Genomic DNA, 56,322 nt, shown 5'->3' with positions numbered 1-56,322 from the left:
ACGGAGCCCGCGAAGAAAGCCCTACTATCGGGTAGTTTTTCCGCTTCGGGGCCGGCGCGAGCGGGTAGCGTGAACTGTCACGTCACCCCTGGGACGCGGACATCCGTTCCCTTCGACCTCCGCAGGAGACGTCTCCCCGTGCGTATCGCAGTCACCGGCTCCATCGCCACCGACCACCTCATGACCTTCCCCGGCCGCTTCGCCGACCAGCTGGTCGCCGACCAGCTGCACACGGTCTCGCTCTCCTTCCTGGTCGACAACCTGGACGTACGCCGGGGAGGGGTCGCCGCCAACATCTGCTTCGGCATGGGCCTGCTCGGCACGAAGCCGATCCTGGTCGGCGCGGCCGGCTCCGACTTCGACGAGTACCGCGCCTGGCTCGAACGGCACGGCGTCGACACCAGCGGGGTACGGATCTCCGAGGTCCTGCACACCGCCCGCTTCGTCTGCACCACGGACGCCGACCACAACCAGATCGGCTCCTTCTACACCGGCGCCATGAGCGAGGCCCGCCTCATCGAGCTCAAGGCCGTCGCCGACCGCGTGGGCGGCCTCGACCTCGTCTCCATCGGCGCCGACGACCCGGAGGGCATGCTCCGCCACACGGAGGAGTGCCGTACGCGCGGCATCCCGTTCGCCGCCGACTTCTCCCAGCAGATCGCCCGCATGGACGGCGACGAGATCCGCATCCTCCTGGACGGCGCCACGTACCTCTTCTCCAACGAGTACGAGAAGGGGCTCATCGAGTCCAAGACCGGCTGGACCGACGAGGAGATCCTGGGCAAGGTCGGCCACCGGGTCACCACGCTCGGCGCCCAGGGCGTGCGCATCGAGCGGGCCGGCGAGGAGCCCATCGAGGTCGGCTGCCCCGAGGAGAACGTCAAGGCCGACCCGACCGGAGTCGGCGACGCCTTCCGGGCCGGCTTCCTCTCCGGTCTCGCCTGGGGCGTCGGCCTGGAGCGCGCCGCCCAGGTCGGCTGCATGCTCGCCACGCTCGTCATCGAGACCGTGGGCACCCAGGAGTACACCCTGCACCGCACCCACTTCATGGACCGCTTCACCAAGGCGTACGGCCACGAGGCCGCCGCCGAGGTCCACGCGCACCTCGTCTGACGCGCCGCTCAGGAGAGCCGGCGGACCACATAGGCCGCGCCCCGGTCCGCCGGCTTCTCGCCCACGTACTCCTGCTCGCGCATCGCGCACCAGGCCGGGATGTCCAGCCGGGCCGCCTCGTCGTCGGAGAGCACGGTCACCGTGGCGCCCACCGGCACCCCTCCGATCACCTTTGCGAGCTCGATCACCGGGATCGGGCACCGCTTGCCCAGCGCGTCGACCACCAGCGAGTCGTCCGGGGCGGGGGAGGGGGCCGCGGCGGCCGGCGCGCCGAGCTGCTCGCGGACCCCGGCGACCAGGCCCGGCAGCACCTCAAGGAAACGGTCGACGTCCTCCTCCGCGGTGCCCCGGGGCAGCGACACGCGGACGTTCCCCTCGGACAGGACGCCCATCGCCTTGAGCACATGGCTCGGCGTCAGCGTGCTGCTGGTGCAGGACGAACCCGACGAGACGGAGAAGCCGGCCCGGTCCAGCTCCCCGAGCAAGGTCTCCCCGTCGACATAGAGACAGGAGAAGGTCACCAGGTGCGGCAGCCGCCGCACCGGATCGCCGACCACCTCCACATCGGGCACCAGTGCGGGTACCCGGGCCCGGATGCGGTCCACCAGGGCCCGCAGCCGGACCGCCTCGGCGTTCGCCTCCGCCCGCACCGCGCGCAGGGACGCCGCCGCCGCGACGATCGCCGGCAGGTTCTCGAACCCCGGCGCCCGCCCCGACTCCCGCTCGTCCGAGGGCCCCTGCGGCGCGAACCGGACCCCCTTGCGCACCGCGAGCAGCCCGACCCCGGCAGGCCCGCCCCACTTGTGCGCGCTGCCGGCCAGCAGCGACCAGCCCTCCGGCACCGGGCCCCAGGCCAGCGACTGCGCCGCGTCCACCAGCAGCGGCACCCCGGCCGCCCGGCACAGCCCGGCCGCCTCGGCCACCGGCTGCTCGGTGCCCACCTCATGGTTGGCGGACTGGAGGCAGGCCAGCGCGGTGTCCTCGGTCAGCGCCCGCCCGAAGGTCTGTGCGTCCACCGCGCCGGTCCGCTCCACCGGGACCCGGGCGACCGTGCCGCCCCGCTCCTCGTGGTCCGCCGCCGCGTGGAGGACCGACGAGTGTTCGACCGCCGACACCACCAGGCGGCGTCCGACACGCCGACGCCCGGCGAGCGCGCCGGAAATTCCGGAATGCACCGCGCCGGTGCCCGACGAGGTGAAGGTGAGCTCGTCGGGGCGGCACCCGACACCCTCGGCGGCGGCCTCCCGGGCCGCGTCGAGCAGCAGCCGGGCACGGCGTCCCTCACGGTGCAGCCGGGCCGGATCGGCCCAGCCCTCGTCCAGCGCGGCAAGCAGCGCCTGGCGGGCGACGGGATGCAGGGGGGCGGCGGACGCCGCGTCGAAGTAGGGCACCCGGTCACGCTAGGCCCTGTCGGGAAAATACACGAGTGCCGGCGCAGGAGGCGATGAGAGGGAAGGTCGAAGCCCGCGGCGGCCCCCCCCCCCGGCCCCGGGCGGGGGGCGGGGGACGCGGCGTCTATTTGGGGCCCCGGGCACCGGTCGGCCCTGTCGTCACATTCCCGTCTGCCGGGCGACGACGGGAATGTGACGACAGGGCCTAGCCCGGAGCGCCCCCGCCGCCCGCCACCGGCCGCTCCGCCCGGTGGAGGGGGCGTCAGATGGCAGCCGGAGGCGCGAATTCCACCCCTTCGGGGAGTCGGGCGGCGCGTTGGGCACCCTCCCCGCGCGACCCCAAATAGCGTCCAGTAGGGTTTGGTCCGCATAAACATCCAAACCCCTGCCCGTACAGGGCCGGCGACCGACCAGCGAGACGGCCGCGCCGACCGTGCGGGCGAGACTCTCGGGAAGGCGCTACGTGAGTCCCAACGGCTCCGACCGCTCGTCGCGGCGCCCGATGCGGCGGAAGCTGCCGCAGGTGCTGACTGCGGGCCTGATCCTGGCGACCGCCACCGGTTGCACGTACAAGGACTTCCCCCGCCTTGGTATGCCTACGCCGGTAACGGAAGAGGCCCCACGGATCCTTTCCCTCTGGCAGGGCTCGTGGGCGGCAGCGCTCGCCACGGGCGTGCTGGTCTGGGGCCTGATCCTGTGGAGCGTCATCTTCCACCGGCGCAGCCGCACCAAGGTGGAGGTACCTCCGCAGACCCGGTACAACATGCCCATCGAGGCGCTGTACACCGTGGTCCCCCTGATCATCGTCTCGGTGCTGTTCTACTTCACCGCCCGGGACGAGACGAAGCTCCTCACGCTCTCCTCGAAGCCCGCCCACACCATCAACGTGGTCGGCTACCAGTGGAGCTGGGGCTTCAACTACATCGAGAACGTGGACGGCTCCACCGCCACGGGCAACGAGGTCCCCAAGGAGCTCGACGCCATCCCGAACAGGTTCCGCAAGGACTTCCCCAAGGGTGCGGACGGCGTCTACGACGTCGGCATCCCGGGGGACCGGAACCCGCAGACCGGCAACCCGGGGCCGACCCTCTGGCTGCCCAAGGGCGAGAAGGTCCGTTTCATCCTGACTTCGCGTGACGTCATCCACTCCTTCTGGGTGGTGCCGTTCCTCATGAAGCAGGACGTCATTCCGGGCCACACCAATGCCTTCGAGGTGACCCCCACCCAGGAGGGCACCTTCATGGGCAAGTGCGCCGAGCTCTGCGGCGTCGACCACTCCCGGATGCTCTTCAACGTCAAGGTCGTCTCCCCGGAGCGCTATCGGGCGCACCTCAAGGAGCTGGCGAAGAAGGACCAGAAGGGCTACGTGCCGGCCGGCATCGAGCAGACTGACCCGGCCAGGAATGCGGAGACGAACAAACTGTGAGCATCCTCAACGAACCTCAGGGTGCCGCGGCAGCAGACGACTCGTACGAGGACGAGCTGCCGGTCCGGCGCAAGCAGCCGGGGAACGTCGTCGTCAAGTGGCTGACCACCACTGACCACAAGACGATCGGCACGATGTACCTGGTCACATCGTTCGCCTTCTTCTGCATCGGCGGCCTGATGGCGCTCTTCATGCGCGCCGAGCTGGCCCGGCCGGGCACGCAGATCATGTCGAACGAGCAGTTCAACCAGGCGTTCACGATGCACGGCACGATCATGCTGCTGATGTTCGCGACGCCGCTGTTCGCCGGGTTCGCGAACTGGATCATGCCGTTGCAGATCGGCGCGCCCGACGTGGCGTTCCCGCGGCTGAACATGTTCGCGTACTGGCTGTACCTCTTCGGCTCGATCATCGCGGTGGCCGGCTTCATCACCCCGCAGGGTGCCGCCGACTTCGGCTGGTTCGCCTACTCCCCGCTGTCGGACGCCGTCCGTTCGCCGGGTGTCGGCGCCGACATGTGGATCATGGGTCTGGCCTTCTCCGGCTTCGGCACGATCCTCGGTTCGGTCAACTTCATCACCACGATCATCTGCATGCGCGCGCCCGGCATGACGATGTTCCGCATGCCGATCTTCACCTGGAACGTCCTGCTGACCGGTGTGCTGGTCCTGCTGGCCTTCCCGGTCCTGGCGGCCGCGCTGTTCGCCCTGGAGGCGGACCGCAAGTTCGGTGCCCACGTATTCGACGCGGCCAACGGCGGCGCCTTGCTGTGGCAACACCTCTTCTGGTTCTTCGGCCATCCAGAGGTGTACATCATCGCCTTGCCGTTCTTCGGGATCATTTCCGAAGTGATCCCGGTCTTCAGCCGCAAGCCGATGTTCGGTTACATCGGCCTGGTGGCCGCGACGATTTCCATCGCCGGCCTCTCGGTGACCGTGTGGGCCCACCACATGTACGTCACCGGCGGTGTACTCCTGCCGTTCTTCTCCTTCATGACGTTCCTCATCGCGGTACCCACCGGGGTGAAGTTCTTCAACTGGATCGGCACGATGTGGAAGGGCTCGCTGTCCTTCGAGACACCGATGCTCTGGGCGATCGGCTTCCTGATCACCTTCACCTTCGGTGGTCTGACCGGCGTCATCCTGGCCTCGCCGCCGATGGACTTCCACGTCTCCGACTCGTACTTCGTGGTCGCGCACTTCCACTACGTCGTCTTCGGCACCGTGGTGTTCGCGATGTTCTCCGGATTCCACTTCTGGTGGCCGAAGTTCACCGGCAAGATGCTGGACGAGCGGCTCGGCAAGATCACCTTCTGGACGCTGTTCGTGGGCTTCCACGGCACGTTCCTGGTGCAGCACTGGCTGGGCGCGGAGGGCATGCCGCGGCGTTACGCGGACTACCTCGCCGCGGACGGCTTCACCGCGCTGAACACCATCTCGACCATCTCCTCGTTCCTGCTCGGCCTGTCGATCCTGCCGTTCTTCTACAACGTCTGGAAGACCGCCAAGTACGGCAAGAAGATCGAGGTGGACGACCCGTGGGGCTACGGCCGTTCGCTCGAATGGGCGACTTCCTGCCCGCCGCCGCGGCACAACTTCCTCACGCTGCCCCGTATCCGCTCCGAATCCCCGGCGTTCGACCTGCACCACCCGGAGATCACCGCGCTGGAGCAGCTGGACCACGCCTCCGAGGGTGACAAGGCCCTCGCCGGCGGCAAGGAGGCGGGCAAGTGAAGATCCAGGGCAAGATGTTCCTCGGTCTGGCGCTGTTCATCCTCATCATGGCCATCACGTACGGCGTGTGGTCGAAGGAGCCCGTCGGCACCACCGCGCTGTTCCTGGGCTTCGGCCTGAGCGTCATGATCGGCTTCTACCTGGCCTTCACGGCCCGGCGGGTCGACGCGATGGCGCAGGACAACAAGGAAGCGGACGTCGCGGACGAGGCCGGCGAGGTGGGGTTCTTCTCCCCGCACAGCTGGCAGCCGCTCTCGCTGGCGATCGGCGGTGCCTTCGCCTTCATGGGCATCGTCTTCGGCTGGTGGCTGCTCTACTTCTCGGCGCCCATCATCCTGGTCGGCCTCTTCGGCTGGGTGTTCGAGTACTACCGCGGTGAGAACCGCACCCAGTGAGACCGGTCCGCCGGTAGCACACCGCTCCACCTGACGGGGGGCCGACACTTCGACACGAAGTGCCGGCCCCCCGTTTGCAGTCGCCCCGCGCGCTGAAACGGACGAATGTTCTTAGCGTGAGTCCATGAACCACACGCTGCGCATCCGTCCCGTAGTGAGCTGCACTCTGCTGGCCGCGACCTTGGTCGCCGGGGCGGCAGCCTGCGGGGATTCCGATGGTCACCCCCTGTCGGCCCAGCCGTTCGACGCGGCCGACGAGGTCTCCTTCAACACGCCTGACGGCGGCAAGAAGATCGACCCCGACAAGCCCCTGGAGATCCGGGTCGACGCCGACGACGGCCGGATCACCGACGTATCGGCCGTGGACGCCGCAGGACGGCATCTGGCGGGCGAACTCGACGCCGACGGACACCGGTGGCACTCCACCGCCCCGCTGGCCGCAGGGACCCGTTACACCGTCAAGGTCCGCATGGAGGACGGCGACGGGGCCCCCGGCACCCGCACGATGTCCTTCGACACCGCCAAGGCCACCAAGTTCCTCAAGGTCACCTTCGGCCCCCGGGCGGGCACCTACGGCGTCGGCCAGCCCCTCGTCGCCACGCTCAGCGCCCCCGTCACGGACAACGCCTCACGCGCCACCGTCGAGCGCGGCCTGCGGGTCCGCTCCACGCCCTCCGTCGTCGGCTCCTGGTACTGGGTCGACGACAAGACGCTGCACTACCGGCCCAAGGAGTACTGGCCGGCCAACGCCGGCATCGAAGTCAGCTCCAACCTGACCGGCATAAAGGTCACCGACTCGCTCTACGGGGCCCCCGCCAAGGCGCTGAAGATCACCACCGGGGACCGCATCGAGGCCGTCACGGACGCCTCCGAGCACTCCATGACGGTGCTCCGCAACGGCGAAGTGATCAACACCATCCCAGTCACCACGGGCAAACCGGGCTTCGACACGCGCAACGGCGTCAAGGTCGTGCTCGGAAAGGAGCAGTACGTACGTATGCGCGGGGAGTCCATCGGGATCGCCGCCGGGTCCGCGGACTCGTACGACCTCGACGTCTACTGGGCCACCCGGGTGACGTGGAGCGGCGAATACGTGCACGCGGCGCCCTGGTCCACCGGCTCGCAGGGGTACGCCAACGTCAGCCACGGCTGCACCGGGATGAGCACCAGTGAGGCCGAGTGGTTCTTCAACACCGTGCGGGAGGGCGACATCGTCAGCGTCGTCGGCAGCGACGGCGAGACGATGACGCCCTTCGACAACGGCTACGGCGACTGGAACCTGTCCTGGGCCAAGTGGCAGAAGGGCAGTGCGCTGAACAACGACACCACCGCACCGCGGGTCGACACGGTCCGGGCGGCGCGGCTGCGCCCCCAGGTCTGACCGTGCGACCCGTCCGTGGGGGCTCAGGCCCCCACGGACAGCCGTGTGCGCAGCAGGGCGGCCAGGGAGTCCGCGAACTCCACCGGCTCCACCGGCAGCGTCACCGCGGCGTCCGCACGGCTCCAGGTGGCCAGCCAGGCGTCCTGCGGGCGCCCGATGAGGACCAGGACCGGCGGGCAGCGGAAGACCTCGTCCTTGATCTGCCGGCAGACGCCCATGCCGCCCGCCGGAGCGGTCTCGCCGTCCAGCACGCAGACGTCGACGCCCCCGCGGTCGAGGGCGTCCAGGACGGCGGGCAGCGTGGCGCACTCCAGGAACTCCACCGGCGGCACGTCCGCCGCGGGCCTGCGCCCTGCTGCCAGCCTCACCTGCTCACGGGTGTGCGCGTTGTCGCTGTAGACCAGGACCGTGGCGGTCGGCTGCATGGTTCCTCCGTGACATCCGTGTCTTCGGGGCACTCGGGGCGCTCGGTGGGCGAGAGCCGTCCGATGCGCGGATCGTACTCCGCCCGACAGCGTGTCAGCACCGGTTCGCACAGCCCTTCCATGGGCCGTTCGGGCAGGACACACCCCTCTGACACACCGAACGGCACCCCCCGGAGTGAGGGCGGGATAAGCGACCGACATAATGTCGGTCGTGGCGACAGCAACGACAGTAGAAACCGGGCACGCGCACCCGTCGGTCAATCGGCCGAACCTCACCAGCGTCGGAACCATCATCTGGTTGAGCTCCGAGCTGATGTTCTTCGCGGCCCTCTTCGCGATGTACTTCACCCTGCGATCGGTGACCGGACCGGAACACTGGAAGGAAATGGCGTCCGCCCTGAACTTCCCGTTCTCGGCGACGAACACCACGATCCTGGTGCTCTCCTCACTCACCTGCCAGCTCGGCGTCTTCGCCGCGGAGCGGGGCGATGTGAAGAAGCTCCGTGCGTGGTTCGTGATCACTTTCGTGATGGGTTCGATCTTCATCGGAGGCCAGGTCTTCGAGTACACCGAGCTGGTGAAGAAGGACGGCCTCTCGCTGTCCTCCGACCCGTACGGCTCGGTGTTCTACCTGACCACCGGCTTCCACGGTCTGCACGTGACAGGCGGTCTCATCGCCTTCCTGCTCGTTCTGGGCAGGACGTACGCGGCCAAGAGGTTCACCCATGAACAGGCGACCGCCGCCATCGTCGTGTCCTATTACTGGCACTTCGTCGATGTCGTGTGGATCGGCCTCTTCGCCACGATCTACATGATCAAGTAACCGGGCCCGAGCCCGAACCACATCCAGCATCGACGCAGAAGATCCTGACACCGGGGTAATCCGTGAAAAAGCTCTCCGCACGACGACGCCATCCGTTGGCGGCGGTCGTCGTACTACTCCTCGCGCTGGCGGCCACCGGGGGGCTGTACGCCGCGTTCGCGCCCGCGAGTAAGGCGCAGGCCGACGACACCGCCCAGTCCCTCGCCATCGAAGAGGGCAAGAAGCTGTACTCCGTCGGTTGCGCCAGCTGCCACGGAACCGGCGGTCAGGGCACCACCGACGGGCCGCAGCTTGTCGGCGTGGGCTCCGCCGCCGTGGACTTCCAGGTCGGTACGGGCCGCATGCCCGCGCAGCAGCCGGGCGCCCAGGTACCGAAGAAGAAGGTCATCTACAGCCAGGCCGAGATCGACCAGCTCGCGGCGTACGTTGCGTCGCTCGGCGCCGGTCCGGTCGTTCCGACCAAGAGCCAGGTCAGCCCTGAGGGTGCGGACATCGCCAAGGGCGGCGACCTGTTCCGTACCAACTGCGCGCAGTGCCACAACTTCACCGGCAAGGGTGGCGCGCTGACGAACGGCAAGTACGCGCCCGACCTCGACGGCGTGAGCCCGAAGCACATCTACGAGGCCATGCTGACCGGCCCGCAGAGCATGCCGTCCTTCCCCGACTCGACGATGCCCGAGAAGCAGAAGCGGGACATCATCGCCTACGTCAAGACCGTGAACGGCTCCGAAGCCGAGTCCCCCGGCGGCCTCGCTCTCGGCGGCCTGGGTCCGGTCAGCGAGGGTCTGTTCGGCTGGATCTTCGGCCTGGGCGGTCTGATCGCAGTTGCCATTTGGGTCGCGGCCCACACCGCTAAGGCCAAGAAGTCATGAGTAGCCAAGAGATTCCAGAAGAGAACCTGCCCGACGAGCAGGGCGCCGCGCACGACGCGGTGGACAAGGCGCACGACGACCCGTTCGCCGACCCGGGGCTGCCGGCCCACAAGCCGCGCATCCAGGACATCGACGAGCGGGCCGCGAAGCGCTCCGAGCGCACCGTCGCGTTCATGTTCCTGTTGTCCATGCTGGCGACGGTGGGCTTCATCGCCTCCTACGTCATCTTCCCGGTCGACAAGATCGTCTTCATCTTCCCGTTCGGTCATGTCAGCGCGCTCAACTTCTCCCTGGGTCTGACCCTGGGTCTGGCGCTCTTCCTGATCGGCGCGGGTGCCGTCCACTGGGCGCGCACCCTGATGTCCGACGTCGAGGTCGCCGACGACCGGCACGCCATCGAGGCGACCCCCGAGGTCAAGGCGAAGGTCCTGTCCGACTTCGCGGACGGCGCCCGGGAGTCCGCGCTCGGCCGGCGCAAGCTGATCCGCAACACCATGTTCGGTGCGCTGGCCCTGGTGCCGCTCTCCGGCGTGATGCTTTTGCGCGACCTGGGTCCGCTGCCGGAGAAGAAGCTCCGCAAGACCCTGTGGGCCGAGGGCAAGCAGCTCGTCAACATGAACACGATGGAGCCGCTGCGTCCCGAGGACGTGGTCGTCGGTTCGCTGACCTTCGCCATGCCCGAGGGCCTGGAGGAGCACGACGAGGACTTCCAGACGCAGATCGCCAAGGCCGCCCTGATGATCATCCGCATCGAGCCGGACGACATCAAGGACAAGCGCGAGCGCGAGTGGGCGCACGAGGGCATCGTGGCCTTCTCCAAGATCTGCACGCACGTCGGCTGCCCGATCAGCCTGTACGAGCAGCAGACGCACCACGTGCTCTGCCCGTGCCACCAGTCCACCTTCGACCTCTCCGACGGCGCCCGCGTCATCTTCGGTCCGGCCGGCCACGCCCTTCCGCAGCTGCGGATCGGCGTGAACAGCGAGGGCAACCTCCAGGCGCTCGGTGACTTCGAAGAGCCCGTCGGTCCTGCATTCTGGGAGCGCGGATGAGTACTGCGACGAACACACCCGGCGCAGCGGCGCCGGGCAACCGCAAGGCGCCCGCCGGTGAGCGGGTGGCCGACTGGGCCGACGGCCGGCTGGGGATCTACTCCCTCGCCAAGGCCAACATGCGCAAGATCTTCCCGGACCACTGGTCCTTCATGCTCGGTGAGATCTGCCTGTACAGCTTCATCATCATCATCCTCACGGGTGTGTATCTGACGCTGTTCTTCCACCCGAGCATGAACGAGGTCGTCTACCACGGCCCGTACGAGCCCATGCAGGGCATCCGGATGTCGGAGGCGTACGCCTCGACGCTGGACATCAGCTTCGACGTCCGCGGTGGTCTGCTGGTCCGGCAGATCCACCACTGGGCCGCGGTCATCTTCCTGGCCGGCATGTTCGTGCACATGATGCGCGTCTTCTTCACCGGCGCGTACCGCAAGCCGCGCGAGATCAACTGGCTGTTCGGCTTCCTGCTGTTCGTCCTCGGCATGTTCACCGGTTTCACCGGTTACTCGCTGCCGGACGACCTGCTCTCCGGTACGGGTGTCCGCTTCACCCAGGGCGCGATCCTGTCGACGCCGATCGTGGGTACGTACCTGTCGATGTTCCTGTTCGGCGGGGAGTTCCCCGGCGGCGACATCATCGCGAGGTTCTACTCGATCCACATCCTGCTGCTGCCGGGCATCATGCTCGGGCTCGTGGTCGGCCACCTGATCCTGGTCTTCTACCACAAGCACACCCAGTTCGCGGGTCCCGGCAAGACGAACAAGAACGTCGTCGGCATGCCCCTGCTGCCGGTGTACATGGCGAAGGCCGGCGGGTTCTTCTTCCTGGTCTTCGGCTTCATCGCGATCATCGCGGCGATCGCCTCGATCAACCCGATCTGGGCGCTCGGCCCGTACCGTCCCGACCAGGTGTCCACGGGCGCCCAGCCGGACTGGTACATGGGCTTCGCGGAAGGCTTCGTCCGTGTGATGCCGGGCTGGGAGATCAACCTCTGGGGCCACACGCTGGTCCTGGGTGTCTTCATCCCGCTGGTCCTGTTCGGTCTGGTCCTCGGTGCGCTGGCCCTGTGGCCCTTCATCGAGTCATGGATCACCGGCGACAAGCGCGAGCACCACATCCTGGACAAGCCGCGCAACGCGCCGACCCGGACGGCCCTCGGGGTCGCCTGGGTGACGATCTACTTCGTCATGCTGATCGGCGGCGGCAACGACATCTGGGCGACGCACTTCAGCCTCTCGCTCAACTCGATCAGCTGGTTCGTCCGCATCGCCTTCTTCGTCGGCCCGGTCATCGCGTTCGTCGTGACCCGGCGGATCTGCCTCGGCCTCCAGCGCCGCGACAAGGAGAAGGTGCTGCACGGCCGCGAGTCCGGGCTCATCAAGCGGCTGCCGCACGGTGAGTTCGTCGAGGTCCACGAGCCGCTGTCGCCGGAGGCGCGCTACAAGCTCACCGCGCACGAGCAGTACAAGCCGCTCGAAATCGGCCCGACGGTCGACGAGAACGGCGTGGAGCGCAAGGTCTCCAGGATCACCAAGGTCCGGGCGCGGCTCAGCAAGAGCCTGTACGGCGAGGACAACCAGATCGCCAAGCCCACCGCCGAGGAGTACAAGGAGATCACCAGCGGCCACGGCCACCACTGATCACCCGTTCTGATCGCCACGGCGAGAGCCCCGTCCATCCGCTGGACGGGGCTCTTTGCCGTCCCCGGGGCTCGATAGGGTGGAGCCCTCCCTTATCGGCTGTGGACCCCAGGAGCGGACCATGAACGTTGTGACCCCGGACGGCGGCGACAGCGTGGCGGCCTTCTCCTGGCCCAGCGTGCTGACCCCCCTGCTGCGTGGCGAGGACCTGAGCGCCGACGCCACCGCGTGGGCCATGGACCGCGTCATGAGCGGCGAGGCCACCGACGCGCAGATCGCCGGTTTCGCGGTCGCCCTGCGGGCCAAGGGTGAGACGGTCACGGAGGTCTCCGGCCTGGTCCGCGCGATGTACGAGCACGCCACGACCATCGACGTGCCCGGCCGGACCGTCGACATCGTCGGCACCGGCGGGGACATGGCCAAGACGGTCAACATCTCCACCATGTCCGCCATAGTGATCGCGGGGACCGGCGCCAAGGTCGTCAAGCACGGCAGCCGCTCCGCGTCGTCGGCCAGCGGCTCGTCCGACGTGCTCGGGAAGCTCGGCGTCAACCTGGAGTTGTCCCCGCGGCGTGTCGTGGAGGTGGCCGAGGAGGCGGGCATCACCTTCTGCTTCGCGGTGAAGTTCCACCCCGCCCTGCGCCACGCGGCCAAGGCCCGCGCGGAGCTGGGCGCGCCCACCACGTTCAACATCCTGGGCCCGCTCACCAACCCGGCCCGGGTGCGCTCCCAGGCGATCGGGGTGGCCGATCTCCGCATGGCCCCCATCGTCGCGGGCGTGCTCGCCGAGCGCGGCAACTCCGCCCTGGTGTTCCGGGGCGACGACGGCCTGGACGAGCTGACCACCACCGCGACCTCGCGGGTCTGGGTGGCCCGGGACGGCGTCGTCCGCGAGGAGACGTTCGACCCGCGCGACGTGGGCGTCGACCTGGTCCCGGTGGAGGCGCTGCGCGGCGCCGACGCCTCGTACAACGCGGACGTGGCGCGCCGGCTGCTGGCCGGGGAGACCGGTCCGGTACGGGACGCCGTGCTGCTCAACTCGGCGGCGGCGCTGGTCGCGCTGGACCCGGGCGAGGGGTCGCTCACCGAGCAGATCCGGGCCGGTATGGCGAAGGCCGCCGAGGCCATCGACTCGGGCGCGGCGGGGCGGGTGCTGGAGAGATGGGTCGTCGCCAGCAACGCGTGAGCGCGGCGGTGTGAGGCAGGGCGCAGTCCGGATCGCGGACTGCGCCTTGCGCGTTCCCGTACGTATGGCAAGATGCTGCGCAGGTCATGAGTGACAGCGACTACGGCCCCGGCCCGCTGTCCGGCAACCCTCCGTCCGTGGCGGGGTGCCCCGGGTGAAGACCGGGCCGCAGGCAGCGAGGTCTGCGGCAAGCGCGGACCCCTCGACGTCGCGTGACGTCCACCCGTGGGGTCCTTGGTCCTCAGGGAGCCTCTTGTGAGCAAGCGAATGCGTTAGGGCCCGAGGCCCTTCTCCGCACACCCCTCTTCTCTTTCACTCCGTGCTGCCGCGTATCCGCGGGTACGCGGAATTCGCCTGCCTGTTACGGGAGTTCGCCATGTCTGTCTTCACCGCTGCCGCCGACCAGTCGCTCTGTGCCCCGCTGCCGGTTCTGGGTGACGATGTCCTCGTCCCGCTGGTCACCGGTGGCGAGGTCGGCTACGCCGCGCTGGACTACGCGGCGAGCGCCCCGGCGCTGAAGCGGGTCTGGGACGACGTGGCCGCGTACGCCCCGTACTACGGCAGCGTGCACCGGGGCGCCGGGTACCTGTCGCAGCTGTCCACGGACCTCTTCGAGTCGAGCCGGGCCACCGTGGCGGAGTTCCTGGGCTGCCGTCCCGAGGACCAGGTGGTCTTCACCCGGTCCACCACGGACTCGCTCAACCTGCTGGCCGCCGCGCTGCCCGCCGACTGCCGGGTCTTCGTCTTCGAGACCGAGCACCACGCCTCGCTGCTGCCCTGGCGCGACGCCCACGTCACCTACCTGAACGCCCCGCGCACCCCCGCCCAGGCCGTCGCCACCCTGGAGCGGGCCCTGGCGGACCGTGAGCCCTACGGCCCCGCGCTGGTCTGCGTCACCGGCGCCTCCAACGTGACCGGTGAGCTGTGGCCCGTACGGGAGCTGGCCGCCGCCGCCCACGCGCACGGCGCCCGGATCGTCCTGGACGCCGCCCAGCTCGCCCCGCACCACCCGGTGGACATCGCCGAGCTGGACGTCGACTGGGTGGCCTTCTCCGGGCACAAGCTGTACGCGCCGTTCGGCTCGGGCGTCCTGGCCGGCCGGGCCGACTGGCTGCGCGACGCGGAGCCGTACCTGGCCGGCGGGGGTGCCTCGCGCACGGTGGCCCGGCGCGCGGACGGCGGTGTGGACGTCGAGTGGCACACCACGGCCGCCCGGCACGAGGCCGGCTCGCCCAACGTCATCGGCGTCCACTCCATCGCCTCCGCCTGCAAGGCGCTCACCGAGGCCGGATTCGACCGGCTGGTCGCCCGTGAGCAGCGCCTCGTCCGCGAGGTCCTGACGGGGCTGGCCGAGGTCCCCGAGGTGAAGGTGCTCTCGCTGTTCGGCGACGACGCGCCGAGGGTCGGCGTGATCTCGTTCGTGGTGGAGGGCTGGAACAGCTCGCACTTCGCCGCCGCCCTCTCCGCCGAGTACGGCATCGGGGTGCGCGACGGCCTCTTCTGCGCCCACCCGCTCGTGCGCACCCTGCTCGGCACCGACCCGGGCGAGGCGGGGGAGTGCGGCGCACCGGAGGCGCAGCCCGGCGAGCGGTCCCTCAACGCGATCCGGGTCAGCTTCGGCGCGGGGACCCCGGACGAGCACGTCGAGCGCTTCCTGCGGGCGGTCCGGGAGCTGGTGAGCGACGGGGCACGCTGGAAGTACCGCACCGAGGACGGCCGTTGCGTGCCGGACCGGGGCGCCGCCCAGGTCTGAGGGCGGCGCTGCCCGCCTACGCGTCCAGGCCGATGGAGAACGCGGCCTCCAGGTCGTGCTGCGAATAGGTGCGGAAGGCCACGTGGGTGTCGGTCGCCTCGACGCCCTGGATCTTGCTGATCCGGCCGGGGATGACCTCGGCCAGGTCGTCGTGCTTGGCCACCCGGACCATGGCGATCAGGTCGTAGGTGCCGGTGACCGAGAAGACCTCGCTGACGCTGTCCAGCGCGGCGATGGCCTCGGCGATCTCGGGAATCCGGTCCACGCTGGTTTTGATGAGCACGATCGCGGTGATCACGGCTGTGTTTCTCCCTCGGTGGCCGTGGCTGAAGACTTCACTCTAGGGCCTTCGGCGGTGCGCCTGTAGCGGCCCCAGGCGTAGAAGAACCCGGTCGCGAAGCCGACGACGTGGGCCAGGTACGCCACGCCCGGGCCGCTGCCCGCGCCCTCGGCGGCCAGCCACTGGAGCACGAACCAGAAGATCAGCACCACCCACGCGGGGAAGCGCAGCGGCAGGAACAGCAGGAACGGGAAGACGCTGGTCACCCGGGCCCGGGGGAAGAGGTAGAGGAACGCCCCGAGCACCGCCGAGATCGCCCCCGACGCGCCGACGAGTGTCTGGTCGGACGTGGCGTGCGCGGCGGCGTACGCGAGCAGCGCGAGGTAGCCGCAGCCCAGGTAGAACAGGGCGAACTCGGTGTGCCCCATGCGCTCCTCGGCCATCGCGCCGAACACGTACAGGAACAGCATGTTCCCCAGCAGGTGCAGCCAGCTGCCGTGCACGAAGAGCGCGGTGAACGGGGTGAACAGGGCGTGCGCCGAGCCGTCCCACAGCTCGCTCGGGATCACTCCCCACCGTTCGAAGTAGCCGGCCTGCGCGGCGAGCAGCGCGTCGGCGCCGCCGCGCACCGGGACGAAGCCGGACAGCGGGCTGATCACGAAGACCGCGCAGCACAGGGCGATGAGGGCGTACGTCACCGGTGGCCCGCCGGATGTGGCCGCGCGCAGGAGCCTGCCCGCGGCGGCCCGCCGATCGATCATGAACAGAGCATGACGCAAACGGAGCGAACGGGACAGACCGCCTCGCCGTGCCGGGGGGAAGCGCCGAGGCCGTAGGGTGACAGGTGGACATCCGCAGTTCGACGGCGCACCGCGAGACCCTTGTCCGGCAGCTCACGGCTCGACGAAAGAGGACGCACGATGACGACCGTTCCCCAGCCGACCGACACCACCCGCTGGCGCTGCACGCTCTGCGGGAACCTCACGCGCTTCGACGTGACGCGGTCCTCGAAGGTCGTGGAGTACGTGCACCTCGACCTGGCCGGTGAGTCGAGCGTCGAGGAACGCGAGGTCGTCAGTGAGACCATCGAGTCGGTCCGCTGTCGCTGGTGCAACGCGGTGGACCAGATCGAGCTCGTCGACAGGCCGGGTGCCGACTCCTGACGGGGCCGTGCGGAGACAACACATGGGGTGACGGATGGTGGAGCAGCCCGAGGGCGGCGCCGTGTCGGCCGACGGGGCCGACGACGCCGTGGAGGCGCTCGACCGCCCGCTGCCCGAAGGGGTGCGGCGCCGGGTCGTCGCGCTGGTGTCCGACGCGTTCGGCGGCCTCACGGTCGCCGAACTGCCCGCCCAGCTGAGGCAGTACGCCCGCTTCACCGCGTCCCGCCGCGCCAAGTTCGCCGGGAACGCCATGGCGGCGGCCGTGGCGAACGACGACCGGTTCCGCCGCCGCATCGGTGACCGGCTCCGTGAGGTCCAGCCGGAGCTGACGGGTGCCGTGGAGTCCGGCGCGCCGCCCGCCGCCGCCGACCCGGTGGACGTGGCGGCGGCGGCGTACCTGCTGCGCCCCGAAGGCTGGGTGAAGCTGGTCGCGGCGGCCGGCGAGGAGGTCCAGCGCGCCGACGCCGAGCGGGCCGGCGAGGAGAGCCGGCGCGAGGTGGCGCGGCTGCGCGAGGAACTGGCCGAGGCCAGGGCGCACACGAAGAGCGAGACGGAACGGCTCCGCGCCGAACTGGACGCCGCCCGCAAGGAGGCGGACTCCCTCCAGCGCAAACTGCGCAGCGCGCTCAGCGAGGTCAAGCGCGGTGAGGCGGCGGTGCGCCGGGGCCGGGCCGAGACCGAGGCCGTGCGCGCGGAGGCCGCCGCCCAGGTGTCCGCCGCGGAGAGCGAGACCCGGCGGCTGAGGGCGCGGCTCGGGGAGGCGGAGGCGTCCGTCGAGGCGAGTCGCAGGGCGGCCCGGGAGGGGCGCTCGGTCGAGGACATGCGGCTGCGGCTGCTGCTGGACACGGTGCTCGAAGCGGCCGGCGGGCTGCGGCGCGAACTGGCGCTGCCGCCCTCCTCGATGCGGCCGGCGGACAGTGTGGACGCGGTGGAGCCCGGCCGGATGTCGCCCAAGGACATCGCGGCCAGGGCCCTTTCGGAGACCGACCCGGCGCTGCTCGACCAGCTGCTTGCGCTGCCGCAGGCCCATCTGATCGTGGACGGCTACAACGTCACCAAGACGGGTTACCCGCAGATGCCGTTGGAGAAGCAGCGGCTGCGGCTGCTCGGCGGGCTCTCGGTCCTCGCGGCGCGCACGGGCGCGGAGATGACGTGTGTGTTCGACGGGGCGGAACTGGCCGCCCCGGTGCTCCTTGCGCCGCCGCGCGGGGTGCGGGTGCTGTTCAGCAAGCCGGGGGTCACCGCCGACGAGCTGATCCGCCAACTGGCGCGCGCGGAGCCGCCGGGACGGCCCGTGGTGGTGGTCTCCACCGACCGCGAGGTGGCCGACGGAGTGGCGAAGGCGGGGGCCAGGCCCGTTGCGTCCGCCTTGCTCCTGAAGCGGCTTTCGCGGGTTTAGCGCTCCTTGCGGGGAGTTCGCCCGAGATCAGGGAACGGACCGTCAAGTCGCCGCTACACGCCGTGGGGTGTGGGTAAAGAAGTGCCGTGTGTGACGAGTTTTTTCCTGTGAGGATTTGAACTGATCACAAGATGGTCACTAGGGTCGGGCCTCGAACCTTCGCGCGGTCGATCACCCACCCGGGGTGGCGGCGAAGGAACCGCCGAGTCCGTGACGTGCACGGAGCCGGGGATCTTCTCCCCCACAGATCCGGTAGGCGGCTCGAGGAAGAAGGAGCTCGCCTTCGTGGCGTCCCACCGTCGTCCCAAGCAGCCGAGCCGCACTCGTGTGACCGTGCTCACCGCGACCGCAGCCGCGGCCGTCGCCCTGTCCTCCCAGGCCGCTCACGCCGACCCCAAGCCGACCAAGAACGAGGTCAAGGCGAAGGTCGACAAGCTCTACCACGAGGCCGGAGCGGCCACCGAGCAGTACAACGGGGCCAAGGAGAAGCAGGAGAAGCTCGAAAAGCAGATCGGCGCGATCCAGGACAAGGTGGCCCGTGGGCAGGAGGAGCTCAACCAGCTCCGGACCGGCCTCGGTTCCCTCGCCGCCGCGCAGTACCGGTCCGGAGGCATCGACCCCTCCGTCCAGCTCTTCCTCTCGTCCGACCCGGACAGCTTCCTGGACCAGGCGTCCGCGCTCGACCAGCTGACGGCCAAGCAGACCGAGGCCCTGTCGAAGGTCCAGGAGAAGCAGCGGGCCCTCGCGCAGCAGCGCAAGGAGGCCCAGGACAAGCTGAGCGACCTCGCCTCCGTCCGCAAGACGCTCGGTGAGAAGAAGAAGCAGCAGCAGGACAAGCTGGCCGAGGCGCGCCGCCTGCTCAACACCCTGACCGAGGCCGAGCGGGCCAAGATCCGCCAGGACGAGGCCCGTGCGAGCCGTGACGCCGGCACCCGGGTCGAGCTCGGCAACGAGGTCCCCGCCTCCGGGCTCGGCGCCGCCGCCCTCAACGCCGCCGCCACCCGCCTGGGCAAGCCGTACGTGCCCGCCGCCACCGGCCCCAACTCCTTCGACTGCTCGGGCCTGACCATGTGGGCCTACGCCCAGGCCGGCGTCAACATCACCCGCACCACGTACACCCAGGTCAACCAGGGGCACCGGATCGGCGTCAGCCAGCTGGCCCCCGGCGACCTGGTCTTCTTCAACGGCAACGAGCACGTGGGCCTCTACGCGGGCAACGGCCAGGTCCTGCACGCCCCGTACCCCGGCGCCTACGTGCGCTACGAGTCGATGAGCACCATCGGCAGCATCTACGCCGCCGTGCGCATCTGAACCGCGCCCGAACGGGCGAATTCCCGCGCCCCGTACTGACGCCCGCCCCGCCGGAGACCACAGGTCACCGGCGGGGCGTCACTGTGTGTGGCCCCCACCGGTCCGGCGCGTCTTTGTCCGCTCCGTGATCGCGCGGCTACTGTCTGCCTGCTGTCGCGGCTCCCGTACGTCGGTCCGCCCACCCGGGCGGCAGGGCCGCGCGCGTCCGCGCACAGCGGAGCACAGCGGAAGGGAGTGCGGCGTCCTGTGGGGTCCCATCGCCGTTCCACACAGCCCGGTACCGGTCGCGGTGCCCGGGCCACCGTCCTGACGGCGGCGGCCGCGACCGCGGCCGCGACACTCGGCGCCGCCCCCGCGCACGCCGAGCCGCACGACACCCCGCAGTCCGCCGGGGCCCGCGTCGACCACCTCTACGCCGAGGCCGAACGCGCCACCGAGCGGTACAACAGGGCCGGCGAGGACGTCACCCGGCTGCGCGGCGAGGTGAGCCGCGCCCAGGACCGGGCCGCCCGGGGCCAGGAACGCATCAACCGGATGCGCGAGGAACTGGGCTCCGCGGCCCGGGCGGAGTACCGGGCGGGCGGCATCGACCCCTCGCTGGCCCTGCTGCTCACCTCGGACCCCGACAGCTACCTCGACCGGGCCGCCGCCGTCACCCTGGCCGACGCCCAACGGGCCACCGCCCTCGCCGAACTGCGCAAGGCCCAGCGGGCGCTCGCCCAGATCCGGTCCGAGGCCGCCCGCTCACTGGCCGGCCTGGAGCGCGGCCGGGAGGCCGTCAGCCGCCACAAGCGGACCGTCGAACGCAAGCTCGCCCGGGCCAGGCAGCTGCTGAAGTCGCTGCCGGCCTCCGAGCGGGCCGCCCTGGCCCGCGCCTCGCGCGACGGCCGCGACCCGGGCGCCGGGCTCCCGGCGGGCTCGTCCCGCGCCGCCGCGGCCGTCCTGGCCGCACAGCAGGCGCTCGGCCGGCCCTACGTGTGGGGCGCCAACGGGCCCTCCGGGTTCGACTGCTCCGGACTGATGCAGTGGGCCTGGGCCCGGGCCGGGGTGAGCCTGCCCCGGACCTCGCAGGCCCAGCGGTACGCCGGGCACATGGTGCCGCTGTCCGAGGCCCGCCCCGGCGACCTCGTCGCCTACCGGGCGGACGCCAGCCACATCGCGATGTATGTCGGGAACGGCCAGGTCATCCACGCCCCGTACCCGGGCGCCCCGGTCCGCTACGACCCCGTCGGCATGATGCCCGTCTCCTCGGTCACCCGGGTCTGACCGCGGCGACTGCCCGTACGCTCGTCATGTGGTCGAACAGGTGCGCAGGCGAGGCGGGCGGCGGGCGGCGGGTGCCCTGCTCGCCGCGCTGCTGTGTGCCGCCGGCTGCTCCGCCCCGGCCGACCGGGCGCCCGACAGCACCTCCCGGGGGGTCCGCGCCACCCTGGACCGGCGCGCCGCCGCCGTGCTGCACCACGACCCGGCCGCCTACGCCGCCGCCGTCGACCCGGACGCCACCGCGCTGCGCACCGCCCAGCGCCGGGAGCTCGCCCGGCTGGCGGACGTGCCGCTCGGCTCCTGGGCGTACCGGCTGACCCACCTCACCCCGCACGGGGCGGACCGGGTCACCGCCGACGTCACGCTCGGCTACCGGATCGCGGGCTACGACAGCGCCCCGGTCTCCGTCGACCGGGTCGTCGACCTGGCCCGCGACCCGGCGGACGGCCGCTGGTACGTCACCGCGGACCGGGCCGCCGACGGCAGCGCCGGGCAGCTGTGGGAGCAGGGCGACGTCGAGGTGGTGCACGGGAAGCACAGCCTGGTCCTGGGCGTCGGACGCTCCCGGGACGAGCTGGACGCGATCGCGGCGACGGCGGACGAGGCGGTGCCCGCGGTCTCCGCCGCCTGGCCCGAGCGGTGGGCGGGGCGGGTGGTGGTGCTGGTGCCCGGCAGCGTGACGGAGATGGGCCGGCTGCTCGGGTCACCCGCCTCGAACTACAAGGGCATAGCGGCCGTCACCACCGGCGAGACCGGCTCCACCGGAAAGGCCCCCGCCGACCGGGTGATCGTCAACCCGGAGGCGTACGCCCTGCTCGGCGGCTTCGGGCAGCGCGTCGTCCTCACCCACGAGACCGCCCATGTGGCCACCCGCGAACGGACCTCGCCGGCCACCCCGACCTGGCTCTCCGAGGGCTTCGCGGACTGGGCGGCCTACCGGGACCGGGACCGCACCGCCGAGGAGATCGCGCCCGAGCTGGCCGACGCGGTCCGGGCCGGTGACGTACCGGCCGGGCTGCCCGAGGACGAGGACTTCGCCTTCGCGGGGGAGGCGGACCGGCTGGCGAGGGCGTACGAGGGCGGCTGGCTGGCCTGCGAGCTGATCGCGGACCGCTGGGGCGAGGAGAAGCTGTTCGCCTTCTACCGGGCCGTCGGGGCCCACCACGGGCGCGACGGGGCGGTCGAGGACGCCCTGCACGAGGTGCTGGGCACGACCCCGCAGGACTTCACGGCGCGCTGGCGGGTGTATCTGCGCGACCGGCTCGACTGAGCACGGGCTCCGCCGCCTCCGGGTCCGCCCCGCGCCCCGGGACCCGTACCACCGTGTCCCGCCACAGCCGCACGGCCGCCAGCACGCACGCGGCGACCAGCAGCCCGTTGCGCAGGAACATCAGCGTCAGGCCCTGCGCGTCGCTCGACACCACATGGACGAAGCCGATCGGGAACTCCAGCTGCGTCACCCCCGTGGCCGCCACCACCAGCAGGGCCGGCCACCCCATCCGGCTCTCCCGCAGCACCAGGCACACCGCCGCGAGACCGACCAGCCACAGCATGTACTGCGGGCTGATCACCCGGCTCGTCGTGGTGAACAGCAGCACCGCCGTGAACGCCGCGTCCGCCGGCGTACTCACCCCGAACGTCCGCGCCCGCAGCCGCCACACCAGCAGCCAGCCGAACGCGGCCACGCTCAGCCCCAGCGCCAGCGTGCTCACCAGCGGGACGTGCGGCCCCAGGAACTCCAGCGAGCCGTAGTGCAGCTCCACCCGGCCCTCCCAGCCGAACTGCCGCCACACATGGAAGACCAGCGCCCCCAGCGACTCGACCTCGGTGCCCCGGTCCCGCTGGAAGCCGAGGAACGCCAGCGCGCCCGGCGCCGCCGCCACGCACACCAGCAGCAGCCCGGCCGCCACCGCCGCAGCCGTCGCCCACGCCAGCCGGGTCGCGCGCCCCCGGGCCGTCCCGGCCAGCAGCAGCGCCGGCCACACCTTCAGCAGCGCCCCGAACGCGGCCAGCGCCCCCAGCACCCGGGGGTGCCGCAGCCCGGCCAGCAGCGCCGCCACCGCCACGGCGGTGACCATCACGTCGTACCGGGCGTACGCGGTCGTGCCGAGCAGCGGCACGCCCGCCACCCACACCCACACCCCGGCCGCCCGGCGGCCCGGACCGTCGCTCGCGCGCAGCAGCATCCCCAGGACGAGCGCGTCGCACAGGAACGCCAGCACGAAGAAGGCGGTGGCGTAGTCCAGGAACGGCAGCAGGGCGGGGGAGAGGACCGCCAGGGCCGCCACCGGCGGGTACTGCCAGGTGACGTCCGACTCCGGGTAGGTGCCGGAGCGCAGCACCTCCGACCAGCCGTGGTAGATCACCGACACGTCGCTCGTCACGTCGAGCCCGGGAGGGGTGAGCACCTTGGTCACCCAGAGCAGCAGCACCGCCCTGGTGAGCGCCCACACCGCGAAGGCCGCCGGACGCGTGCCGCTGGAACCCGTCATGACCTGCCCTCACCCGTCCTGTACGCCGTACGAAACAGCCATGATGCCCGTACGCCGGGGGCGCGGGCCATCAGGCACGGCCGCCGGGGCCCGGTACTGTCGGCGGCGATGGACAAGACCTTGATCGTGACCAACGACTTCCCGCCCCGCCCGGGAGGCATCCAGGCGTTCCTGCACAACATGGCGCTGCGGCTCGACCCCGACCGGATCGTCGTCTACGCCTCCACCTGGAAGCGGGGGGCCGAGGGCACGGCCGCCACCGCCGCCTTCGACGCCGAGCAGCCCTTCACCGTCGTCCGCGACCGTACGACGATGCTGCTGCCGACCCCGCGGGTGACCCGGCGCGCCACGGAGCTGCTGCGCGCGCACGGCTGCTCGTCCGTCTGGTTCGGCGCCGCGGCCCCGCTCGGCCTGATGGGCCCGGCGCTGCGCGAGGCGGGTGCCCGGCGCCTGGTCGCCACGACGCACGGCCACGAGGCGGCCTGGGCGCAGCTGCCCGCGTCCCGGCAGCTGCTGCGCCGGATCGGCGAGGGCACCGACACGCTGACCTACCTCGGCGAGTACACCCGCTCCCGGATCGCCGCCGCGCTGACCCCGGCCGCCGCCCGCCGCATGGTGCAGCTGCCGCCCGGGGTGGACGAGAAGACCTTCCGCCCGGATTCCGGCGGCGACGAGGTCCGGGCCCGGCTCGGGCTCAGCGAACGCCCCGTCGTGGTCTGCGTGTCCCGGCTGGTGCCCCGCAAGGGCCAGGACACCCTGATCCTCGCGATGCCCGCGATCCTGGCCGAACAGCCGGACGCGGTCCTGCTGATCGTGGGCGGCGGGCCCTACGAGGACGACCTGCGCGCACTCGCCGCGCGCACCGGTGTGGCGGACTCCGTGCGGTTCACCGGGCCGGTGCCCTGGCCGGAGCTGCCCGCGCACTACGGGGCCGGGGACGTCTTCGCGATGCCCTGCCGGACCCGGCGCGGCGGCCTCGACGTGGAGGGCCTGGGCATCGTCTACCTGGAGGCGTCCGCGACCGGGCTGCCGGTGGTGGCCGGTGACTCCGGCGGCGCCCCGGACGCGGTGCTCGACGGCGAGACCGGCTGGGTGGTGCGCGGCGGCGAGCCCGGCGAGGCGGCGGAACGGATCACCGCGCTGCTGGGCGACGCGGAGCTGCGGCGGCGCATGGGGGAGCGGGGCCGGGCCTGGGTCGAGGAGAAGTGGCGCTGGGACCTGCTCGCGGAGCGGCTGAGGGAACTGCTCTGACACATGGCCGAGGGGGCCCGCACCGGTGTGGCGCGGGCCCCCTCGGCCATGTGACGCCTCACGAGCGGTAGAGCGACTCCACCTCGTCCGCGAAGTCCTTCGCCACGACGTTCCGCTTCAGCTTCAGCGAGGGCGTGATGTGGCCCGCCTCCTCGGTGAACTGGGCGCCCAGCACGCGGAACTTGCGGACCGACTCGGCCTTGGAGACCGCTGCGTTGCCGTCGTCCACCGCGCGCTGCACCTCGGCGAGCAGCTCCGGGTCGTCGCGCAGCGACAGCGCGGTCGAGCCGGCCGGCTTGCCGTGCTCCTCGGCCCAGCGGCCCAGGAACTCCTCGTCCAGCGTCACCAGCGCGCCCACGAAGGGCCGCCCGTCGCCGACCACCATGCACTCCGCCACCAAGGCGTGGCCGCGGATGCGGTCCTCGATGACGGCGGGCGCGACGTTCTTGCCGCCGGCCGTGACGATGATCTCCTTCTTGCGGCCGGTGATCGCGAGGTAGCCGTCCTCGTCCAGCGTGCCGATGTCCCCGGTGTGGAACCAGCCGTCCGCCAGCGCCTCGGCCGTCGCCGCCTCGTTGTTCCAGTAGCCGGAGAACAGGTGCTCGCCGTGGAGCAGCACCTCGCCGTCGTCCGCGATGCGCACCACGGAACCGGGCAGCGGCTGGCCGACCGTGCCGATCTTCTGCCGGTCCCACGGGTTGAAGGCGGTGGCCGCGCAGGACTCGGTCAGCCCGTAGCCCTCCAGGACGGTGAAGCCGATGCCCCGGTAGAAGTGGCCCAGCCGCTCGCCGAGCGGGGCGCCGCCGGAGATCGCGTGCTCGCCGCGCCCGCCGAGCACCGCGCGCAGCTTGCCGTAGACCAGGCGGTCGAAGACCTTGTGCCGGAACTTCAGGCCCAGCGAGGGGCCCTGCGGGGTGCCCAGCGCGCGGCTGTAGGCGATGGCCGTGTCGGCGGCCCTGTCGAAGATCTTGCCCTTGCCGTCGGCCTGCGCCTTGGCGCGCGCCGCGTTGTACACCTTCTCGAAGACGCGCGGAACGCCGAGGATCAGCGTCGGGCGGAACGCGGCCAGTTCGTCGGTGAGGTTCTTGATGTCCGGGACGCAGCCGAGCTTGATCGGTGCCATCACCGAGGCGACCTCGACCAGCCGTCCGAAGACGTGGGCGGCGGGCAGGAAGAGCAGGACGGAGCACTCGCCGGTACGGAAGAGGGGCTTGAGGCGTTCCACCACGTTGCCGCACTCCGCGAAGAAGCTGCGGTGCGTCAGCACGCAGCCCTTGGGGCGGCCGGTGGTGCCCGAGGTGTAGACGATGGTGGCCGGGTCGTCCGCGCGGGCCGCCGCGCTGCGCAGGTCCACGGTCTCGTCGGAGACCCCTTCGCCCTCGGCCCGGAGCGTGTCGACGGCGCCCTTCTCGATCTGCCAGACGTGCCGCAGGCCGGGGAGCCGGTCGCGCACGGAGGCGACGGCGGCGGCGTGCGTGTCGCTCTCCACCAGGACCGCGACGGCCCCCGAGTCACCGAGAATCCACTGCACCTGCTCGGGCGAGCTGGTCTCGTACACCGGCACGGTGACCGCGCCGGCGCTCCAGATCGCGAAGTCCAGCAGCACCCACTCGTACCGGGTGCGCGACATGAGGGCGACCCGGTCGCCGGGCTCGACGCCCGCCGCGATCAGGCCCTTGGCGGCCGACCGGACCTCGGCCAGGAACTGGACGGCGGTGACGTCCGTCCAGACGCCCGCCACTTTGCGGCTCATCACCGCGACGTCGGGATGCTGAGCGGCATTGCGGCGGATGAGATCCGTCAGGTTGCCGTCCGAGGGGACCTCGTACAGGGCCGGAAGGCTGAACTCGCGCAAGACTGCTGCTCCTCATCGGGCTCCGGTGCCACGGCTCTGTGTGACGCACCGGCGCGGTCCAAGATGGCGGGTGCTCCGTGGGGTGAGCACGACTGGACTGCCCGGACGTTACCCACCAGTACTCGGTTCCGGATAGGGGGTCCCGGCCAGATGTCTTATGCGTCACACATATCGGGACGTCCTTTCGCGCACAGTAGTCCACCCGTACACACACCAGGAAGTAACCGCAGGTCCGGGGCCTCTGCGCAGGCTCTAGGCTGTTTTCATGCGAGCAGGAGCGAACACCCGCGTCCATGTGGTCAGCGACGTGCACGGCAACACCGGGGCACTGGCCCGCGCCGGGGACGGCGCCGACGCCCTGATCTGCCTCGGTGACCTGGTCCTCTTCCTCGACTACGCGGACCATTCGCGCGGCATCTTCCCCGACCTCTTCGGCGTCGAGAACGCCGACCGCATCGTCGCCCTGCGCACCGCCCGCCGCTTCGAAGAGGCCCGCGCCTTCGGCCGGCAGCTGTGGCAGGGCATGGACCGCAACGCCGCGATCACCGAGGCGGTCCGCAGGCAGTACGCCGAGATGTTCGCCGCGCTGCCCACCCCGACGTACGCCACCTACGGCAACGTGGACATCCCCGCCCTCTGGCCCGAGTACGCCGCCCCCGGCACCACCGTCCTGGACGGCGAGCGCGTCGAGATCGGCGGCCGGGTCTTCGGCTTCGTCGGCGGCGGCCTGCGTACGCCGATGCGCACCCCGTACGAGATCGACGACGAGGAGTACGCCGCCAAGATCGAGGCGGTCGGCGAGGTCGACGTGCTCTGCACCCACATCCCGCCCGAGGTGCCCGAGCTGGTCTACGACACCGTGGCGCGCCGCTTCGAACGCGGCAGCCGGGCCCTGCTCGACGCCATCCGCCGCACCCGCCCGCGCTACTCCCTCTTCGGCCACGTCCACCAGCCGCTGGCCCGCCGGATGCGGATCGGCGCGACCGAGTGCGTGAACGTCGGCCACTTCGCCTCCACCGGCCGGCCCTGGGCGCTGGAGTGGTGAGCACCCGGCCCGGCGTCGCGCACCGGGGCCTGGGACGGGCCGCCGGGCGCACGCGATAGCCTTCTGGCGGCAGGCTCCTGCCGACGGACCGGTACACCGCACTGGAGGGCCACAGCGATGGCTGAACACACCAGCTCGAGCATCACGATCGAGGCGGCGCCGGCCGACGTCATGGGTGTGATCGCCGACTTCGAGCGCTACCCGGAGTGGACCGGCGAGGTCAAGGAGGCCGAGGTCCTCGGCACCGACGAGCACGGCCGCGCCGAGAAGGTCCGCCTCGTCCTGGACGCCGGCGCGATCAAGGACGACCACACCCTCGCCTACACCTGGACCGGCGACTACGAGGTCAGCTGGACCCTGGTCAAGTCCCAGATGCTGCGCGCCATCGACGGCTCCTACGCACTCGCGCCGCTGGGCGCCGGCGACCGCACCGAGGTCACCTACCGGCTGACCGTCGACGTCAAGATCCCCATGCTCGGCATGATCAAGCGCAAGGCGGAGAAGGTCATCATCGACCGCGCCCTGGCCGGCCTGAAGAAGCGCGTCGAGTCCGTCCCGAAGGGCTGAGCGCGTGCGTACGGTCCTGGTCACCGGACCCGGCGGAGCCGGCCGTACGACCGTCGCGGCGGCCACCGCGCTCGCCGCGGCCCGCGACGGCGCCCGCACCCTGCTGATCTCCGCCGACCCGATACCCGGCTTCCCCGACGCCACCGCGCCCGCCCCGGTGACCGCCGGGCTGTGGTCCGTCCGTATCGACTCCGCCGCCCACTTCCGCGGCGAACTCCTCGCCCTCCAGGAGCAGTTGTCGTCCGTCCTCGAACTGCTCGGCGGCAACCCGCTGGACGGCGAGGAGCTGACCGAACTCCCCGGCAGCGGCGAACTCGCCCTGCTCCACGCCCTGCGCCGCGCGGCCCACGGCGACGGGGCCGGCGAGGCGTACGACCTCCTCGTCGTGGACCTGCCGCCCCTGCGCGACGCCCTCCGGCTGCTCGCCCTCCCCGAGCAGCTGCGCCGCTACCTGCGCCGGCTGCTCCCCCCGGAGCGCCAGGCCGCCCGCGCCCTGCGCCCGATGCTCGCCCAGCTGGCCGGTGTGCCCATGCCCGCCCAGTGGCTGTACGAGGCCGCCGCCCGGCGCGACGCCGAGCTGGCCCAGGTCCAGGCGGTGATCGAGGACCGGGCCACCACGCTCCGGGTCGTCGCCGAGCCGGGAGCGGCCGCCGACGAGGCCCTGCGCGCCGCCCGTACCGGCCTCGCCCTGCACGGACTGCGCGCCGAGGCGCCGGTCGCCAACCGGCTGCTGCCCGGCCACTCCCCGGACCCGTTCTTCGCCGCGCTCGCCGCCCAGCAGGAGAAGTCCCTCGGCCACTGGGCGGACGAGGGGGCGGCCCCGGTCCGGATCGCGCACCTCGGCCGCGACCCGCAGGGCCCCGACGACCTCCTGGCCCTCGCCGGCCCGGACGGCGCGGGTGGCGCGCTCGCCGTGCCCGGCATCGGCGAAGAGGGCGGCCGGGCCCCGGACCCCTGGTGGACCGAGGAGGCCGGCGGGCCCGACGGCGACGGGATACTCGCCTGGTGCCTGCGGCTGCCCGGCGCCGTCAAGAAGGACCTCCAGCTCGTCCGGCGCGGCGGCGAACTCCTGCTGACCGTCGGCCCGTTCCACCGCATCGTGCCCCTGGAGCCCGCCCTGCGCCGCTGCACCGTCTCCGGCGCGGCCCTCACCGACGGGGTGCTGCGGGTCCGCTTCACGCCCGATCCCGCGCTCTGGCCCCGGACGGGCTGAACGGCGTACCCCCGTTCGGGTACCGTCGAAGGTACGTGTCCGGTATGCCGGGCCGCCGGCCACGAAGCCCAGGAGTCCGCCATGAGCGAAGCCACCGATCGCCCCGCCGACGACAACGCCTGGGCCGACGCGTGCGCCGAGGACCTCGCCGCCGAGCAGGCCCGCCGCCGCGCCGCCTACGGCCCGCCGCCCGGCTCCGCCGCCGAGGAGCTGCGCAAGCTGGTGGACGCGGTGGCCGACAAGCTCGGCTCGTTCCAGGCACCGCTCCTCGGGATGGCCGCGCAGGGCGCCGTGCAGCAGGTCATCCAGCAGGCCAAGGCAGCCGTGGAGCCCGTGATCGAGCGCAATCCAGACGTTTTCGATCACATCGCGGCGGCCGGTAGCGAACTGCTCGCCGCCTACCGCTCGGCGGTCCAGGGCCAGGAAGGCCGCTGGACCCGGGGGGCGGGGGACCCCGCGGGCACCGAAAAGAAGGCGGAAGGCCCCGAAGGGCCCCGCGACGAGGGGTCCGGCGCCGGCGAACACATCGACCTGGACTGACCGGCGCCGACAGGACGGGGCCCGGCCTCGGGTACGGTTGCCTCAGCGGGGCTCGACCGGAACTGAGGGATTCATGGGACTCACCATCGGCGTCGATATCGGCGGCACGAAGATCGCGGCTGGAGTGGTCGACGAAGAGGGACGGATTCTCTCGACCTTCAAGGTGTCGACCCCGCCGACCGCCGAAGGCATCGTGGACGCGATCGCCGCGGCGGTGTCCGGCGCCAGCGAGGGGCACGCGGTCGAGGCGGTCGGCATCGGCGCGGCCGGATACGTGGACGACAAGCGGGCCACCGTGCTGTTCGCGCCCAACATCAACTGGCGCCACGAGCCGCTGAAGGACAAGGTCGAGCAGCGCGTCGGCCTCCCCGTCGTCGTGGAGAACGACGCCAACGCCGCCGCCTGGGGCGAATACCGCTTCGGTGCCGGCCAGGGCCACGACGACGTCATCTGCATCACGCTGGGCACCGGCCTCGGCGGCGGCATCATCATCGGCAACAAGCTGCGCCGCGGACGCTTCGGCGTGGCCGCCGAGTTCGGCCACATCCGGGTCGTCCCGGACGGTCTGCTCTGCGGCTGCGGCAGCCAGGGCTGCTGGGAGCAGTACGCCTCCGGCCGCGCCCTCGTGCGGTACGCCAAGCAGCGCGCCAACGCCACCCCGGAGAACGCCACGATCCTGCTGGCGCTCGGCGACGGCACCGTCGACGGCATCCAGGGCAAGCACATCAGCGAGGCCGCCCGCCAGGGCTGCCCGGTGGCCGTCGACTCGTTCCGCGAGCTGGCCCGCTGGGCCGGCGCCGGACTCGCCGACCTGGCCTCGCTGTTCGACCCGTCGGCCTTCATCGTCGGCGGCGGCGTCTCGGACGAGGGCGAGCTCGTCCTCGGCCCGATCCGCAAGTCGTTCCGGCGCTGGCTGATCGGCGGCGAGTGGCGCCCGCACGCCCAGGTGCTCGCCGCCCAACTCGGCGGCAAGGCAGGGCTCGTGGGTGCCGCGGACCTGGCCCGCCAGGGCTGAGCCCGGCCCGCACACGGAAACATCGGACGCCCGTCACGCCCCGGGGAGTGTCCGCGAAGTGGCGTCGTGGGCCAGACGACACTTCGCGGACACGACCTGGCGCGGCGGGCGTCCGCCGTATCGTGAGGGCATGGCCACGATGTCGCTGCCCGATTCGTGCACCGAGCCGGACGGCTCGGCCGTCATCCGCGTGCTCAGCTACAACATCCGCTCCATGCGCGACGACACCACCGCCCTCGCCCGGGTCGTCCGCGCCTGCGCCCCCGACCTGGTCCTCGTCCAGGAGGCGCCGCGCTTCTTCCGCTGGCGCAAGTACGCCGCCCGGCTCGCCGCCGCCACCGACCTGGTCGTCCTGGGCGGGGGCGCCACCGCCGCCGGGCCGCTGCTGCTGTGCTCGCTGCGCGCCACGGTCGAGCGCACCGAGGACATCCTGCTGCCGCGCACCCCGGGGCTGCACCGCCGGGGTTTCGCCACCGCCGTGGTCCGGTTCGCGGGCGCCCGGGTCGGAGTGGTCAGCTGCCACCTGAGCCTCCAGCGGCAGGAGCGGCTGGCCCAGGCGGAGCGGCTGGTGGAGACCGTGGACGCGCTGGGCGTGGCGCACGCGGTCATCGCCGGTGACCTCAACGACGTACCGAGCGGACGGGCCTTCAGGCGTCTCGCCGGGCGCTACCAGGACTGCTGGGAGACCAAGCCGCAGGGCGGCACGTACACCTTCCCCGCGCACGAACCCCGCCGCCGGATCGACGCCGTCTTCGCCACCGACGGCGTCGAGGTGCTGGGCTGCGGGGTCCCGGACGGGCTGCCCGGGGTCCGGGAAGCCGACCTGCGGGCCGCGACCGACCACCGCCCGGTGCTGGCCGCGCTCCGGGTGCCGGCCGACCGGCCCTAGGGCCTGTCCGGCGGACAGGCCCTAGACCACCGCGCCCCGCCCCGGGTCGTCGTCCCCGTCCTCGCCGGAATCCATCCGCGCCACCAGCGTCACGAAACCGCCCAGGAAGCCGCCGACGCAGACCGTCGTCAGCCACCAGGTCATCTCCCAGGAGAGCAGCACCGCGAGCAGCATCAGCACCGGGCCGCCGATCACCGCGAGCCAGGCGAACTTCGCCGTGACGTCGGCCTCCGGCAGCGGCGGCGGCTCCGGCGGCACGAAGTGGCCCTCGTCGTCGTCCCCGCCGGCCGGGGCCGCCGCGTCCGGATCGGCCGGCTCGTAGTCGCGCGGGCCCACGCCCGGAGCGAAGACCACGGAGCCACCGAGCGGCCGGTCCGCCTCGGGCTTCGGCTTGGGCGGCCGTTTGCCGAGCCCCTTGTCCGCGGCCGGGGCGGTCAGCGGACCGTCGTCCGGCATCGCCAGATCCTCGACGGACCGGAAGGGCCGCGCGCCCGGCGGGTCCGGCGGCTCCTCCCCGTACCCCGCCACGATGGCCCGCCAGACGGCCTCCTCGTCCAGCGGTTCGTCTCCCGCACCGGCCGGTGCGTCGGGTGCCTTGCCCTTCCCGTCGTCGCCGGCGACGGCCGCCCCCTCCGAGGGGAACGGCTCGCGCTCCTCCTCGCTGCCCGCGCGCTCCGCGTCGTGCTCAGCCACCGGACGTGCCCCCCTTCTTCCCGCCCTGATCCGTCTCGCCCGGAACGAGGCGGCCGATGAACGCATGACTCTCGTCGAAGATCCGCTTCGCATCATGGTCCAACGTCGCGACGTGGTAGCTCTGTTCCAGCAGGACCTCCCGGATGTCCGTCGAGGAGACGCGGCTCAGGATGCGCGCCGAGTCGGCGGGCGGTACGACGTGGTCCTGCGGGCTGTGCAGCAGCAGGAGCGGCTGGGTGACCTGGGGCAGGTCGCCGTCGACCAGCCGGAAGAACCTGCGCACCGAGTGCGCCGCGTGCAACGGCACCCGGTCGTAGCCCACCTCCGCGACGCCCTCCAGGGCGATGTCGCTGACCAGGCCCTTCGTCGTCGGCACCAGATGGCGGACCACCGGCAGCGCGTGCGCCGCGAGGCCGTGCACCTTGTTGGCCGGATTGACGAGCACCAGACCGCTGACCGCGTCCCCGTGCTTCGCGGCCAGCCGCAGCGCCAGCGCACCGCCCATCGACAGACCGAAGACGAACACCCGCGCGCAGCGCTCCAGCAGCCCGCGGAGCTCCCGGTCCACCTCCGCGTACCAGTCCTGCCAGCCGGTCACCTGCATGTCCTGCCAGCGCGTGCCGTGCCCGGGGAGCAGCGGCAGCGAGACCGTGAGACCGCGCTCGGCCAGATACCCGGCCCAGGGGCGCAGCGACTGCGGGGAACCGGTGAATCCGTGACAGAGGAGGACGCCGACCTCTCCGCCCTCGTGGCGGAACGGCTCGGCTCCGGGAAGGACCGGCACCGGGGTCTCCTGTTCATGAGGCTCGCGGCGGAGCGAGCGGGGAGCGGGAAGGGGTTCGGAAGCATGTACGGGACGCGCGAGGATTACTTCACCGTACGCGACCGGACCGACACCGACCAGGGCCGTCACCTGCCCGGACCGCGGACACCCGCCCGCGCCGGGCGGGAGGAAGGGGGACACGGCGGGTTAAGGTCTGTCGGACAGCACACAGGAGGCATCCGAGTTGATCTACGGCGCAATGAAGTTCTCCATCGGCGGGTCGCTGAAGCTCGCCTTCAGGCCGTGGGTGGAGGGCCTGGAGAACATCCCCGCGCGCGGGCCCGCGATCCTCGCCAGCAACCACCTGTCGTTCTCCGACTCCTTCTTCCTGCCGGCCGTCCTGGACCGCAAGGTGACCTTCATCGCGAAGGCCGAGTACTTCACCGCGCCCGGTGTGAAGGGCAAGCTCACCGCCGCCTTCTTCAAGGGCGTCGGCCAGCTCCCCGTCGACCGCTCCGGCGCGCGCGGCGCCGGTGAGGCGGCGATCCGGGCGGGCATCCAGGTCGTCGAGAGCGGCGGCCTCTTCGGCATCTACCCCGAGGGGACCCGTTCGCCCGACGGCCGGCTGTACCGCGGCAAGCCGGGCGGTCTCGCCCGCGTCGCACTGGCCACCGGGGCGCCGGTGATCCCCGTCGCGATGATCGACACGGAGAAGATCCAGCCGCCCGGCCAGGTGATCCCCAAGCTGATGCGCCCCGGCATCCGGATCGGCAAGCCGCTCGACTTCAGCCGCTACCACGGCATGGACGGCGACCGCTTCATCCTGCGCTCGGTCACCGACGAGGTGATGTACGAGATCATGAAGCTCTCGGGCCAGGAGTACGTCGACATCTACGCGACCGCCGCCAAGCGGCAGATCGCCGACGAGGCCAAGCGCCGCTCCGAGGCCGCGAAGAAGACGGACGGCGGCAGCGCCTAGCGGCGGTCCGCCGGGGGACGGGGGAGGACAGCATGGTGAAACGCGTACGCGTGGTCCGGATGTCGGTGGAGCAGCCGCTGTGGCGTGCCCTGACGGCGTACCGCGTGCTGACAATGGTCTACGCGGTCCTGCTCGCCGCCTTCGCCCGGCACGACTACGAGCGGCCCTGGATAGCGGTCACCTTCCTGTCGCTGATGGTGGTCTGGACGCTCGCCACCCTGCCGAAGGTGGCCGGCGCCGCCGCCTGCACCAGGCGCTTCCTGGGCGCCGACCTGGCCATCGCCCTGATCGGGATCATCGTCACCCCGCTCGCCGACTTCCAGGCGCAGCACGTCGACGGACCGACCCTGCCGTCCATCTGGACCGCCGGTTCCGTCCTCGCCTTCGCGATCAAGGGCGGCTGGCGCTGGGCGGGCTTCGCCTCCAGCCTGGTCGCCGTCGCCAACCTCATCGAGCGCGGCGAACCGAGCCGCGACACCCTGCACAACGTGATGCTGGTCTGGGTCGCCTCCATCGCCATCGGTTACGTCGTGGAGGTGGCCCGGGCCAGTGAGCGCACCCTCGCCCGCGCCCTGGAGATCGAGGCCGCCACCCGCGAACGCGAACGTCTGGCCCGGGACATCCACGACGGCGTGCTCCAGGTCCTCGCGATGGTGCAGCGGCGCGGCGCCGCGATCGGCGGCGAGGCGGCGGAGCTCGGCCGGATGGCCGGGGAGCAGGAGGTCGCCCTGCGCACCCTGGTCTCCAGCGGCCTGGTACCGCCCACCCGGCTCTCCGAGGACGCCTCCGAGGGGGCGGTCGTCCGGACCGTCGAGACGGACGACGGCGAACCGGGCGCCGGGGACGGCGGCGAGACCGATCTGCGGACGCTGCTCGCCCCGCACGCCGGGTCCCGGACCAGCTTCGCGGAGCCGGGCGCGCCGGTGCTGCTTCCGTCCGCCGCGGCGGCGGAACTGGCGGCGGCGGTCGGCGCCGCCCTGGACAATGTCCGGGTGCACGCGGGCGAGGGCGCCCAGGCGTGGATTCTGCTGGAGGACTGGCCGGACGAGGTGATCGTCACGGTCCGGGACGACGGGCCCGGCATCCCCGAGGGGCGGCTCGCGCAGGCCGAGGGGGAGGGGCGGCTCGGGGTCGCCCTGTCGATCCGCGGCCGGCTGCGCGATCTGGGCGGCACGGCAGAGCTGATCTCGGTGCCCGGACAGGGCACCGAGGTCGAATTGAAGGTTCCTAAGGTTTCACGGGGGAAGGCGGGTTCGGTCCGATGAGCACGACACACGAAGAGGGCGCCGGGCAGCGGGCGGTCAGGGTGATGGTGGTGGACGACCACCCGATGTGGCGCGACGCCGTGGCCCGCGACCTCACCGAGGCCGGCTTCGACGTGGTCGCCACCGCCGGCGACGGGCCCCAGGCCGTCCGCCGGGCCGGCGCCGTCACCCCGGACGTCCTGGTCCTCGACCTCAATCTGCCCGGCATGCCCGGGGTGCGGGTCTGCAAGGAACTCGTCGGCAGCCAGCCCGGGCTGCGGGTCCTCGTGCTCTCCGCCAGCGGTGAGCACGCCGACGTCCTGGAGGCGGTCAAGTCCGGCGCCACCGGCTACCTGATGAAGTCGGCGAGCACCCAGGAGCTGACCGACGCCGTCCGCCGCACCGCCGCCGGCGACGCCGTCTTCACCCCGGGCCTGGCGGGCCTGGTCCTCGGCGAGTACCGCAGGCTGGCCTCGGAGCCCGCGCCGGCCGCCTCCGACGAGCCGAAGGCCCCGGAGCTGACCGACCGGGAGACCGAGGTGCTGCGGCTCGTGGCCAAGGGGCTCTCGTACAAGCAGATCGCGGAGCGGCTCGTCATCTCGCACCGGACGGTGCAGAACCACGTGCAGAACACCCTCGGCAAGCTCCAGCTGCACAACCGGGTCGAGCTGGTGCGCTACGCCATAGAGCGCGGGCTCGACGACGCCTGAGCGGCGGACCCCGGCACCCGGCCGTATATTCGCGATGACCGGCAGCCCAGCGCGCAGACAGGGGAGACGTCGTGGAGATCCTGGCCTTCGGAGTGCAGTCCGACGAGAAGCCGCTGATCGAGAAGGCGTTCGCCGGGAAGCACGAAGTCCGCTGCCTGGACGTCTTCCTGAACCGGGACACCGCCCCCATCGCGGCCGGCTACGAGGTCATCTCCACCAGCGTCAACGCCGACCTGGGCGGCGCGGTCCTCCAGACCCTGGCGGCCGGCGGCACCCAGATGATCGCCCAGCGCTCCACCGGGTTCAACAACATCGACCTGGACGTCGCCGAGCGCCTGGCCCTCCGCGTCGCCCGGGTCTCGTACTACTCGCCGTACTCGGTCGCGGAGTTCGCCTGGACCCTGGCCATGGCGGTCAACCGCCGGGTGATCCGGGCCGCCGGCCGCACCCGCGACTTCGACTTCCGCCTCGACGGGCTCCTCGGCCGCGACATGCACGGCCGCACCGCCGGCGTCATCGGCACCGGCAAGATCGGCGAGGCGTTCACCCGGATCGCCCACGGCTTCGGCATGGAGCTGCTCGGCTGGGACGTCGCCGAGAACCCGGCCTGCGCCGAGCTGGGCATGCGGTACGTCGACAAGGAGCGGCTGCTCGCGGAGTCCGACCTGGTCAGCCTGCACGTGCCGCTGCTCCCGTCGACGCACCACCTCATCGACGAGGACGCCCTCGCCCTGATGAAGGACGACGCGATCCTGGTCAACTCCAGCCGGGGCGGCCTCGTCGACACCTCGGCCCTGGTCGGCGAGTTGCGCGCGGGCCGCTTCCTCGGCGTCGGGCTCGACGTGTACGAGGCGGAGGCCGGGCTGTTCTTCCTGGACAAGTCCCTGGAGGGGGTGGACGACGACACCCTGGCCCGGCTCGTCACCTTCCCGAACGTCATCGTCACCTCGCACCAGGCGTACTACACCGAGGACGCGGTCGGCCAGATCATCGACGCCACCGTCGAGAACGTCGGCGACTACCTGGCCGGCCGCCACAGCGGCAACGTCCTGGTCCCGGCCCGCCCCGGGACCTGACCCCGCGCCTCGGATCACTAGCCGCGCACCGGCAGCCCCGCCAGCAGCTCGGACACGATCGCCGCACCGCGCAGCGTCAGCACCGACTCCGGGTGGAACTGCACCGAGGCGAACCCGGCCCCGCGCAGCGCGTGCAACTCCCCGGACACCTCGTCCCGGCTCGCCTCGATGCCGTGCGCCGCCAGCTCCGCCGCCCCCGAGTCGTCGCAGCGCGCGGTGAAGCTGTTGTAGAAGCCGACCGTCTCGGGCCGCCCGAACAGGTCGATACGGGTCTGCGCCCCCTGGTACGGCACTGCCTTGCGGACGATCTCCAGGCCCAGTTCGGCCGCGATCAGCTCATGGCCGAGGCACACCCCGAGCAGCCCGTGCCGGTGGTCCCGCACCAGCTCGGCGGCGATCGCGCGCAGCAGCCGCATCTTCGGGTCGGCCGCGTCCCCCGGATTCCCCGGGCCGGGGCCGAGGACCACGGGCCCCTCGTGCGCCCGCACCGCCTCGCGCAGTCCCGGCTCGTCGTAGCGGCGCACGGTGACGTCGAGCCCCGAGGCGCGCAGCAGGTGCCCGAGCATCGCGGTGAACGTGTCCTCGCCGTCCACCACCAGGGCGTGGCCGACGCGGTCGGCGGCGCGCTCCTGCATCCGCAGCCAGAACGGGGCGAGCCCGTCCCGCCGGGCGTCCAGGGCCGCCCGCACCCGGGGGTCGGCGGCCAGCCGGGGCCGTTCCCGCTCCGCCGCGGGGCGGGCCGGGCGGACGCCGAGGGCGGCCAGGACCCCGGCCGCCTTGGCGTGTGTCTCGGCGACCTCGCTCTCCGGGTCCGAGTGGCGCACCAGGGTGGCCCCGACCGGCACCCGCAGCGTGCCGTCCGCGTCGATGTCGGCGGTCCGGATCAGGATCGGCGAGTCCAGGGTCCGGGTGCCGTCGGCCTCCTGGCGCAGCAGGGCCAACGCGCCCGCGTAGTAGCCGCGCCCGCCGTGCTCGTACCGCTCGATGACCCGGCAGGCGTTCTGCACCGGGGAGCCGGTGACGGTCGCCGCGAACATGGTCTCCTTCAGCACCTCGCGTACGTCGAGCGAGGAGCGTCCGCGCAACTCGTACTCGGTGTGGGCGAGATGGGCCATCTCCTTCAGGCGCGGGCCGATCACCACTCCGCCCATGTCGCCGACCGTGCACATCATCTTCAGTTCCTCGTCCACCACCATGGAGAGCTCCTCGGTCTCCTTGCGGTCCCCGAGGAAGGCGAGCAGGTTCTCGGGGGTGGGCCCCTCGGCGGGATAGCGGTAGGTGCCGCTGATCGGGTTCATCACGACGGTCCCGCCGGACATCCGCACATGCACCTCGGGGCTCGCGCCGACCAGCGTCCGCCCACCCGTCGCCCGCCGCCGCCCCGATGAGGAGAGCCCTTCGGGCTCGCTGTCACCTGTGTGCACGACGAACGTCCAGTAGGCCCCCCGCTCGCCGGCCAGCAGCCGCCGGAACAGGGCCAGCGCGTCCGCCCGGCCGAACCCGTCGATCCGGCCCCGGAACGTCCGCCGGATCACGAAGTTCGCGCCCTCGCCCCGGCCGATCTCGTCCTCGATCACCCGGCGTACGGTGCCGGCGTACTCCTCGTCGCTGACGTCGAACGCCCCGTCGTCCACACGGACTTCGTGGCGGGGGAGTGCCGACAGCGCCTCGTCCAGGGACATCGTGTACGCCTCGTCCGCGACCAGGACCGAGAGCGGCGTGCCGTCGTCGCGTACGTCGAAGCCGCGCTCCGCGATCTGCCGGAACGGCACCAGCGCCAGCGACGGGCGGTCGCCCACGGGGATGTCGGCGAGGCGGTCCGCCTCGTGCACCCGGCCGATCAGCACCTCGACGGTGTCGTGGTCGTGGCCGGGGGTGCGGCGGCGCAGCAGGGCGAACGGCGGGCAGTCGTCGCGCAGGAGTCGGTCGAAGCTCATGGGTCGGTTCCTTCCAGGGAATCAGCTGGGAGGAACGGCCCGTGGACACGGAAAAGGCCGCCCCTCGGGCGGCCTCTGCGTCAGTGTGTACGCGCGATCAGTGGGCCGCCGGATGAGCGGTCCACCACCAGTTACGGGTCGAGTGCGCGAACATGCCCCGTACCCTAACCCACGCCTGACGGCAGCGGGGCCCTTTCCCACCCGGACGGATGGGAAAGGGCCCCGCGCGCACGAGACGTCCGGTCGGCTAGAACAGGGTGTCGTAGATCTGCCAGCCGTCCCCGACCTGCGACTTCGTCGCGAACGGGGCGGTCACCGTGCCGGTGGAGTGGTAGAACCAGAAGTCTCCGGCCGAGTCCACGCCGACCAGGTCGCCCCGGCCGTCACGGTCCAGGTCGCTCGGGCCGAGCAGCAGCTTGTACTTGCCCCAGCCGGAACCGATCTTGACCCGCTTGTCGTACGGCTTGGTGGCCGAGCCGGTGCCCGTGTAGATCCACAGGACCCCGGACTTGTCCCGGGCCACGAAGTCCGCCTTGCCGTCGCCGTTCAGGTCGCCGGTGGAGACGATCGCGTCGTAGATCTGCCAGCCGTAGCCGATCTTCGCCTTGGGCTCGAAGGGCTTCGACGGCTCGCCGGTGCCCTTGTAGAAATAGATGTCGCCGGCGCTGTTGCGGGCGATCAGGTCGGGCTTGTCGTCACCGTCGAGATCGCGCATGCCGTTGAGGCTGCTGTACTGGTTCCAGCCGCTGCCGATCTTGAGCCGGCCCAGGTACGGCTTGTCCGGGTTGCCGCTGCCGCGGTAGTACCAGAGGACGCCGTCCTTGTCGCGGGCCACGAAGTCGCCCGTGCCGTCCGCGCGCAGCGCGGTCATGGCGGTGATCGCCGTGTAGCCGCCCCAGCCGTAGCCCACCTGGTAGCGGCGGTAGTACGGCGAGGAGGCGCTGCCGGTGCCCTGGTACTGCCAGATCCGGCCCGCGCTGTCCCGGCCGATCATGTTGTACCGGTCGGTGGCGGACACCGGGGCGACGCTGGTGGAGGTCTGGACGTCGGCCGCCTTCACCCACGCCAGCCGGTGGTTGTAGCGGATCGGCAGGTAGGAGGTGTCACCGATGACGTCGGTCTGGACGGAACCGAACCAGTCGTCCCCCTTCACCTCGTCGCCCGCCAGCGCGTACGACTGGCCCGAGGGCAGCGTGTACTTCGTCAGGTAGTCCGGGTCGTCCGTGGGGGCTTCCAGGCCCGCCGCGTCATAGGCCGCGGTCTCCGGGTAGGAGCGCCCGTAGATCCGCACGGTCACCCCGGCCTTGGCCTTCACCACGTGCGGGGCCGCCGCCAGCGGCACGGTGTACTGGCCGCCGGGGTTGTAGAACCACGCCTTCTTCCCCGCGTACCAGATCGCCGTCCAGTTGGTCCGGGACTCCGCCACCACGTAGGTGCCGCCCGCGCGGACCTTGTTGCCCCAGTTGGAGCCCTCGCTCCACAGCGACGTGAAGTAGGGGTCGGTCAGCGTGGACGCGCTGGTGGACGGCGAGGTGTACAGGTAACCGAAGTTCGCCGGCCGCTTGGTGACCGCCTTGGTGCCGTAGGTCAGCTTCGGCTGGTTGGCCGTGGTGAACGGCGGCACCACGCGCACCAGCTGGCCCGTCTTGACCGGGCCGCCGGCGCCGCCCGCGCCCGTCGGGGCGTCCATCAGGCCCATGAAGTGGTTCCAGTCCCAGAACGGGCCCGGGTCCCAGTGCGTCCCCGAGATGTTCCGGTCCAGCTGAACGGGCACCTCGTCGTGGCCGACGATGTGCTCACGGTCCAGCGGGATGCCGTACTTGCCGGCCAGGAACTTCACCAGGGCGGCGGTCGACTCGTACTGCGACTCGCTGTACCAGCTGCCCTCCTTGATGGCGTAGCCCTCGTGCTCCACACCGATGGTGTGCATGTTCAGGGTCCAGTTGCCCGCGTGCCACGCCAGGTCCTTGTTCTCGACCATCTGCGTGACCAGCCCGTCCGAGGCGCGCACCAGGTAGTGCGCGCTGGCGAGCGTGGCCGGGTTCGTGAGCGTGGCGAGCGAGCTCGCGTAGTCGCCCTCGGTGTCGTGGATCACGATCCGCCGGATGTCGACGCCCTTGTCGGGGCGCACCGCCGGGGTGTAACTGCGCTGGCCCGAGCTCGACGTCTTGGCCGGCACGAAGTTGCAGTTCAGACCGGACGGGCACTCCGGGGTGGGGGTCGCGGCGGTGCTCGCGAAGGACGCGGCCAGCGGCACGTTCGCCGGCTTGACCGGCTCGACCGACGGGTCGGCGGGCAGCGAGACCTGCTGGCCGTCCTGGGTGACCGCGCTCTCGCCGGTCCTGATCGAGTCGAAGACGCGCTTCGCGAAGAGGTCGGCCCCCTTCTTGTCCGGCGACTGGCTGAACCGCGCCACCGCCGGATACCACTGCGAGGCGTCGTCGGACAGGGAGCCCTTCGCGTCGCGCTGGTACTGGGCGAGCAGGGCCGCGCCCGCGCGGATGCTGTCCTCGGTGTCGTCGCGGACCGACGCGGTGTCCGTGTCGATCAGCTCGGCGGCCTCGTCCAGCGTGTGCAGCCGGGGGTCGGAGGTGTCGACCGTCTTCTTCGGCAGCGAGCGCAGCGCCTTCGCGGCGTCGAAGGTCTTCTCGATCTCCGGCCGCCCGGACATGTTCATGTGCGCCAGACGTTCCTTGTCGTCCGGCTGCTCCACGTCCCCGGCCGACACACTGGTCAGCCCCATGACGTTGTACGCACCGCTCGTGCTCGGCTCGCCGTCGTGGCTCTCCCAGCGCGTCTGCCGGTACGAGACCGCCATCAGCACGCTCTGGGGCACGTCGAACTCACGGGCCGCGTCCTCGAACTGGGCCTGGAGCACGGCGGCCGGCGAGGCGGCCCGGGCGGCCCCGGTGTCCGGGTCCTGCGAGGCCATGGCCAGGGTGCCGATCGTCGCGGTCGCGACCACGGCGGCGCCGGCGCCGATCAGCAACCGTCTCTTCTTGAGGTCCCTACGGTGATTCCGCTTCAAGTCCCCACCCTCGGTGTCCACTTGTTCAACGTTGTTCTACGCCGAAAGCCGTGAGGCTAGCAGGCCGCCCGGACAGCCCCGGCACCGGCCGTGCCGAGACGTCCGTCTCAGTGACTGGGCAACCGGGAAACGGAGAGGGCGCGACCCCGTAATGTGGACGCCGTGACCGTGAACGCCAATACCTCCGTCGCCGGTGGCAACACCTGGCGAGACCTTCCCGCGGCGCAGCAGCCCGAGTACCCCGACTCCGAGGCGCTGCGCGATGTACTCGCGGACCTCGCGTCGTATCCGCCGCTCGTCTTCGCGGGCGAGTGCGACCAGCTGCGTGCCCGTATGGGAGCCGTCGCCAAGGGCGAGGCGTTCCTGTTGCAGGGCGGAGACTGCGCCGAGGCCTTCGACGCCGTGTCGGCCGAGCACATCCGCGCCAAGCTGAAGACGCTGCTCCAGATGAGCGCCGTCCTCACCTACGCGGCCTCCGTTCCCGTCGTCAAGGTCGGCCGGATCGCCGGCCAGTACTCCAAGCCGCGCTCCAAGCCGACCGAGACCCGCGACGGCGTGACCCTGCCGACCTACCGGGGCGACTCCGTCAACGGCTTCGCCTTCACCGAGGCCGACCGCGTCCCCGACCCGGAGCGGCTGAAGCGGATGTACCACGCGTCCGCCTCCACGCTGAACCTCGTGCGCGCCTTCACCACCGGCGGTTACGCCGACCTGCGCCAGGTGCACGCCTGGAACCAGGACTTCGTGAAGTCGTCCCCGTCCGGCCAGCGCTACGAGGCCCTGGCCCGCGAGATCGACAACGCGCTGAACTTCATGAAGGCGTGCGGCACCGACCCCGCCGAGTTCAAGGCCGTCGAGTTCTACGCCTCGCACGAGGCCCTGCTGCTGGACTACGAGACGGCGCTGACCCGCACCGACTCGCGCACCGGCCACCTGTACGACACCTCGGGCCACATGGTGTGGATCGGTGAGCGGACCCGCCAGATGGACGGGGCGCACATCGAGTTCGCCGCCAGGGTCCGCAACCCGATCGGGATCAAGCTCGGCCCGACGACCACCGTCGACGAGGCCCTGGGCTACGTCGAGCGCCTCGACCCCGAGCGCGAGCCCGGCCGGCTGACGTTCATCGTCCGGATGGGCGCCGACAAGGTCCGCGACAAGCTGCCCGAGCTGGTCGAGAAGGTCACCGCCTCCGGTGCCACGGTCGCCTGGGTGACCGACCCGATGCACGGCAACACCTTCGAGGCGGCCTCCGGCCACAAGACGCGCCGCTTCGACGACGTCCTGGACGAGGTCAAGGGCTTCTTCGAGGTGCACAAGGGCCTCGGCACGCACCCCGGCGGCATCCACGTCGAGCTGACCGGCGACGACGTCACCGAGTGCGTCGGCGGCGGCCACGAGATCTTCGTGGACGACCTCCACCAGCGTTACGAGACGGCCTGCGACCCCCGGCTCAACCGCAGCCAGTCGCTCGACCTGGCCTTCCTCGTCGCCGAGATGTACCGCGACCAGTAAGGGCCGCGGCGGCACCGTAGGACTGTGGGGCACGGATCGATGTGATCCGTGCCCCACAGGGCGTTCCCGGGCTTCTGTCACCCCCGGGCGGCGGGTAAGGTTAGGTTAGCCTCACCGATCATCGGAGCGGCGCCCACGAACCGTTCCCGCCCGGGAGGTGAACCGCATGTACGTCTGCTCGTGCTTCGGCGTTACCGAGCAGCAGGTCAAGGACCATGCGGCGGCCGGGGCCTGCACGCCCCGCCAGATCGCCTCGGCCTCCAAGGCGGGCACCGACTGCGGCGGCTGCGTGCGCACCATCCAGGCGATGCTCGGCCGGGGAGCCTGCCCGCGCCGCGAGCTCCTGGACCGGAAGCAGGCGCCCGTCACCGCCGCCGCTCCGGCGGCCGGGCTCCCCGAGGCCGCCTGAGGGCCGTCAGCTGTCCGGCTGCTCGATGAGCTGCGCGATGTACAGCGGCTCGCCCAGCTTCTCGACCAGGTCGAGCTGGGTGTCGAGGTAGTCGATGTGGTGCTCCTCGTCCGCGAGGATCGACTCGAAGATGTTCGCCGATGTGATGTCGCCCTTGTTGCGCATCAGCTCGATCCCGCGCTTGAGGCGGTCGATCGCCTCGACCTCGATCTGCCGGTCCGCCTGGAACATCTCGGTGACCGTCTGTCCGACCCGTACGTGGAACAGCCGCTGGTAGTTCGGCAGGCCGTCCAGGAAGAGAATGCGGTCGGTCAGGATCTCCGCGTGCTTCATCTCGTCGAAGGACTCGGCGCGCGTGTATTTCGCGAGCTTCGTCCAGCCGAAGTTGTCCTGCATCTTCGCGTGCAGGAAGTACTGATTGATGGCAGTCAATTCGGCGGTCAGCTGTTCATTCAGGAACTCGATGACCTCGGGGTCGCCCTGCATCGCAGAGGCTCCTTCCAACGGTGAACCGGGCACGTTGGCGGCATCCTCGCACCCGCCCCGGTGACCGTCCAGTAAGTGCACGCTTAGTATGAGTTGTCCGAATCGCCTCCGCCCTGGTCACGACCACCCCTGCCTGTCTGTCACCATGGAGTCATGGGTCAGCCGGAAAGCCGGGAACACCGCGCGTCAGAGCAGTCCGAGCTTCCGCCGGGCCAGCGGCTGCAGCGCGGGTGGCCGGTGACCCACTACGGGCCGGTCCCGAAGTTCAAACCGGAGCGGTGGGAATTCCGCGTCTTCGGTGCGACCGCCGACGGTGAGAAGCACTGCTGGAACCACGAGGAATTCTCGGCGCTGCCGTTCTCCTCGGTCGTCGCCGATCTCCACTGCGTCACTAAATTCAGCATGCTGGGCGCCGAGTGGGGCGGTGTGCTCGCCCGCGACGTGGTCGCCCTCGCGCCCCCCGCCCCTCAGGTCACGCATGTGATGGTCTGGGCCGAGTACGGCTTCAGTTCCAACGTCCGGCTGGACGACTTCCTCTCCGACCGGACCCTGTTCGCCACCCACAAGGGCGGCGAACTGCTCACCGCCGAACACGGCTTCCCGCTCCGGCTCGTCGTCCCCCATCTGTACGCGTGGAAGGGCCCCAAGTGGGTCCGGGGCATCGAGTACATGACCGCCGACCGCCGCGGCTTCTGGGAGGAGCGCGGGTACCACAACATCGGCGACCCCTGGCGGGAACAGCGCTACTCCTACCAGGAGGAGCCCGGGGACGGCCCCGAGCTCTGACCGGGCCGCCCCGGCGGGTCACCCGCCGTCGCGCAGCGCCTGGAGCCGGGCCACGTCCGCCGCGTGGCCCTCCCTGCCGCCCGGCGTCTCGATGACCAGCGGCACGCCCTCGGTGGCCGGGTGCGTGAACAGCTCGCGGAACGGCTCCTCGCCGATGTGGCCCGAGCCGATGTTCTCGTGCCGGTCCTTGTGGGCGCCGGAGACGTCCTTGGAGTCATTGGCGTGGATGAGCTTCAGCCGGCCCTCGCCGACCGTCTCCACCAGCAGGTCCAGCGTCTCCTTCATCCCGCCCGGCCCGGCCAGGTCGTGCCCCGCCGCGAAGATGTGACAGGTGTCCAGGCAGACACCGAGCTTCGGATGGGCGTCCAGCGCCTCGAAGTACGGGCCGAAGTCCCAGGTCCGCGAGCAGAGCGAGGAACCCTGGCCGGCGGTGGACTCCAGCAGCAGGAACGGGTCGTCCTCGTGCGTCAGCTCGTCCAGCAGCGGCAGCATCTGCGTCCGCACCTGCGCCAGCGCCTCCTCGCGGGGCCGCCCGCCGGTCGCCGACCCCGTGTGCACCACGACGCCGAGCGCCCCGATCCCGCGGGCGCGGCGCAGCGAGTGGCGCAGGGACTCCACGGACCGCTCCACCGTCGCCGGGGTGTGCGAACCGAAGTTGATCAGGTACGGGGCGTGTACGTACGCCGGTACGGACTCCGCGGCGCACTGCTCGCGGAACAGGGCGTCCTGCGCCGGATTCCCGGCCGGGGTGGCCCAGCCGCGCGGATTGGCGACGAAGACCTGGACGGCCTCGGCGCCCATCTCGCGGGCGTAGGGGAGGCCGACCTTGGCGAGGCCGCCGGCCACGGGGACGTGGCCGCCGACGGGGTTGCGCGTACGGATCTCTACAGTCCCTTGGTCTTGATGGTGATGACGCTGCCCTCGGGGGCCTGGTCGCCACCGTCCACGGACTGGCCGGCGACCTTGTCGCTGAAGGAGAGGAACCCGCGGTCGACCTTGACCTCGAAGCCCGCGGCCTTCAGCTCGTCCTCGGCGTCGTCCACGTCCTTGCCGACCACGTCCGGCACGTCGATCATGCGCGGCCCGGAGGAAATCGTCACCGTCACGGTGTCGCCCTCGGCCGCCTCGGCGCCCTCCTCCGGCGACTGGACGGCGACGTCGCCCTCCTCCTCCGGCGAGTGCACCCGGCCGGGCTTCACCTTCACCTTCAGGCCCTCCTCGGCCAGCGTGTCGGTGGCGTCCTCGACGGAGAGCCCGGTGACGTCCGGGACGTCGACGGGGCTGCCCTTGGAGACGACGATCGCCACCGCCGAGTCCGCGTGGCGCTCGGTGCCCGCCTCGGGGTCCGTACGCACCACCTCCCCGGCCGCCACGTCCTCGTCGAACTCCTTGGTGACCATGCCCGGGAGCAGGCCCGCCTCCTTCAGCCGCTGCTTGGCGTCGGCGAGCCGGTCGCCCGCGACATCGGGCACCTGGATGATCTCGGGGCCGCGCGAGACGACGAGCGAGACCGAGCCGTTGCCCCTGATCCGCGCGCCGGACTCGGGGTCGCTGCTGATCACCTTGCCCCGGTCGACGGTGTCGCTGAAGGCCCGCTCCACGCCCTTCAGCTCGAGGCCGGCGTCGGAGAGCCGCTTCCCGGCCGCCTTCTCGGTCTGGCCCAGCAGCGAGGGGACCTTCGTGAACTGCCCGGAGTTGATGTACCAGACACCGCCGCCGACGCCCAGGACGATGAGCACCGCCAGGACCGCCGCGATCAGCCCGCGCCGGGGGCCGGCGAGCGGCCCGGTCCGGCGGGGCGGCCGCGGGTGTCCCGGGGGCGCGGGCGGGGGCATCTCCAGCCGGCTGGTGTGGTGGGCGGTGCCCAGGTCCTTCGGCAGGACCCGGGGGATCACCGTCGTCCGCGCGTCGCTCCCGGCCGCCTCGGCGTCCGGACCGGGCTCCGGCCGGGCCTGCGGCGGTACGGCGTCGAGCTGCGCGTCCGTGAGCGCGGCGCGCGCCCGGCGGGCCCCGGCGAGCAGCCCCACCGCGTCGAACGGGCGGGCCTCCGGGTCCCGGGCGGTGGCGCTCGCCACCAGCGCGTCCAGCTCGGGCGCCAGACCCGGGACGGCGGCGGACGGCGGCGGCACGTCCTCGTGCAGATGCTGGTAGATGACCTGGGCGGGGGACTCCCCGTCACGCGGCTTGTCGCCGGTCAGCATCTCGTAGAGCACGACCCCGCAGGCATACACGTCGGCGCGGGTGTCCGCCGTGCCGTGCTCGATCTGCTCCGGGGCGAGGTACGAGACGGTGCCGAGGATCGTCCCGGTGGTGTTCGTCACCGCGTCCACGGCCCGGACCAGGCCGAAGTCGGCGACCTTGACCCGGCCGTCGTCCCCGATCAGCACGTTCTCCGGCTTCATGTCGCGGTGCACGAAGCCCGCCCGGTGCGCCGCGCCGAGGGCGGCGAGCACCGACTCCAGGATGTCCAGCGCGGCCCGCGGCCGGAGCGCGCCGCGCTCGGTCAGCACGTCGCGCAGCGTGCACCCGGCGACGTACTCCATGGCCAGGTAGACGTACTGGCCCTGGGCGCCCTGGTCGAAGACCCCGACCACGTTGGGGTGGGCGAGATGCGCCACCGACTTGGCCTCGCGGATGAAGCGCTCGACGAACGAGGCGTCGGTCGCCAGCGCCGGGTGCATCACCTTGAGGGCGAGCACCCGGTCGAGCCGCATGTCCATGGCCCGGTAGACCGTGGCCATGCCGCCCACGGCGATGCGGGCATCGACGCGGTAGCGGCCGTCGAGCAGCTGCCCGACGAGGGGGTCCTGGAGGGTCGTATCCACCATGCGAGTCTACGAGCCGCCGCGGACAGGCCCGCCGCGGCGGAGCGAACCCGGCGCAGGACTGCAGCCGAGCCGTGACAGGCGCGTGTCAGAACGCCGGCCGCTCCGGATCGAGCACCGCCCGTCCGGCGGCCGGCGACGACGCCTCCGCGAAGTGGCGGCGCGGGATGCGCCCGGCCCGGTACGCGAGCCGCCCGCCCGCCACCGCGTGCCGCATCGCGGCGGCCATCAGCTCCGGCTCCTGGGCCCGGGTCACCGCCGAGGCGAGCATCACCGCCGAGCACCCCAGCTCCATCGCGAGCGCCGCGTCCGACGCGGTCCCGGCGCCGGCGTCCAGGATCACCGGCACCCCGGCCCGCTCGGCGATCAGCTGGAAGTTGTGCGGGTTGCGGATGCCCAGGCCCGAGCCGATGGGGGAGCCGAGCGGCATGACCGCCGCGCACCCCACGTCCTCCAGCTTCCGGGCCAGGACCGGGTCGTCGTTGGTGTACGGCAGCACCGTGAACCCGTCGTCCACCAGGATCTCGGCGGCGTCCAGCAGCTCGACCGGGTCGGGCAGCAGGGTCCGCTCGTCCGCCACCACCTCCAGCTTGACCCAGTCCGTGCCCAGGGCCTCGCGGGCCAGCCGGGCGGTGAGCACGGCCTCCCCGGCGGTGTAGCAGCCGGCGGTGTTCGGCAGCACCCGGATGGACAGCTTCCGCAGCACGGAGAGCACCGAGCCCTGCACGGACGGGTCGAGGCGGCGCATCGCGACGGTGGTCAGCTCCGTGCCGGACGCGATCAGCGACCGCTCCAGCACGTCCAGGCTGGGCGCCCCGCCGGTGCCCATGATCAGCCGGGAGGTGAACCCGGTACCGCCGAGGGTGAACAGGTCGTCGGACACCGTCAGCCTCCCTGGACCGCGGTCAGGACCTCGACCCGGTCGCCGTCGGTGAGCGCGGCGGCGGACCACTGGCCGCGCGGCACCACGGTCTCGTTGAGCGCGGCGGCCACCCCCGTCGGCGCGTCGGTCAGCGTCGCGACCAGGGCGTCCAGGGTGGTGCCCGGCGCGACGGCGGCCGGTGCGCCGTTCACGGACACGGTGAGCGGGGTGGGCTCGGTCATGCGGGCTGCTCCTGGGGTGCGGGGGCCGGGGCGAACCGGCCGGGGGAGAAGGGGCGGGCCGCCTCGGGCAGCTCGCCGTCGGCCAGCAGCGACGCCATGGCGTCCCCGGTGGCGGGGGTGAGCAGCACGCCGTTGCGGCCGTGGCCGGTGGCGAGGTGGAGGCCGGGCAGTGCGGTGCGGCCGAGCAGCGGGGCGTTGTCGGGGGACGCGGGGCGCAGGCCCGCGCGGGTCTCGGTGAGCGGCAGCTCGGTGATGCCGGGCACCAGCTCGTGGGCGTCGCGCAGCAGCTCGTAGACCCCGCCCGCCGTGACGGTGGTGTCCCAGCCCATCTCCTCGGTGGTGGCGCCGACGACCAGCTCACCGTTCTCGCGCGGCACGAGATAGACGTGGCTGCCCCGGACCACCGCGCGCACGGTGCGCGAGAGGAAGGGGGCGTACGCCGGGGGCACGGTCAGGCGCAGCACCTGGCCCTTGACCGGGCGCACCGGTGGCAGGACGCGGGCGGGCACCCCGGCGAGCCGGCCGCTGAGGCTGCCCCCGGCCAGGACGACCTGGCCGGCGGCCACCTCCGTACCGTCGTCGAGCACGGCCCCCGCGGCCCGGTCCGCGACCACGGACAGGCGGTCGGCGCGGCGGCGGTGGAAGACCACGCCGGCCCGTTCGCACGCGGTGAGCAGCGCGGCGGCGAGGCGGCGCGGGTCGACCTGGTGGTCGCCGTCCACCCGGAGGCCGCCGCGGACGCCCGGGGCGAGCATCGGTTCCAGGCGGCGGCACTCGCGCCCGGTCAGCCACTCCGACTCCAGGCCCGAGCGGCGTTGCAGCTCGTGGAGTTCGCGCAGATGGGCGCGGTCGTCGGCGTCGAGCGCGACGGCCAGGGTGCCGCAGGCGCGGAAGCCGATGTCCTGCCCGCTCGCCTCCTCCAGCTCGGCCGTGAACGACGGGTAGCGCCGGGCGGAAAAGAGGTTGAGCCCGAGCAGCGTCTCCTCGCCGTAGTGCAGTTCGGTGACGGCGGCCAGCATCCCGGCCGCCACCCGGGCCGCTCCGCCGCCCGGCTCGGGGTCGGCGAGCGCGGTGGACAGGCCGAGCCGCGCGGCCCGCCAGGCGGTCACCAGACCGATGACTCCGCCCCCGATGACGAGGACGTCGGACCCTTCGGTGGGATGGGTGCGCATGGGCGTCCAGCCCCTCCCTTCGCCGGCATGACCCGGATCAGGTTCGTACGGTCGGAGGCCGCCAGCCTCCCTCTCAGCCCGGTGCGCCCGGGCTCCCGCGTGTCTTACGGGGCCACCCTAAACCCCGTCCCCCCGGGGCCGGACGGGGCGCCCTTTCCTGACGCTCGGTCAGCTACGTAAGGTGGGCGGGTGAGCGAGCAGCAGAGGGCAGAGCGGACGGAACGCCGGGTCGTCGTCGCGGGCGCGGGCATGGCGGGTGTGCAGACCGCCGTCGCCCTGCGGGAACAGGGCTTCGCCGGACCCGTCACGCTGATCGGCGCCGAACCCCACCAGCCCTACGACCGGCCCCCGCTGTCCAAGGCGGTGCTGCTCGGCAAGGCCGAGGAGTCCGCCTTCGACATCGACTTCGAGGCGCTGGGCATCGCCCTGCGGCTGGGCTGCGAGGTCACCGGGGTGCGCGCCGGCGACCACGAGCTGGACACCTCCCAGGGCCCGGTCCCCTACGACGTCCTGGTCCTCGCCACCGGTGCCGAACCCGTCGCCCTGCCCGGCTCCGACGGCGTCCCCGGCGTCCATCTGCTGCGCACCCTGGACGACGCGGCCCGGCTGCGGCCCGTCCTGGAAGCGGGGCACCCGGTCGTGGTCGTCGGGGCCGGCTGGATCGGCGCCGAGTTCGCCACCGCCGCCCGCGCCGCCGGCTGCGAGGTCACCGTCGTGGAGGCCGCGGACCGCCCCCTGGCCGGCGCCCTGCCCGCCGAGGTCGCCGCCCCGATGGCCGCCTGGTACGAGGAGAGCGGCGCCCGGCTCCTCACCGGCGCCCGGGTCGCCCGCGTCGAGCCCGGCACGGTGGTCCTCGCCGACGGGCGCACCCTCCCGGCCGGCGCGGTCGTCGTCGGCATCGGCGCCCGCCCCGCCACCGGCTGGCTCGCCGGCTCCGGCATCGCGCTCGGGCCGGAGGGCTCGGTGACCGCCGACGCCGCGCTGCGCACCTCGCTGCCCGATGTGTACGCGGTCGGCGACTGCGCCTCCTTCCCCTCGGCCCGCTACGGCACCCGGCTGGTCGTCCACCACTGGGACAACGCCCTCCAGGGGCCCAGGACCGCCGCCGCCCACATCGCCGCCGGCGGGGACGCGGCGGACGTCCCGCCCTACGACCCGGTGCCCTACTTCTGGTCCGAGCAGTTCGGCCGGTTCGTGCAGTACGCCGGACACCACGCGGACGCGGACACCCTGCTGTGGCGCGGCGATCCGGCCGGGCCCGCCTGGTCGGTGTGCTGGCTGCGCGACGGCGCCCTGGTCGCGGTGCTCGCGGTCGGCCGCCCGCGCGACCTGGCCCAGGGGCGCCGGCTCGTCGAGGCGGGGGCCCGGCTCGACGCGGAGCGGGCCGCGGACCCCTCCGTCCCGCTGAAGTCGGCGGTTCTGCCGCAACGGCCCGGGACCTGAAGGGCCGAGTCCGGGTTTCGGCTGTCAGTCCGGGATGGCAGGCTTGTCCCGTGACCGAGATTGACGCAAAGATCGATGCTCTCGTCCCTGCCTGGCTCCACCTGCCCGACATCGCGGAAATGCTCGATGTCGAGGTGACGCGTGTGCGGCAGCTGGTCAAGGAGGGCCAGCTCATCGCCGTACGCCGTGGGGAGAACCGGGCGCTTCAGGTGCCCGCCGCCTTCATCGACGGCGACAAGGTGGTCAAGGGCCTCTCCGGGACCCTGACGCTCCTGAAGGACGACGGCTTCTCCGACGAGGAGATGCTCGAATGGCTCTTCACCCCCGACCCGACCCTGCCCGGCACCCCCGCGCAGGCACTGAGTGAGAATCGCGGCACGGAGGTGAAGCGCCGCGCCCAGGCGCTCGCCGTCTGAACCGACCGGGGAAGCGGGCCGCACCGCGCGAGCGGGCGGCCCGCTTCCCCGCGCCCGCACCACCGATCCACCGTCAGCACCGTCTTCCCCGGGGGGAACCGCACCATGTCCACGCCTCGCGCGCAGCTCTCCGACGCCCGGCTCTACCTGTGCACGGACGCGCGCAGGCGTCAGGGCGACCTGCCCGACTTCCTCGACGCGGTCCTCGCCGGCGGGGTGGACATCGTCCAGCTCCGCGACAAGGGCATGGAGGCCGGGGAGGAACTCGACCACCTCGCGGTCCTCGCGGACGCCTGCAAGCGGCACGGCAAGCTCCTCGCCGTCAACGACCGGGCCGACGTGGCCCACGCCATCGGCTCCGACGTGCTGCACCTCGGCCAGGGCGACCTGCCGGTGCCGGCGGCCCGCGCGATCATCGGCGCCGAGCCGGTCGTCGGCCGTTCCACGCACGCCGAGGCCGAGGTCGACGCCGCCGTCACCGAGCCCGGCGTGGACTACTTCTGCACCGGTCCCTGCTGGCCCACCCCGACCAAGCCCGGCCGCCACGCCCCCGGCCTGGACCTCGTCCGCTACGCCGCCTCGCTCGCCCCCGCCCGCCCCTGGTTCGCCATCGGGGGCATCGACGCGGACAACCTCGACCAGGTGCTGGACGCCGGTGCCCGCCGGATCGTCGTGGTGCGGGCCCTCACCGAGGCGTCCGACCCCGGCGAGGCCGCCGCCGAGCTGGCACGACGGGTCCGCGAGCGCGCCGGAGCCTGACCCGGGACGGCCGCTTCCGGGCGCCGGCCCGGAACCGGTCTGGGACGCATCTGTCCGAAGGATGGACAAGAATCAGTCAATTCCGGCAAATGACTCCGGTTCTGTTGGGAGCCCGTCCCGCCCTGGTTAACCTGCCCGTATGGCCCTTGGCACACCTTCCACCAGGACAGATCGCGCGCGCACGGTGCGTGAGATGCTCGCGACCGGCGAGACCTCGTACTCGTTCGAGTTCTGGGCGCCCAAGACCGAGAAGGGCGAGCGCAACCTGTGGAACGCGCTGCGCCGGGTCGAGGCCGTCGCGCCGAGCTTCGTCTCGGTGACGTACGGCGCCGGCGGCTCCACCCGCGCCGGGACGGTGAAGGCCACCCAGGACATCGCCGCCGAGTCCACGCTCACCCCCGTCGCCCACCTCACGGCCGTCGACCACTCGGTCGCCGAACTGCGCAACATGGTCGGCCAGTACGCGGACGCCGGCATCCGGAACATCCTCGCCGTGCGCGGTGACCCGCCGGGCGACCCGATGGGCCCCTGGGTCGAGCACCCGCAGGGCGTGAAGTACGCGGCGGACCTGGTCCGGCTGATCAAGGAGGCCGGCGACTTCTGCGTGGGCGTCGCGGCGTTCCCCGAGCGGCACCCGCGCTCCGACGACTGGGACACCGACGTCCGCCACTTCGTGGACAAGTGCCGCGCGGGCGCCGACTACGCGATCACGCAGATGTTCTTCGACCCCGAGGCATATCTCCGGATGCGTGACCGGGTGGTCGCGGCCGGTTGCGAGACACCGATCATCCCCGAGGTCATGCCGGTCACCAGCGTCCGGCAATTGGAGCGATTCCCCCAGCTCAGCAACGCGACGATGCCGGACGAGCTGAAAGACACCATCCTCGCCGCCAAGGACGACCCCGCCGCTGTACGCTCCATTGGCATCGACTTCGCAACGCGGTTCTGCGCGAAGCTGCTCTCCGAGGGTGTGCCCGGACTGCACTTCATCACGCTGAACAACTCGACTGCGACGCTCGAGATCCACGAGAATCTCGGACTGCACAAGCAGTCGTGACCGGCCGTACCCGCCACCACCCGGGGCGGTGGCCGTAGAAGGGGGCGGGCATGGGCTGGACGGTCCTCTACATCGCGTTCGGCGTCGTCGCGCTGTGGCTGCTCGGCGAGGTGCTGCTGCAGTACAAGGCCCGGCTGCGCTGGCGCCTCCTCGCCTTCACCGGCTTCCTCGGTGTGGTGATCGGCGTCCTGATGCCGTCCGTGCCCGTCATCGCCCTCGGCGCGGTCGCCTTCGCCACCGGCCAGACGTACGTCACGCTCTCGTTCCGCAAGGGCTTCTCCACCGGCTGGGCCATAGGGGGCAAGCCCGGTGAGAGCCGCCGCCGGCGCGGCGCGGCCGAACGCAGGCCCACGCTGGAGGTCTCGGACCTGGAGGTGGAGTACGAGGGCGGCGCCCCCGACGCCCCGCCCGTCCCGCAGTCCGCTCCTGCCCCCGCCGCCGTCTACGCGACCGAACCGATGCCCGAGGACACCGGGCAGTACGGCGTCTACACCGATCCCGTGCCGCCCCGCCCGGCCCAGGAGCCCCAGGCCGCGCAGGGCCACGACGCGTACGACCCCTACGGCTACCCGGCCCACCAGCCCCAGGGCCAGGACACCTACGCCGGGGCCGGGCAGTACGACTACGGCACCGACCCGCAGAGCTACGCCGCCTACTCCGACCCGTACATCGGCACCACCGCGAGCACCCCGCAGTACGGCACGTACGACGGCTACGGGAACTACGACGGCTACGGCGACGGCCGGCAGTACGCCGATCCGTACGCGCAGGGCGACGGCTACGGCTCGGAGACCCCGCCGGGCGGCGTCTGGGTGCCGCAGCAGCGCGAGGGCGAGCAGCACCCGCAGCAGCCCGCCGCCCCGGCCCCGTACCCGAACGGCTACGACACCGGCCACGACGAGCAATACCGCTACTGACGGCGCCCGCCGCCGGTCCCCGCCCCGCTCATCGCGAGCCGCGGAACCCCTCCCCCTCCACCACGGTCCCCGCGACCAGCGCCCCGGACATGCCGGCGTGCGCGAGCCCGCCGCCCGGATGGGACCAGCCGCCGGCCAGCAACAGGCCCGGCAGCCGGGTCCGGTTGGCGGGGTGCAGGAACGCGCCCCCGGCACCGCCCAGCGCCGGCGGCGGCACGGCACCGCCCTCGGCGCCCGTGTCCGACGCGGTCTCGGCGGGCGTCCGCACCCGCGTCCCCAGCACCCGCTCCCGCAGGCCCGGCACCGCGGCGCCCGCCGCCTCGGTCAGCGTCTCCGCGAACCGGGCCCGCAGCGCCTCGTCCGTCCAGTCCACCCGGCCGTGCGGGGCCACCGTCGCCACCAGCGTCACCGCCTCGTGCTCCGCGTCGGGACGGGTCGACGGGTCGTCGGGGCGCAGCACGGTCACCGTGGGGTGCGCGGCGATCCGGCCCCCGAACACCGCCTCGCGCTCGGCCGCCGAGTCCGCCGGGTGCACCACGGTCCGGTGCACGGCGTCCGCGGGCCGGCCGCCGCGCAGCGACAGCATCACCACGAACCGGCCGCTCGCGCCCGCCCCGTCCGCACGCACCGTCACATCCCCGTCCGCCCACAGCTCCTGACCCGGCGCCAGACCGGGCCACGGCCGGGCACCGAGCACCACGTGGGCGGCCTCCGCGACCGTCCCGTCCGCCAGCTCCACGCCCGCCGCGCGGCCGTCCTCCGCCACGACCCCGGCCACCTCGGCGCCGAAGACGAACTCCACCTTCCGGGCCAGGCACCGCTCGTACACCGCCCGGGCCAGCTCCCGCATGCCGCCGCCCACGTACCAGGTGCCGAACGTCTCCTCCATGTACGGCAGGAGGGCCGCGCCCGCCGGGGCGCGCGAGGGGTCCAGGCCGTACCCGAGGGCGTATCCGTCGAGGAGGGCCGCCAGCCGGGGGTCGGTCAGCTCCCAGGCGCCGATCTCCGCCACCGTCCCGGCCCGCCGCGCCGGGCGCAGCAGCCGCCGGTGCTCCTCGGCCGGATACGGGTCGCGGCCCAGCACCTGCCAGTCGGTGCGCAGCGGCTCCTCCAGGAGCGGCCGGCGCGAGCGGTCCCAGGCGTCCCTGGCCCGGTCAAGGAAGGCCCCCCACCGCGCGCCCGCCGCGCCGCCGAGGGCGGCGTCCAGGGCGGCGACGGTCCCGGCGCGCGAGGCGTTCGGCAGGGAAACGGAGGTGCCGTCCGCGAAGAGGTGCCGGCTCGCCGGGTCCACCTGGGTCAGCGTGACGCACCGCTCCAGCGGTTCCTTGCCGGTCTTCACGAACAGGTCGCGGTAGACCGCGGGGAGGTGGAGGAGCCCGGGGCCGGTGTCGAACGTGAATCCCCCGTCGGCGTACCGGCCGAGCGAGCCGCCGTACGTCTCCGACCGCTCGTACACCGTCACCCGGTGGCCTGCCACGGCCAGCCGGGCCGCCGCCGCCATCGCGCCCATCCCGGCGCCGATCACCG

The 56,322-nt window shown here is 72.1% G+C and carries 53 protein-coding genes and 2 riboswitches (1 of these 55 cut by a window edge); of the genes, 35 read left to right on the top strand and 18 right to left on the bottom strand.

The annotated features are described in order from the left end of the window. Positions 1-138 precede the first annotated feature (138 nt). A complete protein-coding gene (locus tag ACFUJY_RS14620) occupies positions 139-1,113 on the top strand; it encodes a carbohydrate kinase family protein (RefSeq protein ID WP_383298625.1) in 975 nt (324 codons plus the stop codon). An 8-nt stretch (positions 1,114-1,121) separates the two neighbouring features. On the opposite strand, the gene ACFUJY_RS14615 is transcribed toward ACFUJY_RS14620, so the two are convergent. Beyond that, positions 1,122-2,504, bottom strand: a complete 1,383-nt coding sequence (locus tag ACFUJY_RS14615) for a cysteine desulfurase/sulfurtransferase TusA family protein (protein ID WP_383298623.1) — start codon at positions 2,502-2,504, stop codon at positions 1,122-1,124. A 463-nt stretch (positions 2,505-2,967) separates the two neighbouring features. On the opposite strand from ACFUJY_RS14615, the gene coxB reads away from it, so the two are divergent. From coxB to ACFUJY_RS14595, 4 genes are all read left to right on the top strand, one after another. Then, complete coding sequence (gene coxB, locus ACFUJY_RS14610; RefSeq protein ID WP_383298621.1) at positions 2,968-3,930, top strand: cytochrome c oxidase subunit II; 963 nt, start codon at positions 2,968-2,970, stop codon at positions 3,928-3,930. Continuing rightward, positions 3,927-5,663 (top strand): cytochrome c oxidase subunit I, encoded by a 1,737-nt coding sequence (gene ctaD / locus ACFUJY_RS14605; RefSeq protein WP_383298619.1) that lies wholly within the window; start codon positions 3,927-3,929, stop codon positions 5,661-5,663. The genes coxB and ctaD overlap by 4 nt, the downstream gene beginning before the upstream one ends. Continuing rightward, entirely contained in the window at positions 5,660-6,058 is a 399-nt protein-coding gene (locus ACFUJY_RS14600; protein ID WP_383298618.1) for a cytochrome c oxidase subunit 4, read from the top strand. Before ctaD ends, ACFUJY_RS14600 begins: the two co-directional genes overlap by 4 nt. A 124-nt stretch (positions 6,059-6,182) precedes the next feature. Further along, complete coding sequence (locus ACFUJY_RS14595; protein WP_383298616.1) at positions 6,183-7,439, top strand: Ig-like domain-containing protein; 1,257 nt, start codon at positions 6,183-6,185, stop codon at positions 7,437-7,439. Positions 7,440-7,462: 23 nt separating this feature from the next. Here the strand turns inward: ACFUJY_RS14595 and ACFUJY_RS14590 are convergent, their stop codons facing one another. Beyond that, entirely contained in the window at positions 7,463-7,864 is a 402-nt protein-coding gene (locus tag ACFUJY_RS14590) for a hypothetical protein (RefSeq protein ID WP_143622617.1), read from the bottom strand. Positions 7,865-8,066: 202 nt separating this feature from the next. Here ACFUJY_RS14590 and ACFUJY_RS14585 point away from each other — a divergent pair, with 202 nt between their 5' ends. The 6 genes from ACFUJY_RS14585 (at position 8,067) to ACFUJY_RS14560 (ending at position 15,193) form a co-directional block, all read left to right on the top strand. Continuing rightward, complete coding sequence (locus ACFUJY_RS14585) at positions 8,067-8,687, top strand: heme-copper oxidase subunit III (RefSeq protein WP_026171689.1); 621 nt, start codon at positions 8,067-8,069, stop codon at positions 8,685-8,687. Positions 8,688-8,749: 62 nt separating this feature from the next. Then, complete coding sequence (locus ACFUJY_RS14580) at positions 8,750-9,559, top strand: c-type cytochrome (RefSeq protein WP_383298613.1); 810 nt, start codon at positions 8,750-8,752, stop codon at positions 9,557-9,559. Next, positions 9,556-10,611: a Rieske 2Fe-2S domain-containing protein gene (locus ACFUJY_RS14575; protein WP_383298612.1), complete on the top strand. Its 1,056-nt coding sequence runs from the start codon at positions 9,556-9,558 to the stop codon at positions 10,609-10,611. The genes ACFUJY_RS14580 and ACFUJY_RS14575 overlap by 4 nt, the downstream gene beginning before the upstream one ends. Beyond that, on the top strand, positions 10,608-12,254 hold the full coding sequence (locus ACFUJY_RS14570) for a cytochrome bc complex cytochrome b subunit (protein ID WP_383298611.1): 1,647 nt from the start codon (positions 10,608-10,610) through the stop codon (positions 12,252-12,254). Before ACFUJY_RS14575 ends, ACFUJY_RS14570 begins: the two co-directional genes overlap by 4 nt. A gap of 121 nt (positions 12,255-12,375) precedes the next feature. After that, positions 12,376-13,440 carry an anthranilate phosphoribosyltransferase gene (trpD, locus tag ACFUJY_RS14565; RefSeq protein WP_383298609.1) on the top strand — a complete coding sequence of 355 codons (1,065 nt, stop codon included), beginning with the start codon at positions 12,376-12,378 and terminating at the stop codon, positions 13,438-13,440. 82 nt (positions 13,441-13,522) lie between these two features. Next, a riboswitch (SAM riboswitch) is annotated at positions 13,523-13,640 on the top strand. A 176-nt stretch (positions 13,641-13,816) separates the two neighbouring features. Further along, positions 13,817-15,193: an aminotransferase class V-fold PLP-dependent enzyme gene (locus tag ACFUJY_RS14560; protein WP_383298607.1), complete on the top strand. Its 1,377-nt coding sequence runs from the start codon at positions 13,817-13,819 to the stop codon at positions 15,191-15,193. Between the two features lie 16 nt (positions 15,194-15,209). Here the strand turns inward: ACFUJY_RS14560 and ACFUJY_RS14555 are convergent, their stop codons facing one another. Together ACFUJY_RS14555 and ACFUJY_RS14550 are read right to left on the bottom strand one after the other, a co-directional pair. After that, the gene (locus ACFUJY_RS14555; protein ID WP_143622607.1) at positions 15,210-15,491 is read right to left on the bottom strand and encodes an Lrp/AsnC family transcriptional regulator; all 282 of its coding nucleotides are present in this window, start codon (positions 15,489-15,491) and stop codon (positions 15,210-15,212) included. Then, positions 15,488-16,234, bottom strand: coding sequence for a rhomboid family intramembrane serine protease (locus ACFUJY_RS14550; protein WP_383298605.1), 747 nt, complete (start codon positions 16,232-16,234; stop codon positions 15,488-15,490). Before ACFUJY_RS14550 ends, ACFUJY_RS14555 begins: the two co-directional genes overlap by 4 nt. Before the next feature lie 159 nt (positions 16,235-16,393). Here ACFUJY_RS14550 and ACFUJY_RS14545 point away from each other — a divergent pair, with 159 nt between their 5' ends. The 5 genes from ACFUJY_RS14545 (at position 16,394) to ACFUJY_RS14525 (ending at position 21,879) form a co-directional block, all read left to right on the top strand. Next, on the top strand, positions 16,394-16,636 hold the full coding sequence (locus ACFUJY_RS14545; protein WP_018104398.1) for a hypothetical protein: 243 nt from the start codon (positions 16,394-16,396) through the stop codon (positions 16,634-16,636). 34 nt (positions 16,637-16,670) lie between these two features. After that, on the top strand, positions 16,671-18,035 hold the full coding sequence (locus ACFUJY_RS14540) for an NYN domain-containing protein (protein WP_383298603.1): 1,365 nt from the start codon (positions 16,671-16,673) through the stop codon (positions 18,033-18,035). A 285-nt stretch (positions 18,036-18,320) separates the two neighbouring features. Then, complete coding sequence (locus ACFUJY_RS14535) at positions 18,321-19,346, top strand: NlpC/P60 family protein (RefSeq protein ID WP_383298601.1); 1,026 nt, start codon at positions 18,321-18,323, stop codon at positions 19,344-19,346. 246 nt (positions 19,347-19,592) lie between these two features. Further along, entirely contained in the window at positions 19,593-20,612 is a 1,020-nt protein-coding gene (locus tag ACFUJY_RS14530) for an NlpC/P60 family protein (protein WP_383298600.1), read from the top strand. A 28-nt stretch (positions 20,613-20,640) separates the two neighbouring features. After that, positions 20,641-21,879, top strand: coding sequence for a hypothetical protein (locus ACFUJY_RS14525; RefSeq protein WP_383298598.1), 1,239 nt, complete (start codon positions 20,641-20,643; stop codon positions 21,877-21,879). On the opposite strand, the gene ACFUJY_RS14520 is transcribed toward ACFUJY_RS14525, so the two are convergent. After that, positions 21,836-23,101: a glycosyltransferase 87 family protein gene (locus ACFUJY_RS14520; RefSeq protein WP_383298596.1), complete on the bottom strand. Its 1,266-nt coding sequence runs from the start codon at positions 23,099-23,101 to the stop codon at positions 21,836-21,838. The genes ACFUJY_RS14525 and ACFUJY_RS14520 overlap by 44 nt on opposite strands. Positions 23,102-23,209: 108 nt before the next feature. Between ACFUJY_RS14520 and ACFUJY_RS14515 the strand changes: the two genes are divergently transcribed. Continuing rightward, positions 23,210-24,352 carry a glycosyltransferase family 4 protein gene (locus tag ACFUJY_RS14515; protein WP_383298594.1) on the top strand — a complete coding sequence of 381 codons (1,143 nt, stop codon included), beginning with the start codon at positions 23,210-23,212 and terminating at the stop codon, positions 24,350-24,352. A 58-nt stretch (positions 24,353-24,410) separates the two neighbouring features. Here ACFUJY_RS14515 and ACFUJY_RS14510 read toward each other — a convergent pair whose 3' ends face one another. After that, on the bottom strand, positions 24,411-26,207 hold the full coding sequence (locus ACFUJY_RS14510) for an AMP-dependent synthetase/ligase (protein WP_383298592.1): 1,797 nt from the start codon (positions 26,205-26,207) through the stop codon (positions 24,411-24,413). 265 nt (positions 26,208-26,472) lie between these two features. Here ACFUJY_RS14510 and ACFUJY_RS14505 point away from each other — a divergent pair, with 265 nt between their 5' ends. The 6 genes from ACFUJY_RS14505 (at position 26,473) to ACFUJY_RS14480 (ending at position 31,476) form a co-directional block, all read left to right on the top strand. Then, positions 26,473-27,252, top strand: coding sequence for a metallophosphoesterase (locus ACFUJY_RS14505; RefSeq protein WP_383298590.1), 780 nt, complete (start codon positions 26,473-26,475; stop codon positions 27,250-27,252). A gap of 117 nt (positions 27,253-27,369) precedes the next feature. Continuing rightward, positions 27,370-27,819, top strand: coding sequence for an SRPBCC family protein (locus ACFUJY_RS14500; RefSeq protein ID WP_383298589.1), 450 nt, complete (start codon positions 27,370-27,372; stop codon positions 27,817-27,819). A 4-nt stretch (positions 27,820-27,823) separates the two neighbouring features. Further along, a complete protein-coding gene (locus ACFUJY_RS14495) occupies positions 27,824-29,032 on the top strand; it encodes an ArsA-related P-loop ATPase (RefSeq protein ID WP_383298587.1) in 1,209 nt (402 codons plus the stop codon). An 81-nt stretch (positions 29,033-29,113) separates the two neighbouring features. Continuing rightward, positions 29,114-29,572, top strand: a complete 459-nt coding sequence (locus tag ACFUJY_RS14490) for a DUF5304 domain-containing protein (RefSeq protein ID WP_383298585.1) — start codon at positions 29,114-29,116, stop codon at positions 29,570-29,572. A 73-nt stretch (positions 29,573-29,645) separates the two neighbouring features. Next, positions 29,646-30,587, top strand: coding sequence for an ROK family glucokinase (locus ACFUJY_RS14485; RefSeq protein ID WP_383298583.1), 942 nt, complete (start codon positions 29,646-29,648; stop codon positions 30,585-30,587). A gap of 130 nt (positions 30,588-30,717) precedes the next feature. After that, the gene (locus ACFUJY_RS14480) at positions 30,718-31,476 is read left to right on the top strand and encodes an endonuclease/exonuclease/phosphatase family protein (RefSeq protein WP_383298581.1); all 759 of its coding nucleotides are present in this window, start codon (positions 30,718-30,720) and stop codon (positions 31,474-31,476) included. Positions 31,477-31,497: 21 nt separating this feature from the next. On the opposite strand, the gene ACFUJY_RS14475 is transcribed toward ACFUJY_RS14480, so the two are convergent. Both ACFUJY_RS14475 and ACFUJY_RS14470 read right to left on the bottom strand, forming a co-directional pair. Beyond that, positions 31,498-32,169: a hypothetical protein gene (locus ACFUJY_RS14475; RefSeq protein ID WP_383298580.1), complete on the bottom strand. Its 672-nt coding sequence runs from the start codon at positions 32,167-32,169 to the stop codon at positions 31,498-31,500. Continuing rightward, the gene (locus tag ACFUJY_RS14470) at positions 32,162-32,953 is read right to left on the bottom strand and encodes an alpha/beta hydrolase (RefSeq protein ID WP_383298578.1); all 792 of its coding nucleotides are present in this window, start codon (positions 32,951-32,953) and stop codon (positions 32,162-32,164) included. The genes ACFUJY_RS14475 and ACFUJY_RS14470 overlap by 8 nt, the downstream gene beginning before the upstream one ends. 238 nt (positions 32,954-33,191) lie before the next feature. Here ACFUJY_RS14470 and ACFUJY_RS14465 point away from each other — a divergent pair, with 238 nt between their 5' ends. From ACFUJY_RS14465 to ACFUJY_RS14450, 4 genes are all read left to right on the top strand, one after another. After that, positions 33,192-33,911, top strand: coding sequence for a lysophospholipid acyltransferase family protein (locus ACFUJY_RS14465; protein ID WP_383298654.1), 720 nt, complete (start codon positions 33,192-33,194; stop codon positions 33,909-33,911). Positions 33,912-33,943: 32 nt separating this feature from the next. Continuing rightward, entirely contained in the window at positions 33,944-35,176 is a 1,233-nt protein-coding gene (gene macS, locus ACFUJY_RS14460; protein ID WP_383298576.1) for a MacS family sensor histidine kinase, read from the top strand. Further along, complete coding sequence (locus ACFUJY_RS14455; protein WP_383298574.1) at positions 35,173-35,865, top strand: response regulator; 693 nt, start codon at positions 35,173-35,175, stop codon at positions 35,863-35,865. The genes macS and ACFUJY_RS14455 overlap by 4 nt, the downstream gene beginning before the upstream one ends. 71 nt (positions 35,866-35,936) lie before the next feature. Beyond that, entirely contained in the window at positions 35,937-36,941 is a 1,005-nt protein-coding gene (locus tag ACFUJY_RS14450; protein WP_383298573.1) for a 2-hydroxyacid dehydrogenase, read from the top strand. A gap of 17 nt (positions 36,942-36,958) precedes the next feature. Here the strand turns inward: ACFUJY_RS14450 and ACFUJY_RS14445 are convergent, their stop codons facing one another. From ACFUJY_RS14445 to ACFUJY_RS14435, 3 genes are all read right to left on the bottom strand, one after another. Then, the gene (locus tag ACFUJY_RS14445) at positions 36,959-38,878 is read right to left on the bottom strand and encodes an anthranilate synthase family protein (protein ID WP_383298571.1); all 1,920 of its coding nucleotides are present in this window, start codon (positions 38,876-38,878) and stop codon (positions 36,959-36,961) included. Positions 38,879-38,975: 97 nt separating this feature from the next. Then, entirely contained in the window at positions 38,976-39,032 is a 57-nt protein-coding gene (locus ACFUJY_RS14440) for a trp operon leader peptide (protein ID WP_073735655.1), read from the bottom strand. 93 nt (positions 39,033-39,125) lie between these two features. Further along, on the bottom strand, positions 39,126-41,810 hold the full coding sequence (locus tag ACFUJY_RS14435; protein ID WP_383298653.1) for an N-acetylmuramoyl-L-alanine amidase: 2,685 nt from the start codon (positions 41,808-41,810) through the stop codon (positions 39,126-39,128). Positions 41,811-42,074: 264 nt separating this feature from the next. Here ACFUJY_RS14435 and ACFUJY_RS14430 point away from each other — a divergent pair, with 264 nt between their 5' ends. Both ACFUJY_RS14430 and ACFUJY_RS14425 read left to right on the top strand, forming a co-directional pair. Further along, positions 42,075-43,421, top strand: coding sequence for a class II 3-deoxy-7-phosphoheptulonate synthase (locus ACFUJY_RS14430; RefSeq protein ID WP_330315193.1), 1,347 nt, complete (start codon positions 42,075-42,077; stop codon positions 43,419-43,421). 166 nt (positions 43,422-43,587) lie between these two features. Further along, entirely contained in the window at positions 43,588-43,830 is a 243-nt protein-coding gene (locus ACFUJY_RS14425) for a bacterioferritin-associated ferredoxin (RefSeq protein WP_383298570.1), read from the top strand. Positions 43,831-43,836: 6 nt separating this feature from the next. Here ACFUJY_RS14425 and bfr read toward each other — a convergent pair whose 3' ends face one another. After that, positions 43,837-44,316, bottom strand: coding sequence for a bacterioferritin (gene bfr / locus ACFUJY_RS14420; RefSeq protein ID WP_136207094.1), 480 nt, complete (start codon positions 44,314-44,316; stop codon positions 43,837-43,839). Between the two features lie 153 nt (positions 44,317-44,469). On the opposite strand from bfr, the gene ACFUJY_RS14415 reads away from it, so the two are divergent. After that, entirely contained in the window at positions 44,470-45,102 is a 633-nt protein-coding gene (locus ACFUJY_RS14415; protein ID WP_383298568.1) for a sulfite oxidase-like oxidoreductase, read from the top strand. 18 nt (positions 45,103-45,120) lie between these two features. On the opposite strand, the gene ACFUJY_RS14410 is transcribed toward ACFUJY_RS14415, so the two are convergent. From ACFUJY_RS14410 to thiO, 5 genes are all read right to left on the bottom strand, one after another. Next, positions 45,121-45,948 carry a deoxyribonuclease IV gene (locus ACFUJY_RS14410; RefSeq protein WP_383298567.1) on the bottom strand — a complete coding sequence of 276 codons (828 nt, stop codon included), beginning with the start codon at positions 45,946-45,948 and terminating at the stop codon, positions 45,121-45,123. Between the two features lie 38 nt (positions 45,949-45,986). Continuing rightward, positions 45,987-47,927, bottom strand: a complete 1,941-nt coding sequence (gene pknB / locus ACFUJY_RS14405; protein ID WP_383298652.1) for a Stk1 family PASTA domain-containing Ser/Thr kinase — start codon at positions 47,925-47,927, stop codon at positions 45,987-45,989. Between the two features lie 88 nt (positions 47,928-48,015). Beyond that, a complete protein-coding gene (locus tag ACFUJY_RS14400) occupies positions 48,016-48,810 on the bottom strand; it encodes a thiazole synthase (RefSeq protein ID WP_383298565.1) in 795 nt (264 codons plus the stop codon). 2 nt (positions 48,811-48,812) lie between these two features. Further along, the gene (gene thiS, locus ACFUJY_RS14395; RefSeq protein WP_383298563.1) at positions 48,813-49,031 is read right to left on the bottom strand and encodes a sulfur carrier protein ThiS; all 219 of its coding nucleotides are present in this window, start codon (positions 49,029-49,031) and stop codon (positions 48,813-48,815) included. Beyond that, positions 49,028-50,203, bottom strand: coding sequence for a glycine oxidase ThiO (gene thiO, locus ACFUJY_RS14390; protein ID WP_383298561.1), 1,176 nt, complete (start codon positions 50,201-50,203; stop codon positions 49,028-49,030). Before thiO ends, thiS begins: the two co-directional genes overlap by 4 nt. After that, a riboswitch (TPP riboswitch) is annotated at positions 50,201-50,312 on the bottom strand. It overlaps the preceding gene by 3 nt. A gap of 80 nt (positions 50,313-50,392) precedes the next feature. Here thiO and ACFUJY_RS14385 point away from each other — a divergent pair. The 5 genes from ACFUJY_RS14385 (at position 50,393) to ACFUJY_RS14365 (ending at position 54,795) form a co-directional block, all read left to right on the top strand. Continuing rightward, entirely contained in the window at positions 50,393-51,646 is a 1,254-nt protein-coding gene (locus ACFUJY_RS14385; RefSeq protein WP_383298560.1) for an NAD(P)/FAD-dependent oxidoreductase, read from the top strand. Positions 51,647-51,696: 50 nt separating this feature from the next. Continuing rightward, complete coding sequence (locus ACFUJY_RS14380; protein WP_164402454.1) at positions 51,697-52,062, top strand: Rv2175c family DNA-binding protein; 366 nt, start codon at positions 51,697-51,699, stop codon at positions 52,060-52,062. 105 nt (positions 52,063-52,167) lie between these two features. Continuing rightward, entirely contained in the window at positions 52,168-52,821 is a 654-nt protein-coding gene (gene thiE, locus ACFUJY_RS14375) for a thiamine phosphate synthase (RefSeq protein WP_383298559.1), read from the top strand. Positions 52,822-52,960: 139 nt separating this feature from the next. Then, complete coding sequence (gene metF / locus ACFUJY_RS14370; RefSeq protein ID WP_383298558.1) at positions 52,961-53,878, top strand: methylenetetrahydrofolate reductase [NAD(P)H]; 918 nt, start codon at positions 52,961-52,963, stop codon at positions 53,876-53,878. Between the two features lie 50 nt (positions 53,879-53,928). Then, complete coding sequence (locus ACFUJY_RS14365) at positions 53,929-54,795, top strand: hypothetical protein (protein ID WP_383298557.1); 867 nt, start codon at positions 53,929-53,931, stop codon at positions 54,793-54,795. A gap of 28 nt (positions 54,796-54,823) precedes the next feature. Here ACFUJY_RS14365 and ACFUJY_RS14360 read toward each other — a convergent pair whose 3' ends face one another. Further along, positions 54,824-56,322 carry the 3' portion of a phytoene desaturase family protein gene (locus ACFUJY_RS14360; RefSeq protein WP_383298555.1) on the bottom strand. 13 nt of this gene lie beyond the right edge of the window, so 1,499 of the gene's 1,512 nt are visible here — the last part of the coding sequence; the start codon falls outside the window, past its right edge — the gene reads right to left on this strand; it ends in the stop codon at positions 54,824-54,826.

Origin of the sequence: Streptomyces sp. NPDC057249, assembly GCF_042669245.1 — a bacterium.
Taxonomy (GTDB): Bacteria; Actinomycetota; Actinomycetes; order Streptomycetales; family Streptomycetaceae; genus Streptomyces.
Note: the sequence above shows the minus strand (reverse complement) of the source record. Positions and strands in the feature narration are given on the sequence as shown.

Coding starts and splice junctions, on each gene's coding strand:
- ACFUJY_RS14595 (WP_383298616.1), top strand. CDS start 6,183: ATGAACCACACGCTGCGCATCCGTCCCGTAGTGAGCTGCACTCTGCTG.
- ACFUJY_RS14590 (WP_143622617.1), bottom strand. CDS start 7,864: ATGCAGCCGACCGCCACGGTCCTGGTCTACAGCGACAACGCGCACACC.
- ACFUJY_RS14585 (WP_026171689.1), top strand. CDS start 8,067: ATGTCGGTCGTGGCGACAGCAACGACAGTAGAAACCGGGCACGCGCAC.
- ACFUJY_RS14575 (WP_383298612.1), top strand. CDS start 9,556: ATGAGTAGCCAAGAGATTCCAGAAGAGAACCTGCCCGACGAGCAGGGC.
- ACFUJY_RS14570 (WP_383298611.1), top strand. CDS start 10,608: ATGAGTACTGCGACGAACACACCCGGCGCAGCGGCGCCGGGCAACCGC.
- trpD (WP_383298609.1), top strand. CDS start 12,376: ATGAACGTTGTGACCCCGGACGGCGGCGACAGCGTGGCGGCCTTCTCC.
- ACFUJY_RS14560 (WP_383298607.1), top strand. CDS start 13,817: ATGTCTGTCTTCACCGCTGCCGCCGACCAGTCGCTCTGTGCCCCGCTG.
- ACFUJY_RS14550 (WP_383298605.1), bottom strand. CDS start 16,234: ATGATCGATCGGCGGGCCGCCGCGGGCAGGCTCCTGCGCGCGGCCACA.
- ACFUJY_RS14545 (WP_018104398.1), top strand. CDS start 16,394: ATGACGACCGTTCCCCAGCCGACCGACACCACCCGCTGGCGCTGCACG.
- ACFUJY_RS14540 (WP_383298603.1), top strand. CDS start 16,671: ATGGTGGAGCAGCCCGAGGGCGGCGCCGTGTCGGCCGACGGGGCCGAC.
- ACFUJY_RS14520 (WP_383298596.1), bottom strand. CDS start 23,101: ATGACGGGTTCCAGCGGCACGCGTCCGGCGGCCTTCGCGGTGTGGGCG.
- ACFUJY_RS14515 (WP_383298594.1), top strand. CDS start 23,210: ATGGACAAGACCTTGATCGTGACCAACGACTTCCCGCCCCGCCCGGGA.
- ACFUJY_RS14505 (WP_383298590.1), top strand. CDS start 26,473: ATGCGAGCAGGAGCGAACACCCGCGTCCATGTGGTCAGCGACGTGCAC.
- ACFUJY_RS14500 (WP_383298589.1), top strand. CDS start 27,370: ATGGCTGAACACACCAGCTCGAGCATCACGATCGAGGCGGCGCCGGCC.
- ACFUJY_RS14490 (WP_383298585.1), top strand. CDS start 29,114: ATGAGCGAAGCCACCGATCGCCCCGCCGACGACAACGCCTGGGCCGAC.
- ACFUJY_RS14485 (WP_383298583.1), top strand. CDS start 29,646: ATGGGACTCACCATCGGCGTCGATATCGGCGGCACGAAGATCGCGGCT.
- ACFUJY_RS14480 (WP_383298581.1), top strand. CDS start 30,718: ATGGCCACGATGTCGCTGCCCGATTCGTGCACCGAGCCGGACGGCTCG.
- ACFUJY_RS14465 (WP_383298654.1), top strand. CDS start 33,192: ATGAAGTTCTCCATCGGCGGGTCGCTGAAGCTCGCCTTCAGGCCGTGG.
- macS (WP_383298576.1), top strand. CDS start 33,944: ATGGTGAAACGCGTACGCGTGGTCCGGATGTCGGTGGAGCAGCCGCTG.
- ACFUJY_RS14455 (WP_383298574.1), top strand. CDS start 35,173: ATGAGCACGACACACGAAGAGGGCGCCGGGCAGCGGGCGGTCAGGGTG.
- ACFUJY_RS14445 (WP_383298571.1), bottom strand. CDS start 38,878: ATGAGCTTCGACCGACTCCTGCGCGACGACTGCCCGCCGTTCGCCCTG.
- ACFUJY_RS14435 (WP_383298653.1), bottom strand. CDS start 41,810: ATGGCCTCGCAGGACCCGGACACCGGGGCCGCCCGGGCCGCCTCGCCG.
- ACFUJY_RS14425 (WP_383298570.1), top strand. CDS start 43,588: ATGTACGTCTGCTCGTGCTTCGGCGTTACCGAGCAGCAGGTCAAGGAC.
- bfr (WP_136207094.1), bottom strand. CDS start 44,316: ATGCAGGGCGACCCCGAGGTCATCGAGTTCCTGAATGAACAGCTGACC.
- ACFUJY_RS14415 (WP_383298568.1), top strand. CDS start 44,470: ATGGGTCAGCCGGAAAGCCGGGAACACCGCGCGTCAGAGCAGTCCGAG.
- thiS (WP_383298563.1), bottom strand. CDS start 49,031: ATGACCGAGCCCACCCCGCTCACCGTGTCCGTGAACGGCGCACCGGCC.
- thiO (WP_383298561.1), bottom strand. CDS start 50,203: ATGCGCACCCATCCCACCGAAGGGTCCGACGTCCTCGTCATCGGGGGC.
- thiE (WP_383298559.1), top strand. CDS start 52,168: ATGTCCACGCCTCGCGCGCAGCTCTCCGACGCCCGGCTCTACCTGTGC.
- metF (WP_383298558.1), top strand. CDS start 52,961: ATGGCCCTTGGCACACCTTCCACCAGGACAGATCGCGCGCGCACGGTG.
- ACFUJY_RS14365 (WP_383298557.1), top strand. CDS start 53,929: ATGGGCTGGACGGTCCTCTACATCGCGTTCGGCGTCGTCGCGCTGTGG.